Source organism: Acinetobacter terrestris (assembly GCF_004331155.1).
Taxonomy (GTDB): Bacteria; Pseudomonadota; Gammaproteobacteria; order Pseudomonadales; family Moraxellaceae; genus Acinetobacter; species Acinetobacter terrestris.
Window position 1 is genome coordinate 230,687 of sequence record NZ_SJNZ01000001.1, and the last position, 43,123, is coordinate 273,809.

The 43,123-nt window shown below is 40.3% G+C and carries 40 protein-coding genes and 1 tRNA gene (1 of these 41 only partly in view); 23 read left to right on the plus strand and 18 right to left on the minus strand.

The window, feature by feature from the left end; genetic code table 11:
- The 3 genes from E0H81_RS01055 to E0H81_RS01065 form a co-directional block, all read right to left on the minus strand.
- Positions 1–345, minus strand: partial view of a DUF4112 domain-containing protein gene (locus E0H81_RS01055; RefSeq protein ID WP_131315814.1) — the 5' portion only. The gene continues 246 nt to the left of window position 1, outside the view; only the first 345 of its 591 coding nucleotides appear in the window; it begins with the start codon at positions 343–345; its stop codon lies beyond the left edge, outside the window.
- Positions 346–596: 251 nt separating this feature from the next.
- The gene (locus E0H81_RS01060) at positions 597–3,698 is read right to left on the minus strand and encodes a multidrug efflux RND transporter permease subunit (protein ID WP_131315816.1); all 3,102 of its coding nucleotides are present in this window, start codon (positions 3,696–3,698) and stop codon (positions 597–599) included.
- A 492-nt stretch (positions 3,699–4,190) separates the two neighbouring features.
- A complete protein-coding gene (locus E0H81_RS01065; protein WP_131268090.1) occupies positions 4,191–5,792 on the minus strand; it encodes an isocitrate lyase in 1,602 nt (533 codons plus the stop codon).
- A gap of 805 nt (positions 5,793–6,597) precedes the next feature.
- On the opposite strand from E0H81_RS01065, the gene E0H81_RS01070 reads away from it, so the two are divergent.
- From E0H81_RS01070 to E0H81_RS01080, 3 genes are all read left to right on the plus strand, one after another.
- Positions 6,598–7,587 carry a LysR family transcriptional regulator gene (locus E0H81_RS01070; protein WP_131268091.1) on the plus strand — a complete coding sequence of 330 codons (990 nt, stop codon included), beginning with the start codon at positions 6,598–6,600 and terminating at the stop codon, positions 7,585–7,587.
- 128 nt (positions 7,588–7,715) lie between these two features.
- Positions 7,716–9,047, plus strand: a complete 1,332-nt coding sequence (paeA, locus tag E0H81_RS01075) for a polyamine export protein PaeA (RefSeq protein WP_131268092.1) — start codon at positions 7,716–7,718, stop codon at positions 9,045–9,047.
- Between the two features lie 435 nt (positions 9,048–9,482).
- Complete coding sequence (locus E0H81_RS01080; protein WP_131268093.1) at positions 9,483–10,823, plus strand: CitMHS family transporter; 1,341 nt, start codon at positions 9,483–9,485, stop codon at positions 10,821–10,823.
- Positions 10,824–10,886: 63 nt separating this feature from the next.
- Here the strand turns inward: E0H81_RS01080 and E0H81_RS01085 are convergent, their stop codons facing one another.
- Positions 10,887–11,396 carry a hypothetical protein gene (locus tag E0H81_RS01085; protein WP_131315819.1) on the minus strand — a complete coding sequence of 170 codons (510 nt, stop codon included), beginning with the start codon at positions 11,394–11,396 and terminating at the stop codon, positions 10,887–10,889.
- Positions 11,397–11,749: 353 nt separating this feature from the next.
- Between E0H81_RS01085 and E0H81_RS01090 the strand changes: the two genes are divergently transcribed.
- The 3 genes from E0H81_RS01090 (at position 11,750) to E0H81_RS01100 (ending at position 13,305) form a co-directional block, all read left to right on the plus strand.
- Complete coding sequence (locus E0H81_RS01090; protein ID WP_131315821.1) at positions 11,750–12,481, plus strand: hypothetical protein; 732 nt, start codon at positions 11,750–11,752, stop codon at positions 12,479–12,481.
- A 212-nt stretch (positions 12,482–12,693) separates the two neighbouring features.
- Positions 12,694–12,779 (plus strand) — tRNA-Leu (locus tag E0H81_RS01095).
- A 121-nt stretch (positions 12,780–12,900) separates the two neighbouring features.
- A complete protein-coding gene (locus E0H81_RS01100; protein WP_131315823.1) occupies positions 12,901–13,305 on the plus strand; it encodes a hypothetical protein in 405 nt (134 codons plus the stop codon).
- A gap of 1 nt (position 13,306) precedes the next feature.
- Here E0H81_RS01100 and E0H81_RS01105 read toward each other — a convergent pair whose 3' ends face one another.
- On the minus strand, positions 13,307–13,621 hold the full coding sequence (locus E0H81_RS01105) for a DUF5713 family protein (RefSeq protein WP_131315825.1): 315 nt from the start codon (positions 13,619–13,621) through the stop codon (positions 13,307–13,309).
- 394 nt (positions 13,622–14,015) lie between these two features.
- Between E0H81_RS01105 and E0H81_RS01110 the strand changes: the two genes are divergently transcribed.
- A complete protein-coding gene (locus E0H81_RS01110; RefSeq protein WP_131315827.1) occupies positions 14,016–14,273 on the plus strand; it encodes a metal-independent carbonic anhydrase family protein in 258 nt (85 codons plus the stop codon).
- A gap of 49 nt (positions 14,274–14,322) precedes the next feature.
- On the opposite strand, the gene folP is transcribed toward E0H81_RS01110, so the two are convergent.
- From folP to rlmE, 3 genes are all read right to left on the minus strand, one after another.
- Positions 14,323–15,180, minus strand: a complete 858-nt coding sequence (folP, locus tag E0H81_RS01115) for a dihydropteroate synthase (RefSeq protein ID WP_131315829.1) — start codon at positions 15,178–15,180, stop codon at positions 14,323–14,325.
- Positions 15,181–15,316: 136 nt separating this feature from the next.
- Complete coding sequence (gene ftsH / locus E0H81_RS01120; RefSeq protein WP_131268098.1) at positions 15,317–17,206, minus strand: ATP-dependent zinc metalloprotease FtsH; 1,890 nt, start codon at positions 17,204–17,206, stop codon at positions 15,317–15,319.
- Between the two features lie 131 nt (positions 17,207–17,337).
- A complete protein-coding gene (rlmE, locus tag E0H81_RS01125) occupies positions 17,338–17,988 on the minus strand; it encodes a 23S rRNA (uridine(2552)-2'-O)-methyltransferase RlmE (RefSeq protein WP_131315831.1) in 651 nt (216 codons plus the stop codon).
- Between the two features lie 194 nt (positions 17,989–18,182).
- Between rlmE and yhbY the strand changes: the two genes are divergently transcribed.
- Both yhbY and E0H81_RS01135 read left to right on the plus strand, forming a co-directional pair.
- A complete protein-coding gene (gene yhbY, locus E0H81_RS01130; RefSeq protein WP_067868089.1) occupies positions 18,183–18,506 on the plus strand; it encodes a ribosome assembly RNA-binding protein YhbY in 324 nt (107 codons plus the stop codon).
- Positions 18,507–18,511: 5 nt separating this feature from the next.
- Positions 18,512–19,051, plus strand: coding sequence for a DOMON-like domain-containing protein (locus tag E0H81_RS01135; RefSeq protein ID WP_131315833.1), 540 nt, complete (start codon positions 18,512–18,514; stop codon positions 19,049–19,051).
- Positions 19,052–19,228: 177 nt separating this feature from the next.
- Here E0H81_RS01135 and E0H81_RS01140 read toward each other — a convergent pair whose 3' ends face one another.
- A complete protein-coding gene (locus tag E0H81_RS01140) occupies positions 19,229–19,702 on the minus strand; it encodes a hypothetical protein (protein WP_131268101.1) in 474 nt (157 codons plus the stop codon).
- Between the two features lie 310 nt (positions 19,703–20,012).
- On the opposite strand from E0H81_RS01140, the gene carA reads away from it, so the two are divergent.
- From carA to greA, 3 genes are all read left to right on the plus strand, one after another.
- Entirely contained in the window at positions 20,013–21,152 is a 1,140-nt protein-coding gene (gene carA, locus E0H81_RS01145) for a glutamine-hydrolyzing carbamoyl-phosphate synthase small subunit (protein ID WP_131268102.1), read from the plus strand.
- A gap of 14 nt (positions 21,153–21,166) precedes the next feature.
- Positions 21,167–24,397 carry a carbamoyl-phosphate synthase large subunit gene (gene carB, locus E0H81_RS01150; protein WP_131315835.1) on the plus strand — a complete coding sequence of 1,077 codons (3,231 nt, stop codon included), beginning with the start codon at positions 21,167–21,169 and terminating at the stop codon, positions 24,395–24,397.
- 91 nt (positions 24,398–24,488) lie between these two features.
- Positions 24,489–24,965, plus strand: coding sequence for a transcription elongation factor GreA (gene greA / locus E0H81_RS01155; RefSeq protein WP_131268104.1), 477 nt, complete (start codon positions 24,489–24,491; stop codon positions 24,963–24,965).
- A 74-nt stretch (positions 24,966–25,039) separates the two neighbouring features.
- Here the strand turns inward: greA and E0H81_RS01160 are convergent, their stop codons facing one another.
- Positions 25,040–25,633 carry a TetR/AcrR family transcriptional regulator gene (locus tag E0H81_RS01160; protein ID WP_131315837.1) on the minus strand — a complete coding sequence of 198 codons (594 nt, stop codon included), beginning with the start codon at positions 25,631–25,633 and terminating at the stop codon, positions 25,040–25,042.
- Between the two features lie 138 nt (positions 25,634–25,771).
- On the opposite strand from E0H81_RS01160, the gene E0H81_RS01165 reads away from it, so the two are divergent.
- Complete coding sequence (locus E0H81_RS01165) at positions 25,772–26,176, plus strand: RidA family protein (RefSeq protein WP_131315840.1); 405 nt, start codon at positions 25,772–25,774, stop codon at positions 26,174–26,176.
- Between the two features lie 106 nt (positions 26,177–26,282).
- Complete coding sequence (locus E0H81_RS01170; RefSeq protein ID WP_131315842.1) at positions 26,283–26,906, plus strand: CatB-related O-acetyltransferase; 624 nt, start codon at positions 26,283–26,285, stop codon at positions 26,904–26,906.
- 1 nt (position 26,907) lies between these two features.
- On the opposite strand, the gene E0H81_RS01175 is transcribed toward E0H81_RS01170, so the two are convergent.
- Complete coding sequence (locus tag E0H81_RS01175; RefSeq protein WP_131315844.1) at positions 26,908–28,335, minus strand: KAP family P-loop NTPase fold protein; 1,428 nt, start codon at positions 28,333–28,335, stop codon at positions 26,908–26,910.
- A 323-nt stretch (positions 28,336–28,658) separates the two neighbouring features.
- Here E0H81_RS01175 and E0H81_RS01180 point away from each other — a divergent pair, with 323 nt between their 5' ends.
- Complete coding sequence (locus tag E0H81_RS01180) at positions 28,659–29,099, plus strand: universal stress protein (protein ID WP_131315845.1); 441 nt, start codon at positions 28,659–28,661, stop codon at positions 29,097–29,099.
- A gap of 69 nt (positions 29,100–29,168) precedes the next feature.
- On the opposite strand, the gene E0H81_RS01185 is transcribed toward E0H81_RS01180, so the two are convergent.
- Both E0H81_RS01185 and E0H81_RS01190 read right to left on the minus strand, forming a co-directional pair.
- Positions 29,169–29,507, minus strand: coding sequence for an MGMT family protein (locus E0H81_RS01185; RefSeq protein ID WP_131315847.1), 339 nt, complete (start codon positions 29,505–29,507; stop codon positions 29,169–29,171).
- A gap of 81 nt (positions 29,508–29,588) precedes the next feature.
- Positions 29,589–31,088: a cation:proton antiporter gene (locus E0H81_RS01190; RefSeq protein ID WP_131268482.1), complete on the minus strand. Its 1,500-nt coding sequence runs from the start codon at positions 31,086–31,088 to the stop codon at positions 29,589–29,591.
- A gap of 235 nt (positions 31,089–31,323) precedes the next feature.
- On the opposite strand from E0H81_RS01190, the gene E0H81_RS01195 reads away from it, so the two are divergent.
- The gene (locus tag E0H81_RS01195) at positions 31,324–31,881 is read left to right on the plus strand and encodes a hypothetical protein (RefSeq protein ID WP_131315849.1); all 558 of its coding nucleotides are present in this window, start codon (positions 31,324–31,326) and stop codon (positions 31,879–31,881) included.
- A gap of 61 nt (positions 31,882–31,942) precedes the next feature.
- Here E0H81_RS01195 and ypfJ read toward each other — a convergent pair whose 3' ends face one another.
- Both ypfJ and E0H81_RS01205 read right to left on the minus strand, forming a co-directional pair.
- A complete protein-coding gene (gene ypfJ, locus E0H81_RS01200; protein WP_131268486.1) occupies positions 31,943–32,848 on the minus strand; it encodes a KPN_02809 family neutral zinc metallopeptidase in 906 nt (301 codons plus the stop codon).
- Between the two features lie 50 nt (positions 32,849–32,898).
- Positions 32,899–33,825 (minus strand): DUF808 domain-containing protein, encoded by a 927-nt coding sequence (locus E0H81_RS01205; protein ID WP_131315851.1) that lies wholly within the window; start codon positions 33,823–33,825, stop codon positions 32,899–32,901.
- A 197-nt stretch (positions 33,826–34,022) separates the two neighbouring features.
- On the opposite strand from E0H81_RS01205, the gene trpS reads away from it, so the two are divergent.
- Positions 34,023–35,036 (plus strand): tryptophan--tRNA ligase, encoded by a 1,014-nt coding sequence (trpS, locus tag E0H81_RS01210; RefSeq protein WP_131315853.1) that lies wholly within the window; start codon positions 34,023–34,025, stop codon positions 35,034–35,036.
- A 340-nt stretch (positions 35,037–35,376) separates the two neighbouring features.
- Here trpS and lysS read toward each other — a convergent pair whose 3' ends face one another.
- Entirely contained in the window at positions 35,377–36,903 is a 1,527-nt protein-coding gene (lysS, locus tag E0H81_RS01215; protein ID WP_131315855.1) for a lysine--tRNA ligase, read from the minus strand.
- 124 nt (positions 36,904–37,027) lie between these two features.
- Positions 37,028–37,465, minus strand: a complete 438-nt coding sequence (locus tag E0H81_RS01220) for an SRPBCC family protein (protein WP_131315857.1) — start codon at positions 37,463–37,465, stop codon at positions 37,028–37,030.
- A 302-nt stretch (positions 37,466–37,767) separates the two neighbouring features.
- Between E0H81_RS01220 and E0H81_RS01225 the strand changes: the two genes are divergently transcribed.
- Complete coding sequence (locus E0H81_RS01225) at positions 37,768–38,274, plus strand: YqiA/YcfP family alpha/beta fold hydrolase (protein WP_131315859.1); 507 nt, start codon at positions 37,768–37,770, stop codon at positions 38,272–38,274.
- A gap of 45 nt (positions 38,275–38,319) precedes the next feature.
- Here E0H81_RS01225 and E0H81_RS01230 read toward each other — a convergent pair whose 3' ends face one another.
- On the minus strand, positions 38,320–38,862 hold the full coding sequence (locus E0H81_RS01230; protein ID WP_131315861.1) for an adenine phosphoribosyltransferase: 543 nt from the start codon (positions 38,860–38,862) through the stop codon (positions 38,320–38,322).
- Between the two features lie 532 nt (positions 38,863–39,394).
- Here E0H81_RS01230 and rubA point away from each other — a divergent pair.
- The 5 genes from rubA to E0H81_RS01255 form a co-directional block, all read left to right on the plus strand.
- Positions 39,395–39,559 (plus strand): rubredoxin RubA, encoded by a 165-nt coding sequence (gene rubA, locus E0H81_RS01235; protein WP_005179369.1) that lies wholly within the window; start codon positions 39,395–39,397, stop codon positions 39,557–39,559.
- A gap of 69 nt (positions 39,560–39,628) precedes the next feature.
- Positions 39,629–40,807: an NAD(P)/FAD-dependent oxidoreductase gene (locus tag E0H81_RS01240; protein ID WP_131315863.1), complete on the plus strand. Its 1,179-nt coding sequence runs from the start codon at positions 39,629–39,631 to the stop codon at positions 40,805–40,807.
- A 56-nt stretch (positions 40,808–40,863) separates the two neighbouring features.
- Positions 40,864–41,808 (plus strand): esterase EstB, encoded by a 945-nt coding sequence (estB, locus tag E0H81_RS01245; RefSeq protein ID WP_131315865.1) that lies wholly within the window; start codon positions 40,864–40,866, stop codon positions 41,806–41,808.
- A gap of 6 nt (positions 41,809–41,814) precedes the next feature.
- Positions 41,815–42,720, plus strand: coding sequence for a LysR family transcriptional regulator OxyR (gene oxyR / locus E0H81_RS01250; protein WP_131315867.1), 906 nt, complete (start codon positions 41,815–41,817; stop codon positions 42,718–42,720).
- A gap of 237 nt (positions 42,721–42,957) precedes the next feature.
- The coding region (locus E0H81_RS01255; RefSeq protein ID WP_165492568.1) for a transposase at positions 42,958–43,123 on the plus strand (166 nt) is incomplete at its 3' end.

Below are 43,123 nucleotides of genomic sequence, written 5' to 3' on the forward strand. Positions count from 1 at the left end.
AATCGTTAAAGCTTTACGGCTTGGACGAATAAAAATATCAAAAACCGTTCCAACCACAGGGATAAAACCAACTACAGCATCCATCATGGCCAGTTTGATCACTGGATTGAGCTTGCTTTGTGGCACCCCTATTTGCTTGGCTTTATAAATGGCATAGCAGGTCAATACAAATCCTGCGACATCTCCGGCAACGGGAATAGTACTTAATGCGGCATCCGCACCAACCCCCTGCTTGGTAAATGGAATCCGTACCACCGAGTCCATCATATTGGCAAACTTGGCCAAATCCCGCTCTAGACGCACCACTTCTTGCTGGCTAAGTTTTTTTTGTTGTTGCTCTGGCATAAGCCTTAATTCCAAGGAAAGCATTATCTAAACACTTGAGATTACATCATATCTTGTCTTGTTGCTGTGTATCGATATGATTAATAAAGCAGTTTAATGCGCTGTAATAACCAATCAGGATTCATAGCCAGAACACTATTATTGATTCATATAAGCGTCTATCACCCGACTCTTGCATCATGCTCATTTAATGCAGATCCACCACCAATAAGCATCATTAATATAATGCCTATTGATGTGATGAATAGCGCTCAAGATTCCTGTTGAGCTTTGCCCTTAAATAAAGTCCGGATCAGGACATACATAAATGGAATAAAAATCAGCACCAATATGGTCGCAAAAATTACGCCACCTAAAACACTGACTCCGATTTCCTGGCGACTGGCCGCCCCTGCACCAAAGGCAAACACCAGTGGAATCACCCCTGCGCCAAAGGCAAGTGATGTCATGAGAATCGGGCGCAAACGCAAGCTTGCACCTTCCAAAGCAGCTTCAATGACACTGCGTCCTTGCGCTTGAGCCAGTGAGGCAAACTCTACAATTAAAATGGCATTTTTACAGGACAAGCCAATGGTGGTGAGTAATGCAATCTGGAAATAAATGTCATTGGGGAAACCGACAAAATAGCTAAACAGGATATTCCCGCCGATCCCTAAAGGAATGGCACTCATCACAGCGGTAGGAATAGACCAGCTTTCATAAAGTGCAGCCAGACAGAGGAAAATAAAGCCAATCGAGATCAGGTAAAGTAACATCGCCTGATTACTGGATTGCTTTTCTTCATAAGATAAACCGCTCCATGCCACATCAATACCCGGTTGCTGCCCGACCAGTTTGGCAACATCTTGCATAGCCAGACCCGAGCTCACATCTTTTGCGGTATCGGCTTCCATCTGTAGTGCGGTATAGCCCATATAGCGGTTCACCACTTCAGGGCCACCGCTCCAGGTCACATTGGCAAAATTGCTAAATGACACCATCTGGTTCAGATCATTGCGTACATACCAGTACTGTAAATCTTCAGGCTTGGAACGGAATTCGGCATCACCCTGCATCATCACGCGCTTAATCCGGCCGCGGTCAATAAAGTCATTGATATAACTGCCGCCCCAAGCACTGGACAAGGTACTGTTAATGGCAGATTGCGACAGTCCATTGGCCATGGCCAGTTTCTGGTCAACATTGACTTTCAGTTCGGCTTTATCCGGATTGGAACGCTTATCCAGATTTTCAAAAGTAGAATATTGCTTTGCCTGTTCCTGCAGTTGCTTAAATTGAGTGTCCAGAAATTGACGTCCCTGACCATTCACATCGCGAATCCAAAAATCCAATCCATCGGTTTGACCTAAACCACTGACCGAAGATGGCATGCTGACATTAATTTGTGCATTGGGATTTTTTTTGAAATGTTTTAAAGCACGCTCACGAATGGCTTGCGCTGAATTCTCTTTTCCAGAACGCTCATCCCAATGGTTTAAGGCAATAAATCCTTGCCCCAGATTTTGCCCTGTTCCAGAAAAGTTACGCCCATAGCGAATCATCACCAAATTTACGTTGTCTTTTTCATTTTCCAGAAAATATTGTCGAACTTGTTCCCCTATTTCACGGCTTTTCGACATGGGTGCACCATCGACCAATTTAAACTGTACGCTTAATATGCCCTGATCTTCACTGGGAATAAAACTGGTCGGTAAGGCGCGATAAAACAAAGCAAAAACACTGATCAGTGCAGCAAAAACGACTAAGCAAATGGCTTTATGCTGAATAGTCAGATTCGACAATTTAAGATAACGATGTTTTAAACTATCCAACTTTTGATTAAACCACAGCGCCCATTTAGCCGGTTGTGGATTAGGCTTTAAAATCAGCGCACATAAAGCAGGCGTTAGAATCAGCGCGACAGCCAGAGATAAAGCCATGGCTGAAACCAAGGTAATTGAAAACTGGCGGTAAATCACTCCGGTCGAGCCACTAAAAAATGCCATGGGAATAAATACCGCAGTCAGCACCAGTGTAATCCCGATCAATGCACCACTAATTTCTTGCATGGACTCGATCGACGCTTGCTTCGCTGTTAATTGCTTCTCATGCATCAAGCGTTCGACGTTTTCAACCACTACAATCGCATCATCAACCAGAAGTCCAATCGCCAGTACCAAGGCAAATAAAGTTAAGGTGTTAATACTCATGCCCAGCACATACAGTACCGCCATGGTGCCTAGAATGACCACTGGCACGGTAATGGCGGGAATAAGGGTCGCTCGCCAGTTTTGCAGGAAGATAAACATCACCACAATCACCAGCAAAACCGCTTCAAACAGGGTCTTCACCACTTCCTTAATCGATTCTTGTACGAAAGGTGTGTTATCGCGTGGATATACCAGCTTATAGCCTTCAGGCAATTGTGCCGAAAGACGATCAACTTCTGTCTTAATTAAGGCCGAGGTCGCTAAAGCGTTGGCACCGGATGCCAGGGAAATCCCCATCCCCGCAGATTCAAAACCATTAATGGTATTAAATGATTGATAATTTTCAGCACCTAACTCAATACGGGCGACATCTTTTAAATAGATAAAACTGCCATCACGGGCAGATTTAACGATAATATTTTCAAACTCAGGCACCGTTTTTAAGCGCGAGCCTGACGTCACTTTAGCATTTAGATATTGATCTTTGACGGTTGGCAAGTCACCCACTGCCCCGGCCGCCACTTGGGTATTTTGCGCTTCAATTGCTGCCCGAATATCACTGGGCATTAAATTGTATTGTTTTAATTTTGAAGGGTTCAGCCAAATTCGCATCGCATATTGCGAACCAAAAACATCAACTTCACCGACCCCTTCAATGCGCGCCAGCTCTTCTTCCAAATGCGTCAACATATAATCTGACAGTGCAATATTGTCACTTTTACCCGATGCATCGTACAAGCCAATCACCATGTGGGTATCGCCAAGTGACTTGAATACATTTACCCCCTGACGCTGAACATCCTCAGGTAAACGATTCACTACCCCGTTAATTGCATTTTGTACCTGAACTTGTGCAGTATCAGGGTCAGTGCCATTTTCAAAACTAATGCTGATTCGACTACGGCCGGATGAATCACTACTTGAACTAAAATAAAGCAGATGATCAATGCCTTTGATTTGCTGTTCCAAAACCTGGGTCACACTTTCTTCAACGGTTTCTGCTGAAGCACCACTATAGGTGGCGCTCACCGTAATACGTGGCGGTGCAATATCTGGATAGCGCTCCACAGGTAAATTCAACACTGCAAAAAGCCCAAAAGCCATCACAATGATGGCCATTACACCGGCAAAAATAGGTCGTTGAATAAAAAATTTCGACAGCATATGACTTGATCGCAGTTTAAAGGAGTGATGTTGTTGCTAGACCTTAAGCATTAATGCTAAGGCCGCTCATTTATATTGATATTCAGTGACTGAAAGTCAAAATACAATAATATTTAACAGAAAAAATATTTTTCGTCATAAATAAGGAGAAACTATGAAGATAGGTCATTTAATCAGCCGCTATCGTAAGCTTCTTTTCCCATCTTTAGCATGCAACTGTTATTAGATTATTTCACAAAGGATTTTCATTAAAAAAGAAAAGCCATAACTTTGAATATGCAATTTTATTTAACTCAAACTCATAAATGCTCTGATCATATCCATATGCTCTATATCAATGATTTTTTAATATTCATGTTGATTAAGCCGTATCAACAACAATAATTTCTTCACTGCTCATCCTTTTTAGGATGTGTTTTTTTATATTCTGTTTTGATCAGCCATAAAAAAAACCCTGCTTTCGCAGGGTTCTTTTTGAATCATTCGGGAGGATTAACCACCGAATTGGTTCATTGTGTTTTTAGCGTCATCACCGGCTTTAAGCGCGTTGTCACCAGCGAAGATTTCTTTGTGATCATCACCGATGTCAGAACCAGCCATTGCTTGGTGTTTAACACATGCGATTGTACCGCGGATTTCTTTACGTTGTACGCCAGCAACATAAGCAAGCATACCTTGGTCGCCGAAGTAACCTTTAGCAAGCTCATGTGTAGAAAGCGCTGCAGTGTGGTAAGTCGGAAGTGTGATCAAGTGATGGAACACACCCGCTTCACGAGAAGCATCTGCTTGGAATGTACGAACTTTTTCGTCAGCATCAGCAGCCAATTCAGTTTCGTCATACTCAGCGCTCATTAATTTAGCACGGTCGTATGCAGATACATCTTTACCTTCAGCAACATAACGGTCATAAGTTTGTTGACGGAAGTTTAAAGTCCAGTTGAATGATGGGCTGTTGTTATACACAAGTTTCGCATTTGGAACTGATTCACGTACACGGTTAACCATGTGAGCGATTTCGTCAACGTTTGGCGTTGCAGTTTCAATCCAAAGTAAATCAGCACCATTTTCCAAGCTAGATACACAGTCAAGTACAACACGGTCAATTTGCGTGTCAGCACGGAACTGATATAAACCAGAAGGTAAACGCTTAGGACGGTGTAATTTACCATCACGCTTGATTAAGATTTCGTCTTCTTGCGCATCAGCAATATCAATTTCAACAGTGTCTAAGAAACCGATGTACTGAGAAGCGATGTCACCTGGCTCTTTAACCACTGGGATTTTTTGAGTCAAGTCAGCGCCTTCAGAGTCAGTACGCGCAACAATAATACCTTCTTCTACGCCCATTTCTAAGAATGCATAACGAAGTGCATGGATCTTAGAAATGAAGTCTTCGTGAGGAACGGTTACTTTACCTGCTTGGTGACCACATTGTTTCGCATCAGAAACCTGATTTTCGATTTGTAGTGCACACGCACCCGCTTCGATCATTTTCTTAGCAAGCAAGTAAGTCGCTTCTTCGTTACCGAAACCAGCGTCGATGTCTGCAATAATTGGTACAACATGAGTTTGGAAACCATCGATTTGTGCAGTGATTTCAGCAGCTTTAGCTGTATCGCCTGCTTCGTTGGCTTTTTTAAGCGCACGGAACAAATCGTTTAATTCTTTTGCATCTGCTTGACGAAGGAAAGTGTAGATTTCTTCGATCAATGCAGATACTGAAGTTTTTTCGTGCATAGATTGGTCAGGCAATGGACCGAATTCTGAACGAAGTGCAGCAACCATCCAACCAGATAAGTAGATGTAGCGTTTGTCAGTAGTACCGAAGTATTTTTTGTTCGCAATCATTTTTTGTTGAGCGATGAAACCGTGCCAGCAACCCAAAGATTGAGTGTATTTGCTAGAGTCAGCATCATATTCAGCCATATCACGACGCATAATAGCAGCAGTATATTTAGCAATGTCTAAACCAGTTTTGAATTGGTTTTGCATTTGCATACGCGCAGCATCTTCTGGGCTGATATCGCGCCAAGTGTTGCCGAATTTTGCTTTTAATTCGCGGATTGCGTCAATCGCTGTTTGGTATGTAGTCATGATATTTTCCTGTATATAATTTTAGGATTTCATCAATCAAAGGACTAAATCTGCAAAGTATTGATTTGTTCAGATTTAGAGCGCTTCGTTGCAATGGACACAGCTTAGTTTGACTGAAAAAATTAATCCAATAGTCTGCGAGAATCTTCAGTATTTATTTAAAAAATATGTAGATTAAAGTCTAATTATAATTATCGCCATATTTTATAAGTTACTAATTTTAAAAATTATTTAAAAAAACTAAAAAGTCTTTTTTTGTATAACAAACAATCAAGATGCTGTTTTATTCTTCATTAGACCTAAGTATAGGGCGGAATAAAAAACACCAGAATTCTTGTTTTCATCCTATTTTTTCTTATTTCATAGTCATGATTTTTAAAATACAATTGTATTTTATTTCACCAAACACAGCATTCTTAGCTTTATTCTGCATTCAAATCTTTAACTGTGAAAAACCCATCTGCTTTTTCCGCCATAAATTTATGAAATACAAATTTTCATCTAAAGGCCCATGTTATTTAAGTAAGTTCAACACACTTAAAACCTGCTTATTTTATGCGATTGCATGAGCCGAAATTTAAGCTTTTAAATACAGTATTGCAGAGATACAAAGCATCAATTCCATATTGTAATTTGCTTAAAACTCAATTGATAATCAGCCAGAATTTACAAGCGAGTAGAATGGCGAATAGGCTAACAAAAGTACTTTTGAGCCGGCTTTTTTTTCATCATATTTCCTACACAAGCCTTACTGCTTATGGCATAATTGACATAATTTCATGGTTTTATTATGGGTATTTTTTATATGAATCTGGAGCGGGTCGATCTCAATCTATTAATTTACCTTGATGTTCTTTTACGTGAAAAAAATGTTACCCGCGCAGCAGAACAATTGGGTGTTACCCAACCCGCTATGAGTAATATTTTACGCCGTCTACGTAATTTATTTAATGATCCGCTTTTAATCCGTTCTTCTGAAGGCATGACCCCTACAGAACGTGCTTTAGAATTACAACCTCGTATTCGTGATGCACTTTCTGACTTGTCGATGATTTTAGAACCTCGTACAGAATTCCGCCCTTATACCTCGAACCGCGTTTTCCGCATCATGACCTCAGACTATGCCGAAGCGACTTTAGTTCCTCGCCTGGTTAAAGCATTGCGTTCAGAAGCACCGAATGTGGTTCTCGACTTTTTAACTCCAAGTGATGTGTCTTACCGCGACATGGAACAAGGTAAAGTTGATTTAGCCATTAACCGATTCAATGAAATTCCACAAAGTTTCCATCAGGTCTTGGTTTGGCGTGACAGTTTTTCGTGTTTACTCAACAACAAACACCCCGCCAGCACAAACTTAAATCTGAAAAGCTATTTAGATGCACAGCATATCTGGGTGTCTAAAACCGGTATGGGCGTTGGCTTTGGGGTCAACCCGGATAAACAAGCCGGACTGGGCTGGATTGATCAAGCCTTAGAGCGTATTGGGCAAAAACGCAAAATTTCTGTTTTTACCCGTCATTATCAAATGCCTGCGCTTTTAGCATCTAATGTGGATTTAATCGCAACGCTGCCAAGCCGTATTGCCAAACTGCAATCGAATAATCCAAACCTGCTGATTAAAGATCCGCCGTTTTATATTCCAGAATTTGAATTGAAAATGGCATGGTGTCCGTTGTTGCATCATCATCCTGCACACCGCTGGTTACGTCAGCTGATTCTGTATGTAGCCCGCCAAATGATTGAAGAAGAAAATCGTGAATTTCTAATGAATAACTCACAATTTTCGCATTATTAATCGTAAAAATCCTTAAATTCTTCTTTTTTAAGATTATACTGTGCTAATTCAGGTAGTAATTTCATTACTACCTCTAGTCTTTTTGTGTTAAAAATATTCCATAATAATGATGATCTACAGGTGGATTCGTGAGCCTTTTCCAGAATATCCTCATCATCGTGATACTGATTGCGGGAGCCGGTTTTCTCTCTTTAACTGAGATTGCCCTTGCCGGTGCACGCAAAGTCAAACTTAAAATCCTCGCAGAATCTGGTGAGGAACGCGCCCAAAAAGTTTTAGACCTGCAAGAACAATCGGCTGATTTCTTTGCGGCTTCGCAAATTGGCTTAAACGCAGTTGCCATTCTCGGCGGTATTTTGGGTGAAGCAGCATTTCGTCCCTATATCGTAAATTTCGTGAATCGTATTTATCAAGGCCCATGGACTGAAAACATTGGTTTTATCCTCTCCTTTAGCTTAGTTACCTCGCTTTTTATTCTTTTTGCAGATTTAATGCCCAAACGCATGGCCATGATCGCACCCGAAAAAATTGCGGTTTCTGTGATTAACCCCATTCAAATTTTCATTAAAATTTGCAAGCCATTGGCCTGGGCCATTAATGCCATCGCGAATTTATTGTTCCGTTTGTTTAAAATCAATACTGTCCGTGATGACAATATTACCTTTGCCGATATTTCAGCAGTCATGGATGCAGGTGCGCAGGCCGGTGTACTACAAAAACAAGAACATCATTTCATTGAAAATGTATTTGAACTTGAAGAGCGTAATGTGCCTTCAAGTATGACCACCCGTGAAAATGTGGTGTTCTTTACCTTAAATGAACCTGAAGAAAGTATTCGACAAAAGCTGGCGGAATATCCTTATTCCAAATTCCTGGTCTGTAGCAATGACATTGATAGTGTGATTGGCTATGTCGATGCCAAAGATATTCTGGTGCGTATTCTGAATAATCAGTCGCTGTTACAATTAAATGAAAGCACCATCCGTAATGTATTGACCATTCCTGACACCCTGACTTTATCGGAAGTACTGGATCGTTTCCGCTCGACCAAGGAAAAGTTTGCAGTCGTCATTAATGAATATGCCTTGGTGGTGGGGGTGATTACCCTCTCCGACATTATGATTACGGTAATGGGTGACTGGGTAACAACGATTGAAGCGGATCAGCAAATCATCAAGCGTGACAATAATTCATGGCTGATTGATGGCAGCACACCGATTGAAGACATCAAGCATGCGCTCGAAATTGATGAAATGCCGGATGATGAAAACTATGAAACTATCGCTGGTTTTATGATGTACAAATTGCGCAAGATTCCACGTCCTGCGGATGCAGTGATATTTGGGGCCTATAAATTTGAAGTGGTCGATGTCGATCATTTTAAAATTGACCAATTGCTGGTCACACGTCTGCTTGAAAAATCAACAGAACCTGAAGTCATCGAACCACCTTCCAGCTAATTGGATCTGTTCCAAATCGATTCCCTACATTAAAAAATGTATAACCTTAAAAACCCATTCTTGTAATGGGTTTTTTAATATCTTTTTCTTATGAACATACTCATGCTTCCCTCCGCATTTCCTCGAAATTTTTATGGCTATTTCTGTGTTAAACCACTCGTACAGCAATTGATGAATGCACAGAATTTTTAAGCTCACCCGCAAGATGATTAATAAACATACAATTAAGTAATATTTTCAAATATTTAGCATTCAGCGTACTGAAGTGCTTATTTTAATAGCCTCTATTTAAAGAATATTTTTATGCTTGATAGTGAAACAAATCACATTTTTATTCAGATATTTTGTTTTATAGACCTATAGCTTAAGCTCTGTTCAGACTATGTATCTAACTTCAACAAACATAGTTCTGCACTTTCAAAGGATTGATTCTCCATGCTGACCCTATTAGGTCTTGGCATGATTTTATGCTTTATGTATTTAATCATGACCCGACGTATGAGTGCGCTTGTAGCACTCACCCTAATTCCCGTAATATTTGCTCTTATTGCCTATATATTAGGTTTCTTCTTTGACAGCTTAAGTCATATCGAAATCCAGAATCTTGGCGAAATGATGCTGGAGGGTGTTAAAAAACTTGCACCCACTGGAATCATGCTGTTATTTGCCATTTTATATTTTGCCATCATGATTGATACCGGGCTATTTGACCCGTCAGTTAAATGGATTTTAAGACTGGTTAAAGGTGACCCTTTAAAAGTAACGCTGGGAACAATCACCTTAACTTTAATCGTATCACTGGATGGCGATGGCTCAACAACCTATATGATCTGTGTGGCAGCCATGCTTCCTCTATATAAACGTTTAGGAATGAGCCCTTTGGTCATGGCCTGTCTAATGATGCTCTCCAGTGGCATTATGAACCTGACGCCATGGGGTGGACCTACTGCTCGTGCCGCCAGCGCACTGCATGTTGACCCAAGCGATGTATTTGTCCCTATGATTGTTCCCATGATCTGCGCCATTGCCTGGGTTTATTTTATGGGCTACATGTATGGACGTATGGAACGCAAACGTTTAGGAATTATTACCCTAGATGTCAGTCATGGCGATAATATTCAAATCTCTTCCAATCCAGAAGCGAATCGCGCTCATTTAAGATGGTTTAATACTTTATTAACTGTCGTGCTCATGATTTGTCTGGTCAAAAGTGTATTACCCATGTCGGTCCTTTTCATGATTGCACTTTGTATTGCCCTGGTGGTGAATTATAAAGATATTAATATGCAAAAAGATTTGATTGCCCATCATGCCGGAAGTGCTTTAAACGTTGTGGGAATTATTTTCGCAGCCGGTATTTTCACAGGTATTTTGGCCGGTACTGGCATGGTAGATTCCATGTCTAAAGAATTGGTCGCCATTATTCCTGAAAGTATGGGACCATTTCTTGCGCCAATTACCGCTGTCCTAAGTATGCCTTTAACCTTCTTTATGTCGAATGATGCCTTCTATTATGGAGTTCTGCCTGTGCTTTCTGAAGCCGCCCTGCATTATGGCATTAGCCCAGTAGAAATGGCACGTGCTGCAATTGTTGGCCAACCCGTCCATCTACTTTCTCCCTTGGTCCCTTCTACTTATCTTTTATGTGGTCTAGCCGGTATTGATTTTGGACAACATCAAAAATTTGCAATCAAGTGGGCCATTCTGACCTGTTTAGTCATGATGCTGGGTGGCCTAATTTTTGGTGGTTTTCCTTTTTACTCAACGCTTCCTTAAACATTAATGATAAAAAAACCCAAAAAGTTCGACTTTTTGGGTTTTTTCTTATTTTGAGGAAAACTATTTAAAGTTCTCAATCAAGTTCTCGATCACGAGAGCATAGTGAATACCAATATCTTCTTCTAAAATATTGTATGCATTATCAAACTGAACCATTGGCCAGCCTTCTTTCCAGAAAGGGAAAATATTGTGTAGATCGCGCGTTACAATTGCGTCTTCACGCAGAATCGCTTGCGCAACTTGTGATAAAACTTGAGCTGTTTCAGCACCGTCAATCGCCATGTAATCAATACCACGTACTTTTAAAATACGAATACGATCTTTTTTATATTTAATTTTTTTAGCTTGGCCGGCATTTAATCCTAATGCCAAAGTCACTGCTTCAACAAAGTTTTTTTCAAAAGTATCATGCAAAGCAACAATTGCCTGTTTATGTGCTTCTTGACGACCAGCTTTACCCCCATTAAGGATAATCTCTTTCGCTTCAGTATTTAGCACATCGTCTTTCATGGACTGTAAAATGTCTAAAATTTCGATATCGCTTAAAGATTCAGGAGATTGATCAGTCATAAACTGTCCTTGGACAAAAAATAATAAAGATCTATTTTCGCATAATTCATCATTTAATACAGGAATAAAATCTGCTTCACCACATTCTTCTTCAGCAAGCAGACTAAAAACAACACTTATAAATTATACTATTGATTTAATAAGGTTGAAATTTCTTTAGTCCCTTAAGACTTATAATTGTGGAGTCACACTAACAGCTCTATATCAAAATTAAACTCGACTTAAATAGTCAAAAGTTAACAGGAAATACTTTTTGCTATTCATTCCCCCAAGATAAGCTTATTTTTTCACTGTTATATTCCGTTAAATCATTTATATTAGCCCTACATTTTATGCCCCCCTTTTTAATTCTTATGATCAGCAATAAACAAACTTCCCTTTTTTTAAAACAAATGCGGGAACAATACCCGACAGCGTTTAAAAGAAATTATTTGTTTTATAGCATGATCAAAACCAAGGGCATTTTAGATGAGTTGAAAGAACTGATTCCGTGGGTTCTTGCAGTGATGATTTTCGTATCATTATCTATGAGTGGGGGGCATTTTATTTCGCTTCAACTTCCACAATTTGATACTTTTCGCGCGCATGGCATTGCTGTTTTAGCCATCATGTTGCTGTTTATGCTGTATACCCCATTCGTTATCAAGCAGATCAAACACAGTTCAACCTCCCTCTATCAACACTTACGTCATACTCCGGTTAAACTCGCTGTTTTGATTCTGCTTCAAGCTATTAATATTGCTTATATTGAAAGCACTTTTTTAGAAGTGATTCTATTCTTCTTCGCTTTAAGTTTTGGTTTTATACGCTTTTATAAAGAAAATATGTTCCGTGAAGACACTCAAAATGAGCAATATTTTTATCTGCAAGAAACGCGTCGCATCTGCTTTTGGTCCTATAAACAAATTTTAAAAATTAAATTTAAAATTTTATTGAGTGCTAAAAATTCAAAGGCTCGTCATGCCCTTGAACGACAAGAAAAAAAGTTTATCGAACTGCATATTCAGCTGATTCGTTATGAAAATGAACTCTGTAAAACCCATAAACATGTAGATGTTGAAACCTATTTAGATAGCTTGATGTAAATATTAAAAGTTTCATTCCCTGATCTGTTTTTTATTAGAAAATGATTATTTTTTTGCTGCGCTCAATAAAGGGAAAAGTATTCATGATCATGCAGAAAACTCTCACAAATAAACTATTTTTTAGTTATAAATACATGAATTGATTGAAAAGAAAGCAAACACACCGAAAGATGCTTGCCAAGTTTTATTTCGTCCTCTATTATTGCCGACATGCCCGAGTGGTGAAATCGGTAGACACAGGGGATTTAAAATCCCCCGCCCACAAAGCGTGCCAGTTCGAGTCTGGCCTCGGGCACCATTTTAAAACTGATTAAAATGGTGCAATAAAAGACCCAGCGATAAGCTGGTTTTTTTATGCCTAAATTATTAAACTACAATCAAACTAATAAAAAGAAATAATAAAAATGAACACAAATAACTTGCCACGCATGCTGTATTTCAGCCTGCTTATATTGCTTATCTCACCCTTTACTTATGCAGCCGAGCCAGAGCCAAAAATACCGAATCAGGTCATCTATTCTTTATTTTCTGGAACAATAACCCAAGATAAAGATCAGCTTATCTTACATCATTGCACTTTAGCCAAAGATCCGTACCTGCTTGAGTTTAATCATGCACAAGATGAAAAACGGATTCGCTCACTGCTGCAACAAGAGCCAAATTTTTGGCTTAATTTAAGAGCGAGTGCTTATCTAAAAAATGAAAAACGCTACTTAACGGTGGATGGGATAGCAGAGATCCATCCCAAAGAAAGCTGCCATCTTTCCAAAATGTTATTTGATTTAAATAAATCTTCGAATCTTAAACTAACCAATAGAGAGTGACTTACCACTCTCTATTAGATACCAATTCTTCCATTTCAATATCCATATAACCGTGATCTTGCACCACCATCATCATGGCTTCAGCAATATAATCAGCCGCAGTATCATCTAATGATGAATCAAGATCTTCAAACTGCGGTTTCATCTTGTTAATGAAAACAACTGTTTCGGCAGCAAAACGATAAATTTCAACTTCAGACAAATCAGGCTTTGCTACTTTTTTCGCAAACTGCTTAATTGTCTGTTTAACTTCAGCCACCAGAATATCGGGATAATATTCATCATCAAACATCGGGAGAAGTAAATTTTCAAACATACAAAACTCAAAAAAGACACGTGTTAAAGCGAGCCTGTATAACACAAAGCAATAAAATTACCAAACTAAACCATAAAAAAAGACTGTGTACTTACCCACCCTATTTTTTATTTAAACTTCCTGTATGCAATTAAACTGGAATCATCTCTTATGCACTTTAAGTAACTCACTAATTAATTAAAGATTATAGGTATGTACACTACACGCTCTTTGCTGGCTAGTTATCAAATGAACTGCACAAATAAAAAAATAAGTATTAAGTCCACTTAAATACATGCAGAATTCATGGAATATATGCACAGATTAGCTTTTAAAACATTTATATAACAAAGCCCTACTGCACAATATTAACTAAAGCTATCCACAAACAGCCAGAACGACAAAAGAAGATGCTTTGTCTTATTTTGTGGGAGGAAATCCAAATTTTCCGGGTGACAAAGGCTTTGCACTCGCTGGCTGGGAAAAGTGCGAAGTCGATAATGCTGCTATAAATATATCGGGTGATAGTACAACCAGTTTCGGTAAAGTTCACTTCACCAACAAGAATGGCGAAGTAACCACGGTCGATAAAACCTGGAAATTTGTAAAAGATAACGCAGGAAAATTACGCATTATTGTTCACCATTCTTCGCTTGAGAATAAAGCCAAATGATTAACTATTAAAGCAAAAAAGCCCGATAACCTATCGAGCTTTTTCTTACTTATACACCTAGATGATTCATTGCATTCCAGACTTTAATGGCATCATTCATCGCTTTGACATCATGCGCTCGTACCATACAAGCACCCTGTTGAATACTCATCAGATGTGCTGCGACCGAACCTATGGCACGGTTTTGTGCATCCGCCCCGCCCAGTGCTTCTCCAATAAAACGCTTTCTGGAAAGTGCAGATAAAATGGGATAACCCATGTCATTTAATTTATAAAATTCATTTAATAATTTTAAGTTTTGCTGTGCATTTTTAGCAAAACCAAAACCCGGATCAACCATGATATTTTCAGGTTTTACCCCTGCTGTTAAAGCATCATCGACACGCTGTTGTAGCTCTTTAATTACATCTGTGGTTACATTATCATATTGATTTAAATTATTCATGATGGTGGGTTCACCACGCATATGCATAATGATGACAGGTATATTCAGTTCAGCCGCCGTGTCGAGTGCCTGTGGACGGGTTAATGCACGCACATCATTCCAGATATGCGCGCCCGCTTGCACTGCTGCACGCATCACTTCCGGCTGTGAAGTGTCAATCGAGATAATCACATCATGCTTTGATAATTCTTCTACCACGGGTACCACTCGACGGATTTCTTCTTCAACGTCCACCGCAGATGCTCCCGGACGTGTGGATTCGCCACCGACATCAATCACGGTTGCTCCATCAGTCATCATTTGCAGTGCATAAGTTAGCGCCTGATCTTTTCCATTATGCTTCCCCCCATCACTAAAAGAGTCTGGAGTAACATTCAAAATGCCCATGACATGCGGTTGAGATAGATCAAGACTTAGCCGTCCACATTGCAATACTCGTTTTGGTAATGGCATCAACCGCATAATAACTCTCCTTAATATCTAATCCACAGTGTATCAAGAGTTGCTTTTATTCTGGCTGAAATCTTTTCAAACTCTCAACTTTTAAGCATAAAAAAGAGCCTCAATTGAGACTCTTTTTCGCACCAAACCTAAAGCATTAGCTTGCAGGTAATGGTGGTGGTGTTGCTGGACCATCAGTAGGTGTTACATCAATTACTGGATTGTCAGCAATATATACCTTAGGTGGTTGAGGTTCACGACCTTCCATGATGTCACGGATTTGGTCACGATCAATAGTTTCCCATTCCATCAACGCTTTAACCATTGCATGGGCAACATCTTTCTTACTTTCTAGGATATCGCGTGCAATTTTATATTGCTCATCCAGAATTCGACGAATCTCACGATCCACTTCTAGTTGGGTCGTTTCAGAAATACTGCGGCTACCAATACTGCCCATGAAAGATTGCTGTGCATCTTCTTCATAGACCATCACGCCCATTTTGTCAGACATACCGTATTTGGTCACCATTGCACGTGCCATTTTGGTTGCACGCTCAAAATCGTTTGATGCGCCGGTAGACATTTGATTAATGAATACTTCTTCAGCAATACGACCACCAAATAAAATGGAAAGTTCATTCAACATTTTGTCTTTATAATGGCTGGTTTGATCAAACTCAGGTAACTGCCAAGTTACACCTAAAGCCCAACCACGCGGCATAATGGTTACTTTATGCACCGGGTCTGTTCCTGGTAAACTTTCAGCAACAATCGCATGACCTGCTTCATGGTAAGCCGTAGCTCGACGTTCTTCATCACGAAGCACCATCGATTTACGCTCTGGCCCCATGTACAACTTGTCTTTTGCATCTTCAAAGTCATGCATATCAACTGTGTTCTTGTTGCGACGTGCTGCAAAAAGTGCCGCTTCATTTACAAGATTCGCCAATTGTGCGCCCGAGAAACCAGGCGTACCACGTGCAAGAACTTTTACATCCACACCCGTAACAGAAGGCAATTTTTTCATGTGAACATTCAGAATTTGTTCACGACCTTTAATGTCAGGAAGACCTACCATTACTTGACGGTCAAAACGACCCGGACGAAGTAAGGCTTTATCCAGTACATCTGCACGGTTGGTTGCAGCGATAACAATAATACCTTCGTTACCTTCAAAACCATCCATTTCAACCAGCATCTGGTTCAATGTTTGTTCACGCTCATCATGACCACCACCGGTACCTGAACCACGGTGACGACCCACCGCATCAATCTCATCAATAAAGATGATACATGGCGCATGGCGTTTTGCCTGTTCAAACATATCACGGACACGGGATGCACCCACACCCACGAACATTTCAACGAAGTCAGAACCGGAAATACTGAAGAATGGAACTTTTGCCTCACCTGCAATGGCTTTGGCAAGTAAAGTTTTACCGGTACCTGGAGGACCAACCATTAAAACACCACGTGGAATACTTGCACCGAGACGTTTAAATTTGGTTGGATCTTTCAGGAAATCGACAATTTCTACAACTTCTTGTTTAGCTTCATCACAGCCAGCCACATCTGCAAACGTTACTTTGATTTGGTCATCTGAAAGCATTTTTGCTTTTGACTTACCAAAACTCATCGGTCCGCTTTTACCACCGGCACCACCACCCATGTTGCGCATAAAGAACATGAATAACAAAATGATCAAAAGTACAGGGAAGCTGGCGATAAGAAGTTGCATCAACAAGCCTTGACGCGCAGGGGCAGTACCCTCTACGACAACGCCTTGTTTAATGAGGTTTGGCATAAGTTCTGGGTCTTGAATCGCAGGACGGATACTCTCAAACTCTGAACCGTTTGTTTTTTCACCACGAATTCTTTCACCATCAATTGTGACTTGCTTAATTTGACCAGCATTCACCGCTGAAACAAACTCTGAATAATTCATTGCTGTCGGTTGATTGCGGTCACTGATGTTGCTGAAAATTAGAATCAGCACACCGAGTATAACCAGCCACAATACGGCATTCTTGAAGAGATCGCTCAAAGCTTTATTCCCATATCAATCTAATTTGATCATGCCCAAAATGGGTGACCTTAATATAAGCTGAAGATCAGCTGTGCAATATTTTAAAAATGTACAAAATGCACAATTTTTAACGTCTTGGCAAGTAAACTTTATATAGAAGCCTTCTTGCGCCCTTGTCCGATCAAAAATACTTCTTTAGAACGGGCACGTGAAGCAGCAGGTTTTGCTGTCTTTAACACATCGAAGCTATCTACGACTTGTTTACGGAATTCATCAAATCCTGTGCCCTGGAACACCTTGACCACAAACTGCCCTTTCGGTCCTAAAACCTTGTTGGCGAAATCTAAAGCAAGTTCACACAAGTAGATTTGACGCGGTTGATCTACAGCCTTGTTACCTGATGTATTGGGGGCCATATCTGAAATTACAACGTCTACAGTGCGTCCGTTTAAAAGATTTAACAATTTTTCGAAAACTTCTTCTTCTCGGAAGTCACCTTGCAAAAAAGTAACATCAGGCAATGCATCCATTTCCAGGATATCGGAAGCAATCAGCAAACCTTTATCGCCGACTAATTTTCCGGCAATTTGCGACCAGCTCCCTGGGGCAGCACCCAGATCGACCACGGTCATACCGGGTTTGATAATTTTGTATTTTTCTTGCATTTCAAGAAGCTTATAGGCAGCACGCGCACGATAGCCTTCCTTCTGTGCTTTTTTCACAAACGGATCGTCTAAGTGCTCGCGCATCCAATCTCGACTGCTTTTCGATAACTTTTGGTTGGTAATGCGTGTCGCCATAACTCTCTAAATAATAAAAAACTTCTAATTCATGATTGTACGTGAAAAATATATCCCTTGCAGTATACATCTGTATCTAAATCTGATCTTTGGTATGTTTTTTTCAATAAACGAAATTGATTTTTTCACAGAATATAAAGCGTTTAAACCTGGCATTTGCTATACTAAGCCGTTTTTAAAATTAGGTTATCTTTATGGCGGCTTTATCAATTCAGGAACGCAAGCGTTTGCGTCAAATCGGACATGCACTTAACCCAGTGGTTATGCTTGGCGGTCAAGGTTTGACTGAAAATGTCATCGAAGAAACAAACCGTGCTTTAAATGATCATGAACTGATTAAAGTTAAAATTGCCGGTGAAGATCGCGAAGCACGTGTTGCTGCAATTAACGAAATTGCTCAAGTGACTGGCGCTGAAATAGTACAAACGATTGGTAAAATTGCATTGCTTTATAAAAAAGCTGCAAAACAAAATCCAAAACTTTCGAATCTTGTACGCCACGCACATTTGTCTAACTAAGCTGTATGGCCAGTTACGAACTTAATGCTTTCGATCGTCGCTTTCAATCTATCTCTTTAGTGGGCGCGATTGAACAACAAGGTCCATATGGTTTAAATGTGGGTTATTGGCTACGTGATCCAAATCAGCTCATGCAATGGCCTGAATTAGAACAGGGTAACCCACGTCAAGATTTCTTGTGGGAAAATACCTGTTATGAAATTTTTATTGGCGTTCATGGCGAAGATTTCTATCGAGAAATTAACCTCTCTCCTTCACAAGCTTGGCAGGTCTATCAATTCGAGGAATATCGTTATCCTGAAGAGATGCCTCCGCAAGCTGCAAATGACATTGAACTGAATCAACTCAAACGCACACATTACGGTTTAAATGTGAGCCTGGATTTGAGCGAGTTTATGTTAAAGCACAAATTAAAATGGTCGGATATGTTCTTGGGTTTAAGTGCTGTACTGAACACCTCGCAAGGTACTCAATACTACGCGATGCAACACAGCAGCCCGAATGCAGACTTTCACAACAAACGTGATTGGCTACATCAGTTCTAAAAAATAGTACGGATATTCGGCAAATAAAAAAGTGAGGCATATGACCTCACTTTTTTATGCTTTCAGTTTTTATGTTTTTAATACTTGTTTTATGTTTTCAAGACTTGGATTCAGGGAATATTACATATTGCGCCTATTCCCTGCCTTTAGTCTTTGATTTTTGCTTTGAATAAGAAATCAGCTTTTTAAAGCTGGTTTTTCCTCAGCTTTCTCTGACACTTTTTTCCACACATCTAAAGTATGTTCTTTAGAACGTTTGAAAGTTTCAGCCAGATGATCTTTGTGTTTAACAGAAATTTGGCTGACATCTTCTTTCAGCTCTTTACCCATTTTCGATAACTCATCAATCACTGAATTTAATTCAGATTTAACAAATTCTTTTAATTCAGCTAAATCTTTTTGTGAAAAATTAAGTTGCTTCTTAATGGTCTCAAGACGCTGTATGAGATCCTGTTTCAGATTCTGAACTTGAACTTGTACATCGGCCTGCACTTCTTTGGCTTCAGCTTTAACATTTTCAGCCGATTCTGACATCGCCTGTGTTACGTTTTGCTGTGCCTCTTTAGACGCTTGTCCCAACTTTTCGGCACCTTCAGCGACCACCTCTTTTAAGGCAGGTTTAGCTTTAACTTGTTTTTGTTCTGTAGTCATGGCTTTATTCCTAGAGTTATTACATGAGAGCTTTAGACTAGTCGATTTGATAAAATTTAAGTTTTGATTTGTCAGACAATTCTCATTTGCTTACATTTTACCTACATACGTTCAAAACAGACTTTTATTCAAAACACAAGGTATTTATCTTACATATTCGGCATAAATGGCATGGACTTCAACTGGTCGACTGCGTATAATGCCGTGTTAAGTTCAAGCGAGCAGACACAGGGAGGGTTGGTTAAAAAAATAGCCTTCCTTTTTTTTCGTCTTCTCGCTTTTTTACAGCCTAAATTTCAGGAGCTTTGGTTTGAGCACTCCCGCCATTTTAGCCCTCGCAGATGGAACGATCTTTAAAGGTACGTCTATCGGTGCATCGGGTAGTACGACTGGTGAAGTCGTTTTTAATACAGCAATGACTGGCTATCAAGAAATTTTGACTGACCCAAGTTATGCACAGCAACTTGTGACTTTGACTTACCCGCATATTGGTAATACAGGTTGTAATGATGAAGACGCTGAGTCAGGTCGAATTCATAAGGTATGGGCAAACGGTTTAATTATCCGTGACCTTCCTTTATTGCATAGCAATTTCCGTGCGAATCAATCTTTAAGTGAATATCTTCAACAACACAATGTTGTTGCGATTGCCGATATTGATACACGTAAATTGACACGAATTTTACGTGCGAAAGGCGCGCAGAATGGTTGCATCCTTGCAGGTGACAACATTACAGAAGAAGAGGCTTTAGAAAAAGCACGTGCGTTTGGCGGCCTGAACGGTTTAGACCTGGCGAAAGAATGCTGTGACCCGACCGGTTTCGAATGGACGGAAGGTTCTTGGACACTGGGTCAAGGCTTTTCTCAACCTGAACTTAAATTCCATGTTGTTGCATATGATTACGGTGTCAAAACCAACATCTTACGTATGCTGACTGATCGCGGATGCAAACTCACTGTAGTTCCAGCTCAAACGTCTGCAGAAAAAGTTCTCGCATTAAATCCGGACGGTGTGTTCCTGTCGAACGGCCCTGGCGATCCAGCTGCATGTGATTATGCAATTGAAGCTGTAAAAACCATTGTTGAAACAACAGATATTCCTGTATTTGGTATCTGCCTAGGTCACCAAATCCTTGCGCTTGCTTCTGGTGCCAAAACTGTGAAAATGCCTCACGGTCACCACGGTGCAAACCATCCTGTACAAAATCTTGAAGATGGTACAGTGATGATTACTTCTCAGAACCATGGCTTTGCAGTGGAAATTGATACCTTGCCTGCAAACCTGAAAGCGACGCACGTTTCATTGTTCGATCAAACCCTTCAGGGTATGCATCGCACGGACAAACCAGCGTTCAGCTTCCAGGGTCACCCTGAAGCGAGTCCTGGTCCACATGACTGTGCACCATTATTCGATCATTTCATTGAACTTATCGAAGCGTCTAAGAAGTAATTAAGGAAGCGATCATGGCTAAACGTACAGACATTAAAAGCATCTTAATTATTGGTGCGGGTCCGATTGTGATCGGTCAAGCATGTGAGTTTGACTACTCAGGTGCGCAAGCATGTAAAGCCCTTCGTGAAGAAGGCTACCGTGTTATTTTGGTGAACTCTAACCCAGCAACCATTATGACCGACCCGTCAATGGCTGATGCAACGTATATCGAACCGATTACTTGGCAGACTGTTGCACAAATCATTGAGAAAGAGCGTCCAGATGCTGTCCTTCCAACTATGGGTGGTCAAACAGCGTTGAACTGTGCACTTGCACTTGATGAACACGGCATTTTAGAAAAATTCAATGTTGAATTGATCGGTGCGAGTAAAGATGCCATTGAAATGGCTGAAGACCGTAAATTGTTTGATGACGCAATGCGTCGTATTGGCCTTGAATGCCCACGTGCTGCTGTTGCAAGCACCATGGAAGAAGCATTTGAGATTCAGGCGAAACTCGGCTTCCCTTCTATTATTCGTCCATCATTCACTATGGGTGGTTCAGGCGGTGGTATTGCTTACAACCGTGACGAATTCATTGAAATCTGTGAACGTGGTTTCGACCTCTCTCCTACTCACCAACTGTTAATCGATGAATCATTGATTGGTTGGAAAGAATACGAGATGGAAGTTGTTCGTGACAAAAACGACAACTGTATCATTGTATGTGCGATCGAAAACTTCGACCCTATGGGTGTTCACACAGGTGACTCAATCACTGTTGCGCCTGCACAAACATTGACAGACAAAGAATACCAAATCATGCGTAATGCATCGATTGCGGTTCTACGTGAAATTGGTGTGGAAACAGGAGGTTCGAACGTTCAATTCGGTATTAATCCGAAAGACGGTCGTATGGTTGTGATCGAGATGAACCCGCGTGTATCACGTTCATCTGCACTTGCATCTAAAGCAACCGGTTTCCCGATTGCTCGAATTGCAGCGAAACTGGCTGTAGGTTACACCCTTGATGAATTGAAAAATGACATCACTGGCGGTACCACACCTGCGTCATTCGAACCTGCAATCGACTACGTGGTCACCAAGATTCCTCGTTTTAACTTCGAGAAATTCCCACAAGCTGAAGCAATTCTAACTACACAGATGAAATCTGTGGGCGAAGTGATGGCGATTGGCCGTAACTTCCAGGAATCTTTGCAAAAAGCGCTTCGTGGTCTTGAAGTGGGCGTATGTGGTTTTGATGAAAGACTCGAAGTCGGTGCTGATGGCGCACGCGAGAAAATTCTTCAAGAACTTAAAGTACCGGGTCCAGAACGTATTTGGTTTATCGGTGATGCTTTCCGTCATGGTTTCACTTTAGACGAAGTGTTTGCTGCGACCAACATCGACAAATGGTTCTTGATCCAGATTGAAGACATCATCAAAACTGAAGATCAAATTAAGACTTTAGGTTTTGGTGATTTAAATGCGGACAACATCCGTAGCTTTAAACGCAAAGGTTTATCAGATCTTCGTATTGCAGATTTGATGGGTATTTCGCAAAAACAATTCCGTAAACACCGTTGGAACTTGGGCGTGACCCCGGTTTACAAACGTGTCGATACCTGTGCGGCAGAATTCGAATCAGATACTGCATACATGTACTCAACTTACGATGAAGAATGTGAAGCAAATCCGTCAACTCGTGACAAGATTATGGTCATCGGTGGCGGTCCTAACCGTATCGGTCAAGGCATCGAGTTCGATTACTGCTGTGTACACGCGGCGCTTGCAATGCGTGAAGACGGCTATGAAACCATCATGGTGAACTGTAACCCTGAAACTGTTTCTACCGACTACGACACTTCAGACCGTTTGTACTTCGAACCAATTACCCTTGAAGATGTTTTAGAGATCGTGCGTATCGAGAAGCCTAAAGGCATTATCGTACAGTACGGTGGTCAGACTCCGCTTAAATTGGCTCGTGCTTTAGAAGAAGCCGGTGCGCCAATTATCGGTACATCACCTGACGCGATTGACCGTGCAGAAGACCGTGAACGTTTCCAGCAAATGATTCAACGTCTGCAACTTCGTCAACCAAGAAACAGCATTGTAAAATCTGCTGAAGAAGGTATGGCCGAAGCGTCTAAAGTGGGCTACCCGCTTGTAGTACGTCCTTCATACGTGCTGGGTGGTCGTGCGATGGAAATCGTTTATAACGACGACGAATTGAAACGCTATTTACGTGATGCAGTTCAAGCTTCTAACGAAGCGCCTGTATTGCTTGACCACTTCCTTGATGATGCAACTGAAGTCGATGTTGACTGTGTATCTGACGGTAAAGATGTGGTGATTGGCGGTATCATGCAGCACATTGAACAAGCCGGTATTCACTCTGGTGACTCGGCATGTTCTATTCCTCCTTATTCTCTATCTCAAGAGATTCAGGACGAAATGCGTCGTCAAACTGTTGCGATGGCAAAAGAGCTTGGCGTAATCGGTTTGATGAACGTTCAGTTTGCGGTTAAAGGCAACGACGTTTACATTCTGGAAGTGAATCCACGTGCATCACGTACCGTGCCTTTCGTTTCTAAATGTATTGGTGAGTCTTTGGCAAAAGTGGCTGCACGTTGTATGGCAGGTCAGTCTTTGGTATCTCAAGGATTTACCAAAGAGATCATCCCGACTCACTTCGCTGTAAAAGAAGCGGTGTTCCCATTTGCGAAATTCCCGGGTGTTGACCCAATTCTTGGACCTGAGATGAAATCTACAGGTGAAGTGATGGGTGTGGGTACAACTTTTGGTGAAGCATTCTATAAAGCTGTGTTAGGCTCGAATGATCGTTTGCCAGGTAAACCAACCGAAGGTGAAGTGAAACATGCATTCTTGTCTGTACGTGAGTCAGATAAACCGCATGTTGCACGCATTGCGCAACAACTTGTTGATTACGGTTTCAAACTTGTAGCAACAAGTGGTACGCATAAAGTGATTACTGAAGCCGGTATTGAATGTGAACGTGTGAATAAGGTAACCGAAGGTCGCCCTCATATCGTAGATCGCTTGAAAAATGGCGAGATTCACCTCATTATCAATACATCTGAAGGTAAACAAGCTCAGCAGGATTCGTTCTCAATCCGTCGCTCTGCGCTTCAAGGTAAAGTGTATTACACCACAACCTTGAATGGTGCTGATGCTGTATGCCAAGCCTTAGCAATTAAATTGCCAATGGATGTATACCGCTTGCAAGATTTAACAGTAGGTTAATAAATTACCGATAAGTCCCGTCATCTTATTGGTGACGGGATTTTTTTTATTTATAAACCCTTAATTTTTATACTCACTTAGAGGGACAACAATGAAACGTTATCCTATGACTCCCGAAGGCAAAATTGCCCTAGAGAAAGAATTACATCAGTTAAAAAGTATTGATCGTCCACGTATTATTGCGGCAATTGCTGAAGCGCGTGAACATGGGGATTTAAAAGAAAATGCGGAATACCATGCTGCTCGCGAGCAACAAGGTTTCTGTGAAGGCCGTATTCAAGACATCGAGGGTAGACTCGGTGCAATGCAAGTGATTGATATTAAAACACTTGAACAAAACGGTCGTGTCGTTTTTGGGGTAACAGTAACGATTGAAAACCTAGACACCGAAGAACAAAAGACCTATCAAATTGTAGGCGATGATGAAGCAGACTTTAAGATCAACAAGATCTCTGTGAACTCTCCTATTGCTCGTGGTCTTTTGGGCAAAAGCGAAGGCGATGAAGTAAAAATCGTAACGCCTCAAGGTGAAGTGGAATACGAAATTGTGAAAGTTGCCTATCTTTAATTTTAAAGATTGAATACTTTTTAAAGCCCCTCTCTTGAGGGGTTTTTTATATTTAGCTTTCTGACACAAGCCGCTTAGCTTTTCACTTCTTTTAAAAATCCCGATGCAAATAAATTAAATGCATGTAAGGCCTCAGGAAGCACCTGCTCAGGATGTTCGCTAGCAGCGACCCATAGTGCAGCATTCATGGCAGCACCATTTAAAAATACTGCAGCAGCTTCAGGATCGACGGCTTTGATCCGAGCTGCTGCCAGTAATTGTTCCACACACTCACGCGTAGACTGCAAGCATTTATTCTGGCTTGGCCAGTGTGCAGGATCACCCAGCACCGCAGGACCGTCGAGCAGCACAATACGCTGGAATTCAGGATCTAAGGCATTTTGAATATAGGTCCGCCCTTCCAGTATCAAGCCTTCCCAAAGATCATCGGGCTGCTCCGGATGTTGCTGGGCAGACGAAGCCATCTCTGAATCAATTTGATCGACCACCGCAGCAAATAAGCCCTTTTTATCACCGAAATGATGATACAACGCTCCACGGGTCAGCCCCGCTTCTGCCGTGAGTTTATCCATTGAAGTATCTGCATAGCCATATTCCCCAAATGCACGGCGTGCCACTTCAATCAGTTTTTTACGGGTCTCGGCCATTTTTAATTCACGAACGGACATTTCTATTACCACTTCAATATTGCAGAAATTTTAATTGACATACGGACCGTATGTCAATTATGTTTACATACGAGGCGTATGTGAAACTTAAGCTGTTTTAAAAATATTTTTGAAATCAGACATTGAATGAGAATAGTCATGACAAGAACCGCAATATTTCCCCAAGACCGCCATGCCCTGTATGAAGAGCATGGTTATTCTGCTGCAATCAAATCGCAAGATTTACTTTTTGTCTCTGGTCAAGTCGGTAGCCGTGAAGATGGCTCACCTGAACCCGACTTCGAGAAACAGGTAGAACAGGCTTTTAAAAACTTAGCTGCAACTTTGGCAGCAGCAGGCTGTACTTTCGATGATATTGTCGATGTCACCACCTTTCATACCGATCCTGAAAAGCAGTTTGAAAGTATTATGAAAGTTAAGCAGCAAGTGTTTAATCAAAAGCCTTACCCAAACTGGACAGCCGTTGGCGTGAGCTGGCTGGCAGGTTTTGATTTTGAAATTAAAGTGATTGCCCGTATTCCTACAGCATCGACCCTAACCTAATCATTTGCTTTATTCGCAGTCGCTTGAGTATCTTTTAGATATTGTTCAGCAAGTTTAGACCTTGATTAGGTATAATTTCTCATTCCTTATTTTTTGTATCTCCCTTATGGCTGAAAAGTTAATTAATTCTCCTGTGAATCATTGGTGTGAGTTCGAGTTCATCTCTAAAACGGTGAAGAATCCGAATATTCATATCAAGGGAAATTACTCTTACTATTCAGCCTACTGGGATCAGGGATTTGAACGTTGTGTAGTGCGTTACTTACATGACAAACCTGCAACCGTAGAGAAACCGATTGATCAGCTTTATATCGGCAATTTTGTCTGTTTTGGCGCAGAATGCGTGATTATGATGGGTGGTAATCAATTACATCGTACAGACTGGATTTCAGCCTTTCCGTTCGATACCCGCAGTTTTGTGCCTGCGGGTGATACTGTCATTGGTGATGGCTGCTGGATTGGCTCGCGTGCCATGATCATGCAAGGTGTAAAGCTAGGCGAAGGCGCAGTTGTGGCAACAGGCGCAGTCGTGACAAAAGATGTCCCGCCTTATGCCGTGGTTGGTGGTGTGCCTGCCAAAATCATTAAATACCGTTTCTCTGAGGAAGATATAGAAAAACTGCTTTCACTGAAGCTTTATGACCTAGATGAAAAGCAGTTTTTAAAGATGCGTGATCAGTTGCAGACGGATAATATTGATAAATTAGTTCAATATTTTTATTTATTATAGATTAAAGCCCTTTATGTATGTATGACTGCCAATCTTTAATAAAATTATTTGAATGATCCAGTTCAAAAATTGACACCTCTTTTAAAACATTACTTAACTGATATTCAGGATCACTACTTTTCTTAGCATTTTCATATGCAGCAAGAAGCTTATCAATGAATGTATCTGTAATCTCCAAGTCCTTCTCTAAAATCAATCTAAACCACTCTGATTCTCCAATATCACTACTCCCATTAGAGCCCCATGTACTCAAATTATGTCTTTGCATAAAAAGGTGTTTATCATTACATAAATATTCATTTATTTTTTTGACGACTGAACTGATAAAAATATGATAATTTGCATAAGGCCCCTGTCCCATTATCAAACTAAGTAAAATTAAATTTTTCTTCTGATGTGATGTTCGCAACAAAGCATATTTATTCAGCTTTTTTATTAACTCTCGACTATTAAATTTTTTATCTAGTTGCAATCCTAATGCCCAATAAAATAGTTCACTTCTGTCATTAAGTGAATTCAACTCACCAATTCTAAATAATTGATATTTTATTACTTCTTCAAAATCATAAATATCACTCTCACTAGACATATGAACAGTAAAATCTATAAATTTTTCAAGATAATCACCATTCATTTCAGAATCATAGCCATAAAACCTTTTTACTGATTGTAATAATTGGGGCTTATTTATCACCAAAATAAAAACTATATTTTTAATATCAAAAAAATGTTTAATCCTTTCAATTAAACGAATCGCAAAGTCTGGTCGGCAACGATCTAGCTCATCAATAATAAATACCAAAGGTTTATCTAATTTTTCAGCTAGTTTAGAGAGTTCTTCCTTAAAATCCTGAATCGTTCGTTTTTCTATATGGTGATTTTCTATTTTCTTTTCTATTTGCTCTTTTACTTTAGATGCCATCTCATCACTAGCAACATCAAAAACATCTTTTCCTTCTTTATAGATTTCTTGTATTGCTTCACCTGCACCACCTAGACCTATCCAGTGCATACTAGCCTTAGCTGCAATCATTGGAATTATAGCGGCTAAAGAAATTAAGACTGATGCTGTCTTTGAATTAAAATCTTCAATCTCTTCAGCATCTATTTCATTAGAGCCTTTAAACGCTTGACTAATCTCTGCTGCAATTGTTAGAAAAGGATCATCAAGATAATCATTTGCGAAAGCATCTAAATAAATTACGTTATGATTTTCATTTTCTAAATGCTTTTGCCAATGCCTAACGAACCATGTTTTACCTTCACCCCAACGTGCATCCAATGCCAACACAGCACCACACTGTAAACGATCCACATAATTAGTGAGCTGAATACCTAAACACTTTCTCTCCCAAAGATCGCCTTCCCACGCTTTTTCAATATTTTCAAAATTATCACGCTGCCAATTCAATTGCTTTATTTCAGTCATTTCTAATTCATTATTAATAAGTTACTACACTTATGATATGACAATTTTCAAAGGCAGTTTGCCTATTTTTTTACATATAATTTCAAATTAAAAATCTGCTTACAATTTCATCATACTTTAGTTTTAACCCCTCTAATTTCCCAACCAATCCATGTTAGATTAAATTATAAAATCTTTTTGGGAAGTAAAATATCCCTATGAAATTACTAGGTTTTGTTTTATCGGAAATACAACTAGCATCAAGTTTTAACCTGTTTTAATACACAATAAATCATAATGCTAAAAGCATCTATTTAAGTAATGATTATAAGGAGAAATTCCCCATGGCTTATCACAATATTCTTGTTCCAGTTGACGGTTCAGAAACTGCATATGCAGCGGTTGCAAAAGCGGTTGAGTTTGCTAAAGCATTTGGCAGTAAAGTTACAGTGGTTCAAGTTTTATCACTCGATCCCTATATCGCAGCGGAATATATCTCTGCCAATCAAACAAATGATTTAATTGAACGCGCTCGTACAGCAATTTTAGAGTCGCTTGACGCTGCAAAAGCAAAGTTTCATGAACAAGGAGTTGAAGTAGAAACCAAACTCCTGGAAGGACAAGTGGTTCATCGTGAAATTGTCAAAGCTGCAGAAGAAAGTCATGCAGACCTAATTATCATTGGTTCTCATGGTCGTACCGGCTTTAAAAAACTATTCCTCGGCAGTGTCGCACAAAGCCTACTGGGTGAATCACATATTCCTGTACTGATTGTTCGTGAATAATAATTAGCCTGGCGTTTCCCATCTTTTTCTAAAGGTGGGAAATCGCTCACTTCAGCGTATTTATTGCTGTTATCCATCATTCATCCATTGATATTGTTTTAAATTAATCTTATCTCCAATCACCATCACGCCTTCTTCTAATAATTTTAAGCGTTGAATATTGTCACCACGATCATCCACTTTACTTAGGCTAATTTTTCCTTGCGAATTAATCACTCGATGCCAAGGAATTTTTGCATCATCTTCCAGATGCTTTAAAACATAACCGACTAGACGCGCATGTCTGGGCAAACCTGCCAGCTTGGCAATCTGTCCGTACGAAGCCACTTTTCCATAAGGAATTAAGGCAACTACCTGCAAGATTTGACGGGCCAATTCATCACTAGAACGACTGGAATGTTGTGGCATAGAGTGTCCTTAAATCATCCAATGAGTATTATCAAACATAAAAAAAGCCCTTTAAAGGCTTCTTCTATCAAGGCTTTAGGATTAGAAATTATCTGGACTTTCCAAGCGTTTCACTACTTTTACCTTTTCCGGATTATGCATGACCGCAACACCATCTTCGGCTTTTTCATCAATTAAATCATCTGGGTTATACACCGTAATGGTTTCATTACCATTGGCATCTTCCCCGACAATATACTGAAAACCTTTTTTGTTCATTTTATGGCATAGCCGTTGATACCAACCTTTAAAGCCCGTTTTTTCTTCATTCGGGTTGTAATAAAACGCATTCATTACCGCAGGCAACCCCAGCCCACAAACCAGACCTGATAATAATACCGCAATAAAGGTATAACCAATTAAGATACTGCTATATTCACTCAGTTCAGGAATGTTCGCGACCGCCAAGATCAAGGCCAGCGAAATCCCTCCGCGCACCCCACCCCACGATAAAATGGCCAAACTACCGTTATAGCTTTTGTGGCGAAAATTTGGAAAAAATGCAAAAGATAGGTAGTTGGCTGCAAAACGTGAAGCATGCAAAATAATAAAGGCAACAATACCGCCTAAAATCAAGCTGATGCTTAAATCTAAAATAAACAGTTCCAGACCAATCAGGGTAAACAGGAATGAATTGATAATCCCTTCAACGGTATGCCAAAAATGGTTTACTTCCCGGATTTCACGTTCCTGTAAAATTTCTTTCCACTTATTGCCCACAACCAGGCCGCCAATGACACAGGCAATTGGTGCAGAAGCATGGGCAAATAAGGCAACCAGATATGAACCACAGGCCAATAATGCAGTGGTTAAAATTAAAGATTCCATTTCATGTTTGCCACGAAGTAATCTTAAAATTCCCAGACCAAAGCCCCAACCAATAATAATGGCCACCACAATTTCATAGAGTAAGGTTTCTAAAGTACCGATAATAGTAAAATGTTCACCCTGCAATACATTTAACAAAGTCATGAATACGGCGATACACATGGCATCATTAAATAGTGATTCCCCTTCGAGTTTTACAATCAAATGATGCGGTGCACGTACCGAACTTAAAACAGCTTTTATCCCAATCGGATCCGTTGCACCCAGCGCAGCTCCTAATAACAATAGAACCAGGATATCGACATGCTTGCCTATCAGAAATTGATATCCGTATAAAACCACCCCGAAAAAGACCGCACAAAGTACCAGCGCAATACTCGCCAGGATACTGATCGGTTTCCAGTGCTTTTTTAAATCCGAAACTTTAAATTTTAAAGCGGAAGATGTCAGGATAAAACAAATCACCCCATTAATTAAAAAGTCATAAAAGTCAATATGACGAACCGCTTCTTCAATATTGTGGATATTAATTGTTATAAACTGATTACCACTGAGTAAACTCGCGCCCCATTGTAAAATAAATACAAAGATGGCTGAAACAATCGGCACACCAATGGCTTGCGGGAAACCCAAGACACGCTTATTAAAAATTGTCGTGGCAATAGAAAGGGCGAAAATGACAGTAAAAATCTGAAGAAAAAAGAAATTTCCCATTAAGGTTCCAATTTTTGCGATTCATGGGAATAAAGCGAACTCATCCAACTATTTCCAAGTAAAATATTTCATGAGATAACATTTATGAACTGAATCAGTTTAACGATTTTTTATAAGGCAAACAAAATAGTTAAGTTTTTTTACATATTTTTAGCAATGATTTAACATAGACAAACACCTGAGCATTTAGTGTAGCAACACTTTCTTTAATCTCCACATTAAGTTGAATTTATTCATGCATCAAACAGTGAAAACCATATTTCGACTTTTTTTTGCAGTTGTAATTTTTCTCATTACCTTGGCTTTATTTCTCAGTGCCTATTCTAAAAGCAAAGAAATTTTACAGGCAGATCAACAGCTTCAGCAAGCCAAACACATCTCGCTCAAATCGACCGCTCAAGAACAATTGGTTTTAATTTCCAATAATAAACGACCGGATCAAGCCATTTTTATTTTAATTGCCCAAAATGGTTATATTGTTAAATTACCCTGCGAGCATTATCAGCAAGATATCTGTACAGATGAATATAACCAGTTGCATACCCGACAAATCCAGCAGCTTGATCTGTTAAAGGTGGGTCAGCAGCATTATATTGAACATGTTCGTTATCAAGATAGTCGTACTCAAAAGCAGCAACAATGGTCTTATTCTGCGCAAAAAATTCAGCAGTTTTATCAGGCGGATATTGCCAGTTTAAAATACATTGTTTTTAGTATCGTTCTGTTTGCACTAGCAGCACTGTATGTCTCTATTCGGATTATCCGCAACTTTAAACAGTTTTTAATGCGCTAAACCGCTCAATAAAAAAGAGGATTTCAAATCCTCTTTTTTTTTCACTTTAACTCTATTCACTTTAAATGGATTGATTGAAAGTATCACAATCATTGATATTTCCCGATTTCAAACCGGTTTGAAACCATTTCATGCGCTGCTCACTACTACCATGGGTAAAGCTGTCTGGAACCACCTGTCCTGTTGAACGCTTCTGTAAATAGTCATCACCAATTTTGTGCGCTGCATCCATTGCTTCTTCAATATCACCTTGTTCCAGGAATTGGGTACGTTGCTGATTATGGTTGGCCCAAATTCCGGCAAAACAGTCCGCTTGCAATTCCTGACGTACAGAAAGTTGATTGCCTTGTACTTGACTGGACTGCGCACGTGCTTTTTGTACTTGATCTGAAATACCTAACAACGTTTGAAGATGATGCCCCACTTCGTGCGCAACCACATAGGCTTGGGCAAAATCGCCGGCCTGATCTTGACGTGACAGTTCCGTGCTGTTCTGCTCACCCGAAATGCCCATTTGCTGACGCATATCTTTAAAGAAGGCAGTGTCGATATAGACTTTTTGATCTGCCGGACAATAAAAAGGTCCCATCGCAGATTGCGCCGTACCACAGCCTGAATTTACTACACCACTGAACATCACCAGTTTAGGTGCGACATATTCGCCATTCAGTTGCTGCTGAAATACTTGAGACCAGGTATCTTCCGTGTCCGCCAAAACTGTCCCGACAAAATCCATTGCTTCTTGCTGTTCAGGAGTGGGATTGTCCAGACCTCGGGTTTCAGCCGGCTGTGATTGTGATGTCACCTGTTTGGTTGCCTGATAAGCTTGTTGAGGATCTACCCCAAAAAACTTCCAGGCCACAAATGCCACCACTAAGCCTAAAATACTAATACCACCTGCTTTGGCTCCACCTCCACCGCGGCGGTCTTCCACATTTGAACTTACACGACGTCCTTTCCAGCGCATAGTGATATTCCTTTTAGTTTGCTTTCGCTTAATTTAGCGAGCTTTTGTGATTATGCCTGTTTTGATTTCGGCCAGAACTTTTGAATGGTCGCAATCACCAATAGAACCAGTAAGCCGGCAACAAAACCAATGACGAAATTGATTAAAGTTGGCGTAAGTGCACCAATAATATTTCCAATATTTGGAATGTGTTGCGCCTGATCGACTGAATTCTCAGTTAAATGATGAAACCACGGAATGGTATGGGTAATAATCCCGCCACCGACAAGAAACATTGCAATGGTTCCGACAATGGTCAGCGTTTTCATCAGTTTGGGTGCAAAAGCCAGCAAACCGCGTCCAATGCTTTGCTTGAAGCTCGATGCCTGCTCGGTTAAATACAATCCCAGATCATCAATTTTGACAATCATGGCAACAAAACCATAAACCCCTACCGTCATCACGATGGCAATGATGGAGAGCACCAGCACTTTGCTGCCAAAAGTAGCCGTCGCCACCGTACCCAGCGAAATCACCACAATTTCAGCAGATAAAATAAAGTCGGTACGAATTGCACCTTTGATTTTATCTTTCTCAAACTTGGCTAGATCGGTTTCAATGGCAGTGAGTTCTGCTTCGGCAGCTTCTTGGGTCTTGGCTTTTTTATGATGCAAACTGTGCAGTACTTTTTCCACACCTTCATAACATAGAAACAAACCGCCAATCATCAACAAAGGATTGATCAGCCAAGGGGCAACCACGCTAATCAACAAGGCTAGAGGAACAAGAATGAGTTTATTAACAAAAGAACCTTTGGCAACGCTCCAAACCACAGGCAGTTCACGTTCAGAACGCACACCGCTGACTTGTTGGGCATTCAGGGCTAAATCATCTCCCAATACCCCTGCGGTTTTTTTGGCTGCCATCTTGCTCATGACAGCAACGTCATCCAATACCGTGGCAATATCATCTAATAATATTAATAAGCTACTCGCCATTCTTATTTTTCCTTAAAGTTTCTATCTTGCATTTTAAAGATAAATATTTAAAAAAACTGTATCAACTTCATTAAATTATTCTTATTTTTTCTATGTTGTGTTTTCATTGTGCCTGACATTGAAAAACATTATGCCGTACAATAAGGCCATTCATCAGCATATACGTGTAGTGCTAACTACTTTGGAATAGAGAGATAATGAGTAATCAAGACAATCGTCCTGTTATTTTGACTGGCGACCGCCCAACCGGACAACTTCATTTAGGTCATTTTGTTGGTTCTTTACGTTCACGTGTAGGACTACAAGATTCTCACCATCAACATCTCCTCCTTGCCGATGCTCAAGCCTTAACTGATAACGCGGACAACTTTGAAAAAGTACGTCGCAATATTATTGAAGTGGCGACTGACTATTTAGCCGTGGGTATTGATCCAAGCAAAACAACCATCTGTGTTCAATCATGCTTGCCTGCATTGAATGAACTGACCATGTTGTATTTAAACTTTGTGACTGTGTCACGTTTGGAACGCAACCCAACCATCAAATCTGAAATTCAGATGCGTGGTTTTGAACGTGATATTCCGGCAGGTTTCCTTTGCTACCCTGTAGCACAAGCAGCCGACATCACCGCTTTTAAAGCAACGGTTGTGCCTGTGGGTGAAGACCAGATTCCAATGATTGAACAAACCAACGAAATTGTACGTCGTTTGAATCGTCAAATTGGTCATGACTTGCTTCCAGAATGCAAAGCATTGCTTTCAAATGTCGGTCGTTTACCGGGTTTTGATGGTAAAGCCAAAATGTCTAAATCTTTGGGCAATACCATTGTGCTCGATGCTTTTGATAAAGACATCAAAAAAGCAGTCAATGCGATGTATACCGACCCGAACCATCTTCGTGTTGAAGATCCAGGTCAGGTTGAAGGTAATGTGGTATTTACTTATTTAGATGCTTTCGATACCAACAAAGAAGAACTTGAAGAATTAAAAGCACATTACCGTCGTGGTGGTTTGGGCGATGGTACGGTGAAAAAACGTCTTGAAGGCGTGTTAAAAGAATTGATTACGCCTATTCGTGAACGTCGTATGGAATTGCAAAAAGATCCTGATTACATCATGGATATTTTAAAAGCCGGTACAGATAAATGTCGCGATATTACCCAGCAAACCCTTGATGAAGTTAAATCAGGTTTAGGCGTGTTTCATTTCTAAAAGCGCTTAATCTACAAAAATGCCTTTCCTATAGTGAAGGGCTTTTTTTATGCTGAAGTAATGAGCAGCAAATCACACTAACCAATGGTTATTAACCTGAATTTACACAACTTTACTCAAATCATCATGAAATGACTCACCATTCATTTTATTATACTTTCAGTGCTTAGGGCTCTTAGAGTTCTAACATTCTCCTTAACCGAAACTGTGCAAACAGATTCGTTGTTCTACGCAGTGATCACCCCAATCATTGCGTATTTTTTTGCCTGAATTTTAAGCCACACTAAGTTTCAAGCAATAAAAAAACCCGCTCTAAAGCGGGTTTTCTAACATCAACAAATTAGTTTTTATGACGCATATGCGGGAATAAAATGACATCACGAATACTGGCTGCATCAGCAAATAACATCACCAGACGGTCAATACCAATACCTTGACCGGCTGTTGGAGGAAGACCATATTCAAGCGCTTCAATGAAGTCTGCATCGTAATGCATCGCTTCATCATCACCTGCATCTTTCTCTGCAACTTGTGCTTGGAAACGTTCAGCCTGGTCAATTGGGTCATTCAATTCCGAGAAACCATTCGCCAATTCACGGCCGCCAATAAAGAACTCAAAACGGTCGGTAATGTGTGGGTTGTTGTCATTACGGCGTGCAAGCGGTGAAGTTTCCGCTGGATATTCAGTAATGAATGTTGGCTGACGAAGTTTTGTTTCAACGGTTTCTTCAAATACGATAGTTTGAAGTTTACCCAGACCAAAACCAGGTTTAACTTTCTCTTTCAATTCTTCCTGAACAAATTTCGCCAGGAATTCACGGTCAGCTACATTTTCTGGCGTGAACTGAGGGTTATGTTCAAGAATTGCATCAAACATTGAGATTTTTTTGAATGGACCTTTGAAGCTGAATACTTCACCTTGATAAGGCACATCAGTCGCACCCAAAATGTCGATCGCTAATTTCTCAAGCATATTTTCAGTCAAAGCCATCAAGTCTTTGTAATCTGCATAGGCTTGGTAGAATTCGATCATGGTGAATTCTGGGTTATGACGTGTTGAAACACCTTCATTACGGAAGTTACGGTTAATTTCAAACACGCGTTCAAAACCGCCCACAACCAAACGTTTCAAGTAAAGTTCAGGTGCAATACGCAAGAATAAAGGCATATCTAATGCATTATGATGTGTTTCAAATGGACGCGCAGAAGCACCCCCTGGAATCACATGCATCATTGGCGTTTCAACTTCCATGAAACGTTCATTGGCCAAATACGCACGCATACCCGCAACCACTTTGGCACGGATTTCAAAAGTTTTACGAGTTTCTTCGTTTACGATCAGATCAAGATAGCGTTTACGATACTTCATTTCAGTATCGTTTAAACCATGGAATTTATCTGGAAGTGGGCGAAGTGATTTGGTTAAAAGCTCGAAATGTTCGATATGAACATACAGATCGCCTTTGCCTGAACGGCCAATATAACCTTCAACGGCAATAATATCGCCAAGGTCTAAGCCTTTAATGCTCGCCAGTACGTCTGGATCTAATTCTTTACGTGCAACATACAGTTGGATACGGCCAGTCATGTCTTGAATTACGATGAATGAACCACGGTTCAACATCACACGACCTGCAACCTTCACATAAACCTTTTCACCCGCTTCAATTTCTTCTTTAGACTTATCAGCGAATTGTTCTTGTAAGTCTTGAGCGTAATGTTCACGCTTGAATGTGTTCGGCCAAGGGCTGGTTCCCTTTTCCTTAGCATGTTCTTCAATATGCTTTAACTTGGCATGACGCTGTGCAATTAAATCGTTTTCGGAAATGTGTTGTTCAGAAGTCGATTGAGCGTTATGTTGCGTCATCTCTGCCTCGAATATATGTAAAAAACGGAAGTTGCATAGGATAGCAGATTTAGTATAAATTTCGTATGACTTATTGCCAAACACAAGTATTGATTTGCTCAACACAACCTTGTTTCCTTCACATTTAGGCTTCGGCCAATTGTTTGACGATCTCAAAACCTCGTTTTAAACCATTATTCATCAATTCCACATGATCTTTAGAGGTTTCCAGTTCTACACTCAGCATGGTTGAGCCATTTACATCTTCAAGCACATATTTTTCTAAAACACCGCTCCATTGTTTAACTTCTTCACTGTCTAAATCTTCAATGCCATCTTCCAGCATGCCCAAGTGCTTAAAGGTCACCAGTTTAAATTCTTCCAGCTCGGTAATGGTTGAAACCATGCCATCCCCATTGGCATCGAGAAAAACAGTTCGTCCATTTAATTGCCAGTCGGAATGCATGGATGAACCCGGAGCAAAATATTGGGTCCATTCGGTATAAGTGTCCGGATCCCACAGAATCTGCCACACCTTTTGTGGAGAGGCGTGAATCAAAATTTCATAATTTAAAATTTCCATCGGCTCACCTCAGCTTATATTTATCTTAATAAATACGAAGTTATCCAAATTTATTTTTGCCTGATAGGCAGGTTTTGTTATCTATGCTTAAAGCAACTTCCTTATTCTCCTATCTGTTTAATTTTAATTAATAATTTATTTTGTAAGTGGGTTTAACCCCTATTATGCTGTCCATTTATTAGACCAAAAGCTAACTTCTTTATTCGGCATAGTCACCTACAATAATTTAAGCAAAATGGTTGAAAAGGAAACGATTCAACTTTTCTATCTTTGTACATAAAAACAGCGTGAACTATAAAACAATGAATACATGCACTTCGAAAATCTTGTTTTTACATGGACTCGATTCCTCGCGTGAATCGACAAAATTCCATGCCATTGATGCCAATCAGAAATATTGCATCGATATAGATTACCGCAACCTGAATTTTCAGACGGTCGCCGATTTTTATCGCGATATTATTGCCAAAATCAAGCCTGAAATTCTGGTCGGACACAGCTTGGGCGCGTATTGGGCCTTGAAAATGTCTGCCTTGTGTAAAATTCCAACGGTAATTGCCAACCCGAGCCTTCATCCGGATTTTCGTGAAGATTACCCACCCATTAATGAAGATGATCTGGAACATGACATTGCACAGATTGCCTATTTAGAATTAGGCGATGAAATACTGGATATGTATGCCGTTCAGGAACAGCTCGAACCCTATATGATCGTTCAGGCTTTAGAAGGTGGTCATCACCGTTTAGCCAGTCCAGAAAACATCAATGATCTGATTCAACACATGCAAACGCATTTTCTAAAAAAATAAAAAAGCCCTGGTTTTGACCAAGGCTTTTTTATGACATCAAACCGATTAAGCGACTGCTTGTTCTGGCTGAGATTTATCATTTAATACAGACCAGACATCTAAACCTAAATCGCCGTGCAAATCAGGTAAATCAAGGAAGATGCTCGCACCCAGGATTTCATGGTTGCATTTGTCTACCAGTTGTTTCACCGCTTTTAAAGTGCCGCCTGTGGCTAAAACGTCATCCACAATAATAATTTTTTGTGCTTCGATATTCGCTGACATTTCCAGACGATCCCGGCCGTATTCCAGGCTATAACCTACGCCAACAACCGGTGGTGGTAATTTACCTGCTTTACGTACCAGCAATAAGCCTTTGCCCAAACGTTGCGCCAACAAACTCGCTAAAACAAAACCACGTGCTTCAACCGCGACAAAGCTGTCTACCTGTTCCAGTTTATCAGCAGGAATACTGGCAATGAGAGCATCGGTTAAAGGCTCAATTTTACTCATAAACAAGGGGGTTAAATCGAAGAAGCAAATACCCGGTTTAGGGAAATCTTGGACAGTACGAATGTGAGACCACAAAGTTGTAGACAAATTGCTCATGGGGAGAAAGACAATGAAAAGAGAATATGTGAATTTTAACGCTTTATGAGGTTCATGACCAGTAAATGATCATAGTTACAACGCTTCAAAACACAGCAATACATTATAAGTATTTGATTTAATTGTATTTGTTTTTTAAATAAATATTAAATATAGATTTATCTGACCTTAAATTAACAAAATTTGTTTATTTTCTCTCCCCGACCTTAGTCTATATCCGACTTTTCAATAGCATAAAGGCATTTCTTCAGCTTCTCAAAGCTGCACAATTGATGAACATTTTGACATTCAGATTGAATTTAAATTGTTAGACAAAAACCTTATTTAGCTGTTTTTATGACAAGTTTTGTCCTGCGAGGCAATTCTGGTTTCAAATTCAGCGATTAAACTCCGATATTTGCTTTACATTAATGCTAGAACTGCGTAAAAATTTGACTGAATATGTACCTTGAAAGTCATATCATTAGAGTCATGCTGTATATGGGATTTTACTGACTTCACATTTTAACAAGTCAGTGTTTTGGAGAGTCAAATGAAAAAGTATCAATGCATCGTTTGTGGATGGATTTATGACGAAGCTGAAGGGTGGCCACAAGATGGTATTGTCGCAGGTACAAAATGGGAAGATATCCCAGATGACTGGACCTGCCCGGACTGTGGTGTATCAAAAGTTGATTTTGAAATGGTTGAAATCTAATAATTGATACCAAAGACCATAGTAAATGGTCTTTTTTTACGTCTTATAGAAAACAGTTTGGAGAAAAATATGCATCCTATCGTCATCATTGGTTCGGGTATGGCGGGATATACCGCAGCGCGTGAGTTTCGTAAGCTAAATCCCGAGCATGAACTGGTCATGATTTGTGCAGATGATGCGGTAAACTATGCTAAACCCACGCTGTCTAATGCTTTAGCCGGAAAAAAAGCACCTGAGCAAATTGCATTAGGTGATGCCAGCAAAATGAGTGATCAACTGAAGATGCGTATTGAAGCGCAGACTTGGGTTAAAAAAATTCAAGCTGAACAGCATCAACTGGTTTTAGAGAAAGATGGACAACAAAGTATTCAACCTTATTCAAAGCTGGTTCTAGCAGTCGGTGCAAACCCGGTTCGTCTGGCGATTGCCGGTGATGGTAGTGATGACATTCACGTGGTCAACAATCTGGATCACTATAAAGCCTTCCGTAAAAATCTCGCTCAACATCAAGATAAACGTGTGGTGATTTTAGGTGCAGGCTTGATCGGCTGTGAATTTGCCAATGACTTGCAAAACACAGAACATCAGGTAACCGTCATTGATTTGGCTCCGCAGCCTTTAGGGCGTCTGATTCCTGATTATGTTGCGGCATCTTTCCAGGAAAAACTTGAAGCGATTGGCATTCACTTTGTACTCGGCACCACGGTTGAAAAAGTAAATAAAGTTGAAAATGGCGACTATCAAATTACTTTAGCCAATGGTCAGTCTGTTGTCGCGGATGTTGTACTTTCAGCAATCGGCTTACAGCCGAATTTAGAATTGGCAAAAGCTGCTGATATTCACTGCAGTCGCGGCATTTTAACCAATGGTCATTTAGAAACCAACCAGGCCGATATCTACGCGGTTGGCGACTGTGCAGAAGTCAACGGTTTGCTGTTGCCTTATGTGATGCCAATCATGCAACAGGCACGTGCTTTAGCGAAAACCTTAAATGGTGAACAAACCCATGTTCATTATCCAGCGATGCCTGTGGCCGTTAAAACCCCGGCTGCCCCACTTACAGTACTTCCGGCACCCGTGGGTGTGGATGTCACTTGGGAGACTGAAGAACTTGAAGATGGCATGATTGCCAAAGCTGTAGATAGTCAAAACACCTTGCGTGGTTTTGTTTTATTGGGCACAACTGCAGCAAAACAGCGTTTAAGTCTAACTAAACTGGTACCGGACTTGATTCCTGCAGCAGTTTAAGGTTTTAATACAAAGGACATTTTTTCAGCAAAATGTCCTTTTTTAGGAAAACAACAATGAATAGCGCACTCAACTTTACAGGCTCTCCCTATACCTCTTTTATGCATGAAACCAGAGTCAATTTAGGCAATGGCGTTGAACTGCATGTAGAAATGGGCGGAAATCCTAAACATCCTGCAATCATGCTGATTATGGGTTTAGGTGCGCAAATGTTGTTTTGGCCTGATTTTTTCTGTAAATCACTGATTGATCAAGGTTATCGTGTCATTCGTTATGACAACCGCGATATTGGTCTTTCCTCTAAAATTCGTCATTCAGGACCCCGACTCAACACCTTAAAACTGATGGGTCGCTTTGCTTTAGGTCTGGAAAATCAGGGTGCGCCGTATAATTTATATGATATGGCAGAAGATGCCGCACTGCTGATTGATCGTTTGGGACTGGAAAAAGTCTCTGTGATTGGTGCTTCAATGGGTGGCATGATTGCACAAATTCTGGCAGCCAAGCATCCTCAAAAAGTCAATAATTTAGGTTTAATGTTTACCAGTAATAATCAGCCGCTATTGCCACCGCCTTTTCCAAAACAGCTTTTTAGCCTGATCGGTCGACCTGAATCGACGGATGAAGAAGGTATCGTGAATCATAGCGTGAAAGTTTTTAACATTATTGGTTCACCTGGGTATATCAACCAGATTGAGATTATTCAGACTGCCCGTAAATTATATCAACGAAGTTATTATCCAGCGGGTGTACTTCAACAATTTTTAGCAATATTATGTACCGGTTCTTTGCTACAATTGAGTAAGCAAATTCAGCAACCTACCCTTGTGGTACATGGCTCTCGTGACCGTTTACTGCCACCGAGTCATGGCAAAGCAGTTGCAAAGGCAATTACAGATGCTAAGTTTGAATTAATTGATGGAATGGGGCATGATATGCCTCCGCATTTTATTCCATATCTTAGCGGACTATTTGCTGATCACTTTAAATTAAAACATTAGGACACTATGGCTGCATTACCCTCTTTAAGACAGCTGTCATACCTCGTTACACTGTCTGAAACGCTACATTTTACTGAAGCTGCGCGCCGTTCATTTGTGACCCAATCGACTTTGTCAGGCGGAATCATGGAGTTAGAGCGTTTGTTAGGTGGAGTCCTCGTTGAACGCGACCGCCAAAATGTACGTTTAACTCCGCTTGGAGAGCAGGTTGTTGCTCGAGCCCGTGTTTTATTGGCTGATGCTCAAGATCTGATGCGTTTAAGTCGTGAGATGAGCGAGCCTTTAACTGGTGATTTACATTTAGGCATTATCCCCACTATTGCACCTTTTATTTTGTCGAAACTTTTAGATGAAGTGCATAAACAACTGCCTAAAATTCAATTGCATTTGTATGAAGCGCAAAGTGAAAAAATTGTCGAAAAATTAGAACACGGCAATCTGGACATGATTGTTTTGGCACTGCCTTTTGATACACGTGGTTTAAAAGTTGCTGAAATTGCGAAAGAAAATCTTTATTTGGTGCATCATAAAACCGATCAAAACGCACTGAATGTCAAAACTTTAGATGATTTGGATTTATCACGTTTAGTGTTACTTGAAGAAGGTCATTGTTTACGCAATCATGTCTTAAGTGCCTGCCCAATTGGTGAACGCAAAAATGATCATCGTTTAAAGGCCAGTTCATTACCAACACTGGTTGAAATGGTTTCTGCCAATTTAGGCTTTACCCTGCTTCCTGAAATTGCTATTCATACCAATATGATTAAAGCGAATCCAGATTTAGTGGTTAAAGCAGTTGAAGCTGCGCCAAGTCGTACGCTCGCTTTGGTCACGCGTAAAAGCACCCCATTGCAAAGTGAATTTGACGTGCTATTGCAAATTTTGCAAAAAGTCACCCAAAACCTTCATTAAAAATAAGCGATCCATTAAAAGGAGCAACTGCTCCTTTTTTTATTGCCCAATTCTCTTGCTGAGCACGGCTTTCGCTCGAATAAATTCTATTATTGAAATAAAAAAGGTTTACCACAACGGTAAACCGAGTTTGAAGTTAAAAGATAATATCTTACACATGGATGAATTGAGTGATGTGTGCTGAGAAAACAGGAGGTTTTAACTTGGTAAACTATAGACACTCATCAGGAGTTTACCATGAGCAAGAAACAGAAGACTTACACCGCAGAATTTAAAGTTGAAGCAATAAAATTGATTGAAGCCAATCAAGGCAATGTATCGGAAACAGCCAGACAACTTGGCATTTCAATGCAAACTCTTTCAAATTGGAATAATAAAGCAAAGACTGGCACCTTAGCAGGCA

What these genes read in the sequence shown, in the direction of transcription:
- E0H81_RS01205 (WP_131315851.1), bottom strand. Translation starts at nt 33,825, where the DNA reads ATGGCGAGTAGCTTATTAATATTATTAGATGATATTGCCACGGTATTG.
- E0H81_RS01105 (WP_131315825.1), bottom strand. Translation starts at nt 13,621, where the DNA reads ATGTTTGAAAATTTACTTCTCCCGATGTTTGATGATGAATATTATCCC.
- folP (WP_131315829.1), bottom strand. Translation starts at nt 15,180, where the DNA reads ATGCGGTTGATGCCATTACCAAAACGAGTATTGCAATGTGGACGGCTA.
- E0H81_RS01165 (WP_131315840.1), top strand. Translation starts at nt 25,772, where the DNA reads ATGACAAGAACCGCAATATTTCCCCAAGACCGCCATGCCCTGTATGAA.
- rubA (WP_005179369.1), top strand. Translation starts at nt 39,395, where the DNA reads ATGAAAAAGTATCAATGCATCGTTTGTGGATGGATTTATGACGAAGCT.
- E0H81_RS01195 (WP_131315849.1), top strand. Translation starts at nt 31,324, where the DNA reads ATGCATCAAACAGTGAAAACCATATTTCGACTTTTTTTTGCAGTTGTA.
- E0H81_RS01140 (WP_131268101.1), bottom strand. Translation starts at nt 19,702, where the DNA reads ATGACTACAGAACAAAAACAAGTTAAAGCTAAACCTGCCTTAAAAGAG.
- trpS (WP_131315853.1), top strand. Translation starts at nt 34,023, where the DNA reads ATGAGTAATCAAGACAATCGTCCTGTTATTTTGACTGGCGACCGCCCA.
- lysS (WP_131315855.1), bottom strand. Translation starts at nt 36,903, where the DNA reads ATGACGCAACATAACGCTCAATCGACTTCTGAACAACACATTTCCGAA.
- E0H81_RS01085 (WP_131315819.1), bottom strand. Translation starts at nt 11,396, where the DNA reads ATGACTGATCAATCTCCTGAATCTTTAAGCGATATCGAAATTTTAGAC.
- E0H81_RS01230 (WP_131315861.1), bottom strand. Translation starts at nt 38,862, where the DNA reads ATGAGCAATTTGTCTACAACTTTGTGGTCTCACATTCGTACTGTCCAA.
- estB (WP_131315865.1), top strand. Translation starts at nt 40,864, where the DNA reads ATGAATAGCGCACTCAACTTTACAGGCTCTCCCTATACCTCTTTTATG.
- E0H81_RS01160 (WP_131315837.1), bottom strand. Translation starts at nt 25,633, where the DNA reads ATGTCCGTTCGTGAATTAAAAATGGCCGAGACCCGTAAAAAACTGATT.
- E0H81_RS01180 (WP_131315845.1), top strand. Translation starts at nt 28,659, where the DNA reads ATGGCTTATCACAATATTCTTGTTCCAGTTGACGGTTCAGAAACTGCA.
- carB (WP_131315835.1), top strand. Translation starts at nt 21,167, where the DNA reads ATGGCTAAACGTACAGACATTAAAAGCATCTTAATTATTGGTGCGGGT.
- greA (WP_131268104.1), top strand. Translation starts at nt 24,489, where the DNA reads ATGAAACGTTATCCTATGACTCCCGAAGGCAAAATTGCCCTAGAGAAA.
- E0H81_RS01060 (WP_131315816.1), bottom strand. Translation starts at nt 3,698, where the DNA reads ATGCTGTCGAAATTTTTTATTCAACGACCTATTTTTGCCGGTGTAATG.
- E0H81_RS01225 (WP_131315859.1), top strand. Translation starts at nt 37,768, where the DNA reads ATGAATACATGCACTTCGAAAATCTTGTTTTTACATGGACTCGATTCC.
- E0H81_RS01080 (WP_131268093.1), top strand. Translation starts at nt 9,483, where the DNA reads ATGCTGACCCTATTAGGTCTTGGCATGATTTTATGCTTTATGTATTTA.
- oxyR (WP_131315867.1), top strand. Translation starts at nt 41,815, where the DNA reads ATGGCTGCATTACCCTCTTTAAGACAGCTGTCATACCTCGTTACACTG.
- E0H81_RS01185 (WP_131315847.1), bottom strand. Translation starts at nt 29,507, where the DNA reads ATGCCACAACATTCCAGTCGTTCTAGTGATGAATTGGCCCGTCAAATC.
- E0H81_RS01240 (WP_131315863.1), top strand. Translation starts at nt 39,629, where the DNA reads ATGCATCCTATCGTCATCATTGGTTCGGGTATGGCGGGATATACCGCA.
- E0H81_RS01220 (WP_131315857.1), bottom strand. Translation starts at nt 37,465, where the DNA reads ATGGAAATTTTAAATTATGAAATTTTGATTCACGCCTCTCCACAAAAG.
- E0H81_RS01065 (WP_131268090.1), bottom strand. Translation starts at nt 5,792, where the DNA reads ATGACTACATACCAAACAGCGATTGACGCAATCCGCGAATTAAAAGCA.
- E0H81_RS01175 (WP_131315844.1), bottom strand. Translation starts at nt 28,335, where the DNA reads ATGACTGAAATAAAGCAATTGAATTGGCAGCGTGATAATTTTGAAAAT.
- rlmE (WP_131315831.1), bottom strand. Translation starts at nt 17,988, where the DNA reads ATGGCGACACGCATTACCAACCAAAAGTTATCGAAAAGCAGTCGAGAT.
- E0H81_RS01090 (WP_131315821.1), top strand. Translation starts at nt 11,750, where the DNA reads ATGATCAGCAATAAACAAACTTCCCTTTTTTTAAAACAAATGCGGGAA.
- E0H81_RS01135 (WP_131315833.1), top strand. Translation starts at nt 18,512, where the DNA reads ATGGCCAGTTACGAACTTAATGCTTTCGATCGTCGCTTTCAATCTATC.
- E0H81_RS01070 (WP_131268091.1), top strand. Translation starts at nt 6,598, where the DNA reads ATGAATCTGGAGCGGGTCGATCTCAATCTATTAATTTACCTTGATGTT.
- E0H81_RS01170 (WP_131315842.1), top strand. Translation starts at nt 26,283, where the DNA reads ATGGCTGAAAAGTTAATTAATTCTCCTGTGAATCATTGGTGTGAGTTC.
- yhbY (WP_067868089.1), top strand. Translation starts at nt 18,183, where the DNA reads ATGGCGGCTTTATCAATTCAGGAACGCAAGCGTTTGCGTCAAATCGGA.
- ypfJ (WP_131268486.1), bottom strand. Translation starts at nt 32,848, where the DNA reads ATGCGCTGGAAAGGACGTCGTGTAAGTTCAAATGTGGAAGACCGCCGC.
- E0H81_RS01190 (WP_131268482.1), bottom strand. Translation starts at nt 31,088, where the DNA reads ATGGGAAATTTCTTTTTTCTTCAGATTTTTACTGTCATTTTCGCCCTT.